Genomic DNA, 51,833 nt, shown 5'->3' on the forward strand with positions numbered 1-51,833 from the left:
GGTCACAGAATTGGGAATATAACGCTAATGACGACTACTACATTGATCATCAAGGAGTTCGTTTTAGTTTTTATCGCTATAGTAAATCCACTGATAAGTATGGCTTTAAGCGTGACTTTAAAATCTATCGTGCTGATAAACATCAACTATCAGTTAAATTAGATGAACTAGCGAAGACACCGAGTGGTCGGCAACGCTATATGAAGGTTAACCCAACCTGGAATTATTATAAAGCTAAAGTTAAAGATACCCTCTCAAGTGACGAAGGCAAGGCAATTTATCGTCGACGGAAGTTCGACGTTGAGCCAGTCTTTGGTCATATGAAGAGGGATTTTGGCATACGCCGAACTCATCTCCGTGGCCAACGGGCTGTGGAAAATGACATTGGGCTAGCCCTGATGGCATTAAATCTAACGAAATTTGGCCAATCAATTAGTCGATTGGAGACTAATTTCATAAATAATTTAAAATCCGGACTACGATTTTTGAACCGATCAAAAATCATAGTCCGGATTTTACTGTTTGAGAGCCAAAAATTAATAGTTAATTCCCGGCCTCTATTTATTTTAAAAACAAAAAAGAGGTATTAATAATGACACTTAAACGACCACAATGGGCAAATGCGACACCAGAAATGCAAGATTATTATGATCACTACTGGGGATTTCCAGTTCATGATGACCAGCAGTTATTTGCAATGTTATCTTTAGAATTATTTCAGGCCGGTTTAACTTGGCAAACAATCTGGCGGCGACGAGAAGCATTTAACCGGGCATTTGCGAACTTTAATATTGAAAAAGTGGCATCCTTTACCGATGAAGATATTAATCGATTATGCGAGGATGCAACTATTATTCGTAATCGTCGTAAAATATTAGCAGTAATTAATAATGCATAAGTGATTTTAAAATTACGGAAAGCGGGAAGGACGTTTGATGATTATATGTGGAACTTTGTTGATGATCAACCGCAAGACTTGGGGTTAACTGCCGATATTGAATTAGCTCCTAAAACGCCGGCCTCAGAAGAAATAGCCAAGCAAATGCGGAAGGATGGATTTAAATTTGTTGGTCCGACAATTATTTACTCTTTCATGACAGCGGTGGGAATGGTCAATGCCCGTTTAAAGTAAGAATGTAAGGATTAACATTGATTGTTGGTTGACAATTATGCTAAGATTATTCTCGTTATAAAGCAATTCCCGATAGGATTCACGTCTGAACGTGAAGATGCCTTGTAACCGCAACTACAAACTATTTGAAAGTTTCAATAGAATATGGGGGAATTAGAAAATGGCAGAACGACATTTATTTACATCCGAATCAGTATCAGAAGGACATCCAGATAAGATTGCTGACCAAATCAGTGACGCGATCTTAGATGAATTGCTTAAGAAGGATCCTGATTCACGGGTTGCAGTTGAAACCTCAGTTACTACTGGACTAGTATTAGTCTTTGGTGAAGTTTCTACTAAGGCCTACGTTAATATCCAACAGATTGTGCGGGACACAATTCGTAAGATCGGTTATACAGATGGCAAGTACGGTTTCGATGCTGATAACTGTGCTGTTATTACTGCGATCGATGAACAATCACCAGACATTGCGCAAGGGGTTGATGACTCCTTAGAAACGCGTGAAGGTGAAGCTGATCCGCTTGATAAGATTGGTGCTGGTGACCAAGGATTAATGTTTGGTTACGCTACTGACGAAACACCTGAATATATGCCATTAACATTGGTTTTAAGCCATAAATTAATGCGTAAGATTGCTCAACTACGTAAGGATGGCGTTATCTCTTACCTTCGTCCAGATGCAAAGGCCGAAGTAACTGTAGAATACGATGAGAATGACAAGCCATTACGTGTTGACACTGTTGTTTTAAGTACCCAGCATGATCCAGAGGTTTCACTTGACCAAATTAAAAAGGATATTAAAGAACAAGTGATTGAAGCAGTCATTCCAGCTGAGTACCTTGATGACCAAACTAAGTACTTCATTAATCCAACAGGTCGCTTTGTAATCGGTGGGCCTCAAGGGGATGCCGGTTTAACAGGACGGAAGATTATTGTTGATACTTATGGTGGGGCTGCCCATCATGGTGGTGGAGCCTTTTCTGGAAAGGATGCTACTAAGGTTGACCGTTCTGCTAGTTATGCTGCTCGTTACATTGCTAAAAACATTGTTGCAGCGGGTTATGCTAAGAAGGCAGAAATTCAAGTTGCTTATGCTATTGGTGTAGCAGAACCCGTATCGATCATGATTAATACTTATGGTACCGGTACCCGTTCAGAAGAAGAATTAATTGCCGCTGTTCGAAAAGTATTTGATTTACGTCCAGCTGGAATTATTGAAATGCTCGACTTGAAGCGGCCAATTTACAAGCAAACTGCTGCTTATGGTCACTTTGGTCGAACTGATGTGGACTTACCATGGGAACACCTTGATAAAGTTGATGAATTAAAAGAAATTTTAGGCTAATAATTTAGTTACACGCTTGCAATCATTAACGGTGGTTGTTAAAATAGGCGTTAAATATTTGATCGTAATAGAAATAGTAGTTTTTGACGAGGTCAGCAGAGATCCTGTGGTGGTGTGAACAGGAGACTGGTCATTTACGAACTCATCTAAATGTGATTATTACTGAATTTTAGTAGGTAATGACGTTTACCGCGTTAAGGTCCTAAGCGCCATGGATTCCATGGAAAACGGGTGGTACCGCGGAGTTATTTCGTCTCGTAGATTGATTTCTACGGGACTTTTTTATTACGATTATTAAAATCAGAATAAGGAGTAGAAAATATGGCTTACGATCATAAGACGATTGAAAAAAAGTGGCAAAAGTTTTGGAAGAAGAATGAAACTTTTAAAGCAGACCTTAATAAGGACCAAAAGAAGTATTATGCATTAGACATGTTCCCATATCCATCTGGTCAAGGACTCCACGTTGGTCACCCAGAAGGTTATACAGCTACGGATGTAATGTCACGGATGAAGCGGATGCAAGGATTTAATGTCTTACATCCAATGGGGTGGGATGCATTCGGTTTACCAGCTGAACAATATGCATTAAAGACTGGCCATAACCCTAAGGACTTTACGAACAAAAATATTGATCATTTCCGTGACCAAATCAAATCACTTGGGTTCTCATATGACTGGGACCGTGAAGTAAATACGACTGATCCTAAGTTCTACAAGTGGACTCAATGGATTTTTGAACAGCTCTACAAGAAGGGGCTTGCTTACGAAAGTGAAATTATGGTTAACTGGGCCCCTGATTTTATGGGTGGAACAGTTGTTGCCAACGAAGAGGTTGAAGATGGCAAGACAAAACGTGGTGGCTACCCCGTTTACCGTAAGCCAATGCGTCAATGGGTTTTAAAGATTACTGCTTATGCGGACCGCTTGATTGATGACCTTGACCTTGTTGACTGGCCAGAAAGCGTTAAGGAAATGCAACGTAACTGGATTGGTCGTTCAGAAGGTGCTTCAGTATTTTTCCCAGTTGTGGGGGATGAAGATACTAAGATTGAAGTATTTACGACGCGGGCAGATACGCTCTTTGGTGCTTCTTATGTTGTTCTTGCTCCCGAACAAGAATTAGTTGACCAATTGACGACCCCTGAACACAAGGCGGAAGTTGAAAAGTACAAGGAAGAAGCATCACGGCGCTCTGATCTTGAGCGGACTGACTTAAACAAGGACAAGACTGGTGTATTTACTGGTTCTTACGTTATTAATCCAGTTAACGGTGAAAAACTGCCAATTTGGATTAGTGATTACGTGCTTGCTTCATATGGAACTGGGGCAGTAATGGCTGTTCCTTCCGGAGATCAACGTGATTATGACTTTGCTACTAAGTTTGACTTGCCAATTAAGCCTGTTATTGAAGGAGCCGATGTGTCAGAAGGTGCTTTTGATGGCGATGGTAAACACATTAATTCTGGCTTCCTTGATGGTTTAAACATTGCTGATGCAAAGCAAAAGATGATCGATTGGCTTGAAGAACACGATGCTGGTCATAAGAAAGTTAACTACCGTCTTCGTGATTGGATCTTCAGTCGGCAACGTTACTGGGGTGAACCAATTCCAGTTATCCACTGGGATGATGGGACAACCTCATTAGTTCCAGAAGACGAACTCCCACTTGAATTGCCAAAGACTGATAACATCGAACCATCAGGAACTGGTGAAAGTCCATTAGCAAATGTTGAAGATTGGGTTAACGTTTATGACGAAAATGGTCGTCATGGTCTTCGTGAGACTAACACGATGCCACAATGGGCCGGTTCATCATGGTACTGGCTTCGGTACACTGATCCTCATAATGACAAGGAATTTGCCTCAAAAGAAGCCCTTGATTACTGGTCACCAGTTGATCTCTATGTTGGTGGAGCTGAACATGCTGTTCTTCACTTGCTCTATGCTCGCTTCTGGCATAAGGTTCTTTATGACCTCGGTCTCGTCCCAACTAAAGAACCATTCATGAAGCTTGTTAACCAGGGGATGATTCTTGGTTCAAACCATGAAAAGATGTCGAAGTCCAAAGGTAATGTTGTTAACCCTGATGACATTGTTGACCAATATGGGGCTGATACTTTACGTCTTTACGAAATGTTCATGGGACCACTTGAAGAATCGGTACCTTGGGATGAAAAGGGACTTCATGGTGCTAATAAGTGGGTTCAACGTGTATGGCGGTTGTTAATGGATGATAATAACCACCTCCGTGACCGGGTATCCACTTTCAATGATGGTAAGCTTACCAAGGTTTACAATCAAACTGTTAAGAAGGTTACCGAAGACTACGAACGGATGCACTTCAACACGGCTATTTCTCAATTGATGGTCTTTGTAAATGAAGCCTACAAGGTTGATGATTTACCAGTTGAATACATGAAAGGCTTTGTAAAGATGATTGCACCAATCATGCCTCACATGGCTGAAGAACTCTGGAGTCAATTTGGTGAGAGTGATACAATCACTTACCAACCATGGCCAACTTACGATCCAAAAGCTTTAGTTGAAGACGAAGTTGAAATGATCGTCCAGGTTAACGGTAAGGTACGGGCTAAGATTAAGATGGCCAAGGATACTGACCGCGATGAAGCACAACAACTTGCTTTAGCAAACGAACATGTTAAGAAGTTTACTGACGGCAAGGATATTAAGAAAGTCATTGTTGTCCCTAACAAGATCGTTAACATTGTTGCAAAATAGTAAATTAATAAAGGGCAGGGAATCTATGTTTTCCTGCTTCTTTTTATTTGAGGAGATATAAATTATGGAAATAGTGAGTTATCCAGCAATTTTTACCCCGAAAGATAATGAAATTCAAGTTGATTTTCCAGATTTGCCGGAAGCATTTACCCAGGGGAAAACAATGGATGAGGCGATGGATTTTGCTAAATTGGGCTTAGCAATTACCCTTAATGATAAACTCGGCCACTTTGAAGAAGCCCCTTCCGTAAGCTCATTAGAGGTATTAAAGCAACAACATCCAGATCAAATCATTAAAATGGTAACTGTCGATTTGGAACAATACTAGGTTAAAGAAATATTAAAAACGATAAATCGAATTGCACCAGCTTTTTATTCACGATAAAATGATTAGGATTGTGTAAACTCGATTAAAATAAAAAAGGTAGGATTGCAACAAATCATGGAAGAAAATAAAGTAAATGATTTGAGCAGCACCGCAGTTAAAAAAGATTCGCGAACAAAAATGATTACAGGATCAGCTTGGATGACAGCTGGTAGTATTACTTCGCGGATCTTAGGGGCGCTGTACATTATTCCGTGGGTTACATGGTTAGGAGCTTACAGCAACGAAGCGAATGCCTTATATGCTCAGGGGTACAATATTTATAATATGTTTTTAGTGATTGCAACGGCGGGAATTCCTTCTGCAATTTCTAAAATGGTCGCGCATTATAACGGAATAAATCAGTATGGCGTTAGTCGCCGACTGTATCATTCTGGAATGTACGTTGCAATGGCAATGGGTGTAATTTGTACGACGGTGATGATGTTTGGGGCTCGTTTAATGGATAATGGAGATCCAAATATGATTCCGGTTATTCGCTCATTAGCTTGGGCTATTTTGATTATTCCGGGGATGTCGATTACCCGAGGATTTTTACAAGGGTATAACTGGATGGCACCATCAGCAATTTCACAATTTGTTGAACAGCTTTTCCGGGTTATTTATATGCTGGCGGCCACTTATTTCATTATGAAGATTCAAAATGGCAATTGGGTTAGTGCCGTTTCCCAATCAACATTTGCGGCCTTTATCGGGGCAATTGGTGCAGTGATCGTCTTAGGAATTGCCTGGATGCGTCACCAACGCGAAATGAATGACTTAGTGGCACAAGGTGAAGTAAATACTGAAGTTTCAACCCAAACATTAATTTTTAAGATTATTTATCAGTCAATTCCGTTCATCATTATTGAATCAGGGGTAACGATTTTCCAATTAATTGATCAATATACTTTTAAGCGGATGATGCCATTAGTCGGTCACTTTACTAAGTATCAGATGGATGTTACTTATGCATTGTTTGCGTTTAATGCCAATAAGCTTTACATGATTGTTATTTCATTGGCTTCTGCATTAGCCGCAACAGTTATTCCTTTGCTTGCGACAGCCCGGGCTCAGAACGATCAAGAGGATATGCGAAAACAGATTCAAAATGTTCTCTTGTTATTCTATTTCGTGATGATTCCGGCAGCTCTTGGATTATCCGCGGTTGCTCAGCAAATCTACACCGTCTTTTACCGTTATGATGCGGCAGGGGTCGTAGTACTGCAATTTGCGGCTTACATTTCGATTATGTTAGGCTTGTATACTGTAGCCGCAGCAATGATGCAGGGGATTTCTGAGAATAAGAAGATGATGATGTTCTTAGCCATTGGAATCGTAATTAAATTTATCCTCCAGTTCCCTTGTATTTGGATTTTTGAAGGATTAGGACCACTGGTTTCAACTGGGATTTCAATGTTCGTGATTAACTATTTGATCTTGCATTCCTTTAATATGGAATTCCACCTACGTTTTGATAAGATGGCCCTGCCAACTAACCAGATTTTAGCTTACTCCTTAGTGATGTTTGCCGGGACAAAGATTGTAATGTTAATCATTGGCCATTTTGTTAGTCCATATGGGCGCTATACTGCTTTCTTCTCCTTGATTCCAGGAGTAATAGTCGGAGCAGGAATTTATCTCTATCTCTGCTTAAAGTCCCGATTAGCCGACCAGCTATTGGGACCACGAGTAGCAAGATTACGAACGATTTTACACATTAAATAACAATGCACACAAAAAGGTTCAGAGTGAGAATTTGCTCTGAACCTTTTTTATATCCTAAAATTTCTTAATTTAAAAAGCCAATATGGTGGTCTTCATTCATCCCCTCCATCTTTTTCATGAAGGCTGGGAGAGCACGGCTAATTTGGTGAGGGAGAACGATATACTGGCTTTCGGCGATCTTTTCCGCAATCGCACTGTGCGCATAAACGGCAGCGAGGACGGCTTTGTCTGCCTTCTCGTTAAATTCAGCAGTGAAACCTCCAACCATTCCAGCAAGAGTATCCCCCATTCCACCAACTGCTTGAGCGGGGGTGCCGATTGGCAATTGATATACTTGGTCATCAGTATAAATTTCTGTGTGGTGCTTCTTTAAGACAACGGTAGCACTAAGTTTTTCTTGGGCTTCCTTGTTCTTATCTTCAGTTTGATCGCCAATTTTAATTCCAGAGAGTCGTTGCCATTCCATTTCATGTGGAGTATAAATGATATTTCCTTGTGGCTGTTCAAGCTTTTCCATCGCCATCAGGGTAATTGCCGACCCATCAATGATCACATTTTGTTTCTCGGTTGTATGAGCAAAAACATTCTTCAAAATTCGTAAACTTGTTTCATCATTTCCGAGGCCTGGCCCAACGACCACACTGGTAGCAGCTTTAGTAAGGTCAGCAACTAGGGCATCATCAGTAAAATCAGCGAACATCGCTTCTGGTAACTGCGCATGGAGGGCACTAGCGTTGATTTCATCAGTTGCAGTTGTTACAAGCCCAGCTCCAGCACAGACGGCCGCGGTTGATGCCATGATAATTGCGCCACCAAAATTACGATTGCCGCCGATAAGAGTAACTTTCCCAAAAGTACCTTTAAAACTGTTTTCAGGACGGGGAGTAATAACATCCTTTAAGATTTGGTCAGTAAGTTTTTTCACAGTTAAGACTCCTTATTATTTTATTTAATAGACAATTTAATGGTATCATTAAAATTAGTCAAAGTAGAATATTTTGGAGGGATTAATCTTGACTGATTGGATGAAAGCCGCAGAGGCGCAAAAAGAAAATTATTTAAATGATCTCGTAGCATTAATGAAGATCCCCAGTGTCCGTGATGATTCAGCGGCAACAGATGAATACCCGCTTGGTCCTCGTCCTGCTCAAGCGCTAAAAGCATTTTTAGAGATGGCAGAACAAGACGGTTTTAAAGTAAAGAACATCGATAACCTTGTTGGATATGCTGAATGGGGTGAAGGTGATGAGACACTTGCCATTTTAGCCCATCTTGATGTAATGCCTGCTGGTAAGGGTTGGGATACAGATCCATTTGACCCAGTTATCAAGGATGGCAACTTATATGGTCGTGGTGCTTCTGATGATAAGGGACCTGGAATGGCTGCTTACTATGCCTTGAAGTATTTGAAAGATCAAGGCGTAAAGTTTAACAAGAAAGTTCGTTTTATCGTTGGAACTGATGAAGAAAGTAATTGGACTGGAATGCATCGTTACTTTGAAGTCGAACCAGCCCCCACACTTGGTTTTTCACCAGATGCGGAATTTCCAGTAATTAATGGTGAAAAGGGTCAAGTATCACTCTTACTTGATGTCCCTGCTGGCAATGGGGATGCCTCAACACAACTAGTTAGTTTTGAATCTGGTTTGCGTTTCAACATGGTACCGCGGGAAGCAGTTGCCCTTATGCGGACAGATAATCCTCAAGAAGTTACGAATGATTTTGGTCACTTTATTGAAGAAAATCCGGTTGAAGGTAATATTGAATCAACAGATAAAGGTCTTAAGATTACTGTCATTGGAAAAGCTGCCCATGGAATGGAACCAGAAAAGGGAATCAATGCAGCAACCTACCTTGCAAAGTTCTTAAATCGATATGACTTTGGTGGAGGCGCAAAGAGTTTCATTGAATTCTTAGCTGACTATCTTCATTTAGATACGCGAATGGATGGGTTTAATGGTGCTTACACTGATCCAGTAATGGGTGAATTGACTATGAATGCCGGAATCTTAAACTTCGATGCGGACAAGGGTGGTCACATTGATATGAACTTCCGCTTCCCTAAAGGCATGACACCAGATAAGTTAGAGGATACTGTAAAGGCGATTGCTGATAAATTACAAATTAAAGTTACGCAAGGCCCATCCCAAGCTCCACATTATGTTGATCCAGATGATCCAATCGTTAAGACATTGATGCAAGCTTATATTGATCAAACTGGAGATACAGACGCAAAACCAGAAGTTGTTGGTGGAGGAACTTATGGTCGTTTGATGAAGCGGGGTGTTGCATTTGGTGCTTTAATGCCACATACGCCAAATACAATGCATCAGGCTAATGAATATCAACCTGTGAATGATTTAATTACATCGATGGCAATTTACATGGAAGCAATTAATAATCTCGTTACTGATTAATTTTGTGCTAAAATAAAGGCAGAAGATGGAGGTGTCAAGAATGAGTTATCAAAATATTCTTGTTGGTGTCGATGGTTCCAAGCAAGCTGATATGGCTTTTGAAAAAGCGGTTGACACTGCTAAGACCAATGATGCCAAGTTGTATTTACTAAGTATTATTAATGGTGAACGTTATCCAAGTACTGGTCCTGGTGGGTACGGTTTTGTTAGTCATAGTATTTATGATTCAGCAATCGAAACGATGCAAAAGAAGCTAGCTGACTACAAGAAAAAAGCAGAAGCTGCTGGAATAAAAGATGTCAAAACTGATGTCAAGGTTGGTAACGCTAAGGTTGAACTTGCGGAACGTTATCCAAAAGAAAATGATATTGATTTAATCATTATTGGCGCAACCGGATTAAATGTTGTCGGTCGTCTGCTTGTGGGTTCAACGGCTGCCTATACTATTCGTGAAGCACCATGTGACGTTACCGTTGTTAAGACAAACTTGAAGAATCAAAAATTGGATATCAAAGAAACGACATATCCTGAAATGTAAAGCATAAGACTAGGGGAATTTTCTTCTAGTCTTTTCTAGTTTAAAAATGCAAATTCATAATTTTCACGTATATATACTATAGGACATTATGAAGGAGTGTTTTATTGTGTTAAACCGCCGTGCTATTACGAGTGCATTAATTGTTTTAACAAGTCTTAATGGGCAACCGATTAAAGCGGACGCTATCCAACAAGCACAATTTGATGCAAATGAAGATGTGAAACGTGCAAAGCCGATTGACGAAGAAGCCTTAGCTAATCATGATGAAGAATATATTGATGCTTATTTAACAGAATATGAAAATGCTGCTCAAGCAAAGGCAAATGAGCAAAATAATGCTTTGACAGGTACAGAGAAAGAGCCAGAGCATGAAACTATTCAATCTTCAACTGAAAACTCTGCTGAACAAAGGCAGCTGCTAGAAGAAAATAAAAAAGATGAGCAGGTTTATCAGCCTCAACAACCATCCCCAATCCAAGCACGATTTATTAATCGAATAGCCCCAGCTGCTCAACAAATTGGTCGGGAGCATGATTTATACCCATCAATTATTATTGCGCAAGCGGCCTTAGAGAGTGATTGGGGATGCAGTACGTTGGGCAAGGCGCCTAATAATAATCTTTTTGGGGTTAAGGGGTATTTTGCCCGCCAAACAGTTGCTCAACCCACGACTGAGTATGATAAGCAGGGCCATAAGTTTCAGGTTATTAGTAATTTTCGACAGTATGCAAGTGAATACGAAGCGTTAAGGGATTATGCGCAAACATTAGAAGACCCACTTTATCAAGGAGTTCACCGTCAAAATACCAAAAATTATCGTGAAGCTACACGGGCACTTCGCGGACGATATGCAACAGATCCTGAGTATGATCGGAAGCTAAACCAGCTGATTGATACTTACCAACTTACTAAATATGATGATCAAGTTAACACCAGCAATGAAAGGGCTAATCCTGTTCCAATAACTGACAGGAAAGAGGAGAGTGAGGCGATGCCAATTGTTACCAAACATCCCGTTCAAGCGAGAAAGAACGATGTTAATATCCCTCAATATGTTCCTTTGCTTGGTGGAGTAGGGACGGCAGGAATGATTGAAATGTTTCGTCGTTTATTGAAGAAAAGGAAAGAGCATGATTAAAAGGCAAACCTCTAATCATGCTCTTATCAATTATTTAGCGTAATGACTTCAACCGTTCATCAATCATTGTTAAGACCGCATCAACGTTCTTAGGATCTTCAAGGTCATAACGCTCTAAATCAATTTTCATTTTTGGACTAGCATCGTAATCCTTGTACCATTGCTTGTAGGCACTCCACATCTTGTAATAGTAATCCTTTAACTCTGGATTAGTATCAATTTGCTCGTAATCCCGCCCGCGCTTTTTAATCCGGTATAAGATTGTTTCAAAATCAGTTTCAGAATAAACCATTAAGTCTGGTGCGCGCTTAGGTAACTGTTGGAGGTCACTCATCATATTGTCGAGAAGCTTTAAGTATACTTCTAATTCAGTATCAGTAATATTACCCTCGGCGTTATTTTCTCGCGTAAACAAGGCATCTTCGTAAATAGAACGGTCAAGCACGTTGTTATCATCGGTAAGTGCTTGTTTAATCATTGAGAAACGCTTGTTTAAAAAATAAATTTGGAGTAAAAAGCCGTACTGTTTTGGATTTTTATAATACAGTGGTAAAACTGGATTTTCTCCGACTGGTTCAAAAAATGCTTTTGTATGTAAGTGTTCGGCAATCTTCCCAGTTAAAGTTGTTTTACCGACACCAATCATCCCTGCTGTAATAATCACCATAATGGCCCCTCTTTACTTTTTTGTCACAAAAAATATCTTACTACAAAATATTGTGGAATGACACACCTAATTTTACAATATTTGGTGGTTACCAGATTTAACTTATCGTGGTAAAAGTTATCACATCTACATTGTTAGCGATTATAATAAAAGTAGAGATGTGATTAAATTTTAAAAATCTAATCATGTGAAAAATTAATATTAAGGAAGTAAAGATGAGAAAAGAAAGTGAAAGTGAGAATCGCGTTCAATTAACAATGGCCAAGCAGCAAGGAACATTGATTGAGGTTCATAACTTGCCAAATGATGATTATTTTAATGTCGGATTTGTCGTTGCCCTCGATCCAGTATTTTGTTTGATGATCAGTATTGACTGGGATGGTAAAATCAACGGCTTAATTGCTATTCGGATTAAGAGCATTCTTTATACAGAACGCCATAGTGACTACTTAATGACGGTTTCTGAAAAAACTAAAGTTGCCCATGATCACAACTATTTTGATATTTGGCAAGTGCAAAATTTTATTGATAACCATCCAGAAATTACCCAGGGGGACCTATTATCAAATCTTCTCAATGATTCCTATGAGAACCGCCTTCCAGTTGTGATTGGCACTGAAAAGTATAAGGGGAGTGATGATTTTACAGGAATAATTACTGATCTCACACCCATTAAAGTAACAATTCATTACTATAATGACCATGACCTGTCATCATTGTGGGAATATGATATTTTGCGAGCAAAGATTGACTATCTCCGTGTTCGTGGTACTCAGATGGCAACCGGGAAACAGATTTTTAATGATATTTTTAACGAAATGTGATTGCAATATGAGTTGAGATAGTTTAAATTAATTAAATATTATTAACTAGATAAAACTGTTTACTAAAGAGGTTGAACAGCCATGAAAAAGAAAATAACAATTCGTGATTTAGCAAAAGAAGCTGGTGTTTCTGTAACCACTGTTTCGCAAATTTTAAATAATAAAGGCGATCGATTCAGCACAGCAACTCAGGAACGAGTTTTAGCATTACGGGACAAATATAAATACGTTCCTGACTTTAATGCTCGGAATTTAATTTTAAAGAGTGCCAAGACAATTGGGGTATTAGTTCCTAATATTGCTAACCCATTTTTTGGTACTTTTGTCGAGGGAGTGCAGAGTATTGCCCGTGAAGCAGAATTTATTCCACTTGTCTTTAGTGCCAACCGTGACCCAAAATTGGAAAAATATTACCTTTCCCAGATGATTGAACGATCAATTAGTGGATTAGTGATTGCTAGTGCCACGATGACTACAGAGACAATTAAAGAAGTTATCTCCTTTAATGAGATTCCTTATATCTTGTTTGATCAGAATCATACGCAGGAGGGTGATCGAGTTCAAACGAATGATTACCTTGGTGGTCAAATCGCGGCTAAACACCTCATCGAACTTGGTCACAAACATATTGCCGTTCTTACCTCTGATAACCCTACTGAAAATTTAAATCACCGAATGAATGGGTTCAAAAATATTATTAAAGAAAATAACCTAAGTTTAGATCCTATTCACGATGTTATTCGAGCACCCTTGACGAAGGATGGCGGATATAAAGCAGCAAAAGATGTTTTAGCAACTGGTGCTTCTGCTGTTTTTGCGGCGAACGATGAGATGGCAATTGGATTATTGCGAGGATTGCATGAATTAGACGTTAAAGTTCCCGAAGATATTTCTGTAATTGGTTATGATAATATCTACTGGGACGACTATGTTTATCCACGATTAACTACGGTGCAACAGCCAATTTTTGACCTTGGTGCTGGAGCTACTAAAATGCTCATTGAACAGATTAGTCATAGTAGTGCGGAAGCCCGCGTTCAAAACTTTCCAGTAAAATTAATTAAACGAGATAGTACAAGTTCCTATCGTCCAAAATAATATGGTATGATGATATTATCAATTAGATGCCAATTGTTTAAGGAGGAAATAAACAAATGACAAATCATGTAACAATTGTAGGTAGTTTAAATGTTGATACAACAATGAAAGTTAAGCGGATGCCATTACCTGGGGAAACAATTGCCGCTTTAAGCAAGACTAATGCTGCTGGGGGAAAGGGAGCAAACCAAGCCGTGGCTGCTGCTCGTTCAGGCGCTGAAACAGCTTTTGTTGGTCAAGTTGGTGATGACGCTGGTGGTAAGATGATGATCAATGACCTCAAGAACAACAACGTCGACACAACAGGGATCCACGTTGACGATCAAGCAGGTACTGGATCTGCAGCCATCTTGCTTGATGAAAGTGGTCAAAACAGTATCTTAGTGTACGGAGGAGCTAACCAACAATTAAGCATTAAGGAAGTAGAAGATGCTCGTGATCAAATTGCCGCTGCTGATTTTGTAATTGCTCAATTTGAAACTCCACAAGAAGCTACTCTACGGGCATTCCAAATTGCAAAGGAAAATGGTGTAAAGACAATCTTAAATCCTGCTCCTGCTCATGAAATTAACCCTGACTTATTGAAGTTAACAGACTTAATCATTCCAAATGAAACAGAAAGTGCTGCTTTAACAGGGATTATTATTACAGACGAAACTTCAATGCTTATGTCAGCCGCAAAGTTTGCTCAAATGGGTGTCCGTAACTTAATTATTACTGTTGGGGCAAAGGGTGCCTTCTACTGTACTCAAGATGGCTACAACTTTATTCCTGCTTTTAAGGTTAATGCTGTTGATACCACTGCCGCTGGTGATACATTTATCGGTGCTCTTTCATCCCAATTAAAGCCTGATATGAGTAACATTGAGAAGGCGATTGTTTACGCTCAACGTGCAAGTTCATTAGCTGTTCAAAAACTTGGTGCATTACCATCAATTCCTACTTATGACGAAGTAGTTGCTGCATCAAAGAATAACTAGATTTATTTAAATACAAATTAAAAATGGGGAGGGAGCGAGACAGAAGTCACTTGTGACTTCGTTTTCGAGCCCCCGCAAGCAACAATAGGCCTTCAACGTTCGGGTTTGCCGGACGTTGAAGGCCATTGTTGTACTGCGTATTCGCTTTTTATGAAAGTAACTTAACTTATGTCACAGTCCTTTTCTATCTTTTTCAGTAACCTTGCGCTTAACGTATCAATTTAGTAAACTGTTGAACAAATAATAATGGAGGTTTTCTTTGTGAAAGCAGAATTTATTCTTAAGGTGGTTATTCCGCCATTTATCATCTTTGCGATCCTCGTATGGCTAACTGCCGAACATTATATCTCTGGCTGGGTAATGTACCTTCTCTGGGTAATTGGCTTCGTGGTTGCAAACATCATTGTGACAAAAATTTCTACCCGGTGGAGTATTCAACGAATGCGTGAGAAACGGGCAAAGGAAGAGAAAAATAATGATAAAAGTAATTAAACAATCGTGGATATTTAGGGTGATTTTAATTGCGCTGATGTTAATTGCAATTGAGATTCCCCCGATTGCAGTTAATTTTGCTCTACGTTATTCAAAGACCAACCAGCTTATCGTGGACGGGTTCATGGTCTTATTCATCTGTTTAATGCTAGCGATTATTTGGTGGGCACACCGGACATATGAAACTTATAACCAATTAGGACAGCCAGCGGGAATAAAGGTTGGCTGGATTATCGGTGGTTACCTAGCGATTATTTTGGGAATGGATGTTCTTAGCTATCTTAATCAACTTATCTATCATCAAACTGAAACAGCGAACAATGCGGCACTAGGAAGCATGCTTGGTCATAATGAAGTAATTACGATCGTATTTTGTTTTTCGGCAGTTATTCTAAGTCCAATTGCTGAAGAATTTATTTTTCGTGGTACATTGACAAATATGTTCTTTAAGCGTGGCAACATTTGGCCGAAAGTTATCCTCTCGGGGGTAATCTTTTCTACCGGTCATATGAGTACCAACCCCATTAGCTTTTTGATCTATGCTTATATGGGGATGGTCTTAGCATATGTTTATTTGCGAACGGATGACATTCGAAATTCGATTGCAATTCATATGATTAATAATGCGATTGCGATGTATGTTCTCTTGGTTCAAGTTATCTAAAGTTACTTCTTGAAATCGCTTACAATTGATGGTACATTATAAGTGTGGAAAGATTAGAATAGTAAGATCTCCTATATCAATCTAGCACCGAAGAAATTAATAGTAGGCTAGAAGCAACATAAGTGTGACATGAAATCTTAGACTGAATATTTATGTAATAAGGTCACCAGGGTGCACTAGGTTGATGATATAAATGCGACTTTGCGGAAGTTAGAATCAAAATGAATTAATAATTAGTTCCCTAGCAAAGTAGCAGATTCTTTCCGCAATAAACAAAAGAGGCTGGAAATGTTCCGGCCTCTTTGTTATTTTTAAATGGTAAAGAATTTAGGGAGGATAATAGATGTTTTTATCAACTGAGGGATTTCCTCAAGCCCACCGCATTTTAGGGATTGTCAATGCCACCAGTCATTTAGCGATGCCTACCGAAGCAATTGATTCATTTGAGTCCATGGACCAATTATTTAGTGATGTTCAAGAAAAATTAAAGCGACGGGCCAGTGAAAAAGGTGCTGATGGTGTTGTTGGGGTTCGTTTTACTACGGATGTTGCCAATATGCAGGTTGCACCCAAATTCTTGGTCCTAACCGCATATGGAACAATGATTCAATTTGTTAAATAAGAGCAAATTGAGGATTGTAAATAAAAATACTTGTAATTTTTGATGAGTTCGGTATACTTAATAATGTTACAAAATAGTTAGTGCCTCAGTGGCGGAACTGGCAGACGCGCAACGTTCAGGTCGTTGTATGGTTATCCATGTACAGGTTCGAATCCTGCCTGAGGCATCATCATAGCTCGGTAAACATTGATTTGCCGGGCTTTTTTCTTTATATTGAAATAAAACTGCAAAGGAAGACCAAGATGAAAGCTTTATCAATTCATCCCAAATATGGAATGGAAATCTTAAATGGCACAAAAACAGAGGAATACCGGACATGGACAACTAAATATCGTGGTGACCTCCTAATTTGCAATAGTGCGAAGAAGACACGTGGGGCGGTAGTTGGTCATGCCTTATGTGTTGCTAAGATCACTGGAATTGAGGAACGATATGACGGTGAACAAAAATATTATGCATGGGTGATTGCACCCTTTGAGGAAGGTGGTTCTTATTGGATTGAACCATTAAAAGTTAAAGGACAGTTAAAATTGTTTAATGTCGATGACCGCTTGATTAAACCTGCGCCGTTTACTAATCCTTTCTCAAAAGCTGGGGAACAATGGTACCAAGAAAATATTGCGCCCTTAATCTATTAAGATATTTTCACCAACTAACTTATGCGTTATGATAGAAAATAAAAAATGAAGGGGCAATAGCTTATCGGAAAGATTAGAATTAACAACATGGCATTTAATACTTACAATGGTGTGTTTGCGGAAGAGAAAAAGCTTGGTCAAAAAATTGAAATTGACTGTGAAATGGACTACCCAATTGAAACGATGGTTAAAACCGATGAATTAGAAGAAACTGTCAGTTACGCTGATGTTTATGAAACAATTGCGGAGTTTGTTGCCCACCATAATTACAATTTGATTGAGAGCCTTGCCAATAATTTATTACATGAGCTTTTCAAGACATACCCAATGCTTAATGGTATTCGCCTTCGTATTCGTAAGTATAGTGTGCCGATTGCCGGAATTTTTGATAATGTCGAAATTGAAGTAGCAGGGAGCAAGTAATTATGACTGAAGCTTACCTAAGCATTGGCAGTAATATGGGCGACCGGTTAGCAAATCTTCAAAAAGCTATTCAGATGCTGAATGTGCCGCCTAAAATTGATATTACGGCGATCTCCTCAGTGTATGAAACAGAACCGGTGGGAGGTGTCAAACAAGATTCTTTTTACAATATTGCGGTTAAGGTTGCAACTGGGTTAACAGCTCAGCAACTCCTCGACCACCTTCACAATATCGAACAAGAGTTACATCGACGCCGGCTCATTCATTGGGGACCACGGACAATTGACCTTGATATTATTGATTTTGGTCATCAACATATTAAAACCCCAACATTAACGATCCCTCATCCAGAAATGGCTAACCGGCAGTTTGTTTTATTACCAATGCGCGAAATTACTAATCAAAATGATCCTTATTATCAACAATTGGATCATTTGTTAAATAAGACTCCAGACCATAATTGGCTTAAAAAGATATATGGACGAGAGGTATTTTCATGGACCAACAAAAAATAGCAAAGGCTGTTAAAGATTTATTAATTGCAATCGGTGAAGATCCGGAACGAGAAGGATTGGCAGAGACACCCCAACGCGTTGCCAAAATGTACCAAGAAGTTTTTTCTTCTCTTAACCATCAACCAGAAGAAGTGGCGAACTATAAGGTCTTTCATGTTGATGATGTGCCAGAAATGGTATTAGTACAGCACATTCCTTTTTATTCAATGTGTGAACACCATTTGCTGCCATTTTTTGGATACGCGAATGTGGCTTATGTTCCTAAAGATAAGAAAGTTATTGGCCTCAGTAAAATTCCCCGGTTGTTAGATTTTGTAACGAAAAAACCGGGGATGCAAGAACGCGTTACAACAGATTTAGCAGCCGAGTTGCAACGAATTCTTGATCCAGCCGGGATTGCAGTAACCATTGCGGCCCGCCACCTTTGTATGGAAATGCGGGGTGTTAATAAGGCTGGTCAATTTACTTATACTGATAAATTTACAGGTCAATTTAAGACTGACCGTGATTTGAAACAAGAATTTCTAAATCAAACGAGGAATTATCGTGCAGACCTATGAACAAATTAACGCGCGCTTTAATCGCCAAATGCTGGGAGGACAACAGGATCGGGTAAAATTTTTACGACGAATTCTTACTCGTTTAGAAAATCCTGACCAGCGATTTAAAATTATCCATATTGCGGGGACAAACGGAAAAGGCTCGACCGGAACAATGTTAGAACAGGGTTTGCAAAATGCTGGATACCGGGTCGGCTATTTTAGCAGTCCTGCTTTGGTAGATGATCGGGAGCAAATTAAGGTTAATGACCATTTGATTAGTAAAAAAGATTTTGCAATGACTTACCAAAAGATCACCGAATGCTTGCCAATTGATCTTTCGCCTGATGATATTACCATTTTTGAGTGGTGGACCTTAATAATGCTGCAATATTTTGCGGATCAAAAAGTGGATTGGGCAGTCATTGAATGCGGGTTAGGCGGTCGAGATGATGCAACCAATATTATCAATGCGCCTTTTATTAGTGTGATAACGCATGTTGCCCTTGACCATACGCGGATCTTAGGCCCAACGATTACTCAAATTGCCCAAGCTAAAGCAGGGATTATCAAGAATGGGACTAAGCAAGTGTTTTTAGCGCCGCACCAAGAAAAAGACACTCTCACAATTATCAAGGAAAAGGCTCATCAGCAAAGAGTGGGATTAACGCAAGCAGATGCCCAGTCAATTATTGATGGGAAGGCAATCCTGAAAGTTAATCATAAAATTTATAAAGCTCCTTTTAATTTATTAGGGACATTTCAAAGTGAAAATTTGGGCACCGTTGTCAGTGTATTTAATTTTCTTTTTCAACGAAGACTTGTTACTTCTTGGCAGCCTTTACTATCAACGCTTGCGACAGTGAAGATTGCTGGTCGAATGCAGAAAATCGCTGATCATCCTTCTATTATTTTGGACGGGGCTCATAATCCAGATGCAGCCAAACAACTTACCGAAACTATCTCTAAGTTTCCCCATAATAAAGTAATTATGGTTCTTGGTTTTCTTGCTGATAAAAATATTAGTCAGATGGTTAAAATTTATCAGCAAATGGCAGATGAGATAATAATTACTACTCCTGACCATCCGACCCGCGCCCTTGAAGCAAGTGCGTTAAAATCAGCTCTGCCTCAAGCGATTCTTGCTGATAATCCCCGAAAAGGGTTAGTGGTGGCAAAAAAGATTGCAGAGCCGAACGATTTAATTGTTGTAACGGGTTCTTTTTATACGATTAAAGATATCGAGGCCAATTTAGATGAAAAATAATTTTATTATTGCAACCCATAATATTCATAAAATTAAAGAAATCGAAACCATTCTAAATTTTTACCGCCAACATGGTGAGGGGTATCGAAAAAATTTGCCGCAACAAGCTTTTCCTCCTGAATCAACAGTGAGCTATGAAGAAAATGCAAAGGCGAAGGCCCTTTTTATCAGTCAACAGCTACCAGCAGCAAAAATAATTGCCGATGATTCTGGCTTAGAACTCCCGGCTTTTCCTAGAAAGTACGGGGTGCAGACAGCGCGGGAATTGGCGCAAGAAGTTCCCAATGGTGATTTAAATGATTACTTGATCCATTTAGTCGATGGTAAGTCACGACAATTTATAATGAAAACAACCATTGCCCTAGCGATAAATAATCAAGTGGTTAAAATTGGTCATGGTCAATTAAAGGGGACGATTGCTCATGCCGAACGCGGAGTCAATGCGACGGGGTTTGATCGGATTTTTATTCCAGCTGGCGAATCACAAACACTTGCCGAAATGGACCAGCCGACCCGCATTTCTTATTTACATCGTGCACGGGCTGTTAAAAATTTATTAGATCAATTAGGAGAATGAAATGAAAGTTACTGAAAAGTTAGTTACTAAAGACCATTCGAAGTTAGTGTCCGCGATCTTAGCCGACCAAGTTAATCGCCATCAGCAGCTTTTATTGACGTGGGAGTGTCCAGATGTGGAGACGGCTGGAATGGTAGAGCGATTTATCCGTCATTTTGATACCCCCGTCGCTTGTGTTGAAAAGCGCGTAGAATTTTCTTTTCCGTTCCTTTCTCTAAAAGAACTAATAGCGCGGGTGAAAGAGCGGTGGGAGAACGACCAAGAATTAATCGCTTCTCTTGAGCAGGTTTACCGTCATCATCAAATTATTTGGCATGCAGGTCGGTTTACTTTTGATCTGACAGAGCAACCAGTGATTTATGGGATTTTAAATGTAACTCCTGACTCGTTTTATGATGGAGGCAAATTTCAATCCCACTCCGCTATCGTCAATCAAATTGCTAAGATGGTAGCAGCCGGTGCAAATGTAATTGAAGTCGGTGGGCAAACTACGAAACCGGGTGGCTTTAAAGAGGTTGATCCGGAAGAAGAAATTGCGCGAATTATGCCGGCTATTCAGCTTCTTCGTGAAAACTATCCCCAGATTGCGATCGCAGTTGATACGTATAAACTCCCGGTAATGGCAGCGGCAATTGAGGCCGGGGTAGATATTATCAATGATGTGCAGGCATTTAATTCAAAACAAAAACTAATTTTGATGGCTAAGGCAAATGTTGGAATGGTAACGATGCATAGCAGCCGAACCCATGACTATGATAATCTCACCGTAGCGATGCAGAAATTCTTTGAACACAATCTTGGGACAATAGCGGCTGCTGGTATTGATCTTGAACGAGTGATTTTAGACCAAGGAATTGGGTATGCAAAGGTTGCTGACGGTTACCAAGATTATGCGATGATGCGCAACATTGACCAGCTTAATTACCTCCATCGCCCAATTATGGTTGCGATCTCCCGAAAAGGTTTTGGTCAAAAATTATTTAATCTAGCAAAAGAAGACCGTCTCGGCGTAACATTGATTGCTGAGACAGCAATGTATTTGCGAGGCGGTCGTGTTTTACGAGTTCATGATGTTGAGGAAACTAGTCAGTTAGTGAAAATGATCGATACTGTTGAAAATAGTTACTGGTTTAGATCCACCAACAGCCAATCCCAAAGGCAATAATAAGGGCAATAAAAAGTAAGGCTGTTAGATAGGGATTGCCAAATGTTTCCCGTTTAAGGCGGAAAGCAGTTTCCATTAAGATATAGATTAGAATTAAAAAGATGATCCATACTAGGTTGCTCAGAAGCTGAGTTTTAAAATGAAGAAAGGTGTGGACAATCGAAGCGGTCAATAAAAGAAAAAAGAATAAACGGCTTAGTTCAAGCCAGTTAGTCACTTTCCGTTCAATTTTTGCATGCAGACCAGTGGTAGTGGTGAGAATCAAAATAATGATTAAGACCGCCACTATTATTTTTAACATATGGGTAAACTCCTTTCGGCTTTGATTTTAGCATTAATGAGAGAAACTGACTATATGCTTTTGACTTGAAAATATAATAAAAAAAGTGTATGGTACGTATATTGCTTGCGTAAAAATAAATAATATTTGAGGTGAAATCAAGTGGCAGATTTTGAAATTGGCGATATTGTAAAAGGAAAGAAATTCGGTCCCCTCGAACATGAATTTTCTGGTGTTGTTGAAAAGGTTTATACTAATTCAATTATGGTATCTATCCAAGATTTTGATCCGTCTGATAAAAGCGGGGTTAACGAATTAAATGGCCGCGCTGTTATTCGCCAAAAAGAAGCTAAGATGGTAAAAGCTGTTCCTCGTGAAGAAAAAAAGGATGACGAAGAAACAGCAGAAGATGCTAAATCTTCAAAAAAATCTTAAAAAAAGATGACAAATAATTAGAAGAGGTATATACTAACTAAGTGTTGAACTTAGTTAGTTAATGCGGGTATAGTTTAGTGGTAAAACTCAACCTTCCCAAGGTTGCGTCGCGAGTTCGATTCTCGTTACCCGCTCTTATGAAAAAGCTGAGGCTGAGAGAAAATTTTCTCCCAGCCTCAGCTTTTTTAGATCTCAATCTTCGCTAAAACTTGATGCATTGCTTCAGCAGACTGTTGCATCTTTTTAACTTCATCTGATGTTAATGGATATTCAACGACCTGGCCGATTCCTTGACTATTAATGATGGCAGGCGTTCCTAAGTACAGGCCCTTAATTCCGTACTGTCCATCAAGCGGAGCCGAAATCGGTAGGACAAGATTACGGTTTTCGATGATTGCCCGTGTAATATACGAGAGGCATTTAGCAATTCCGTAGAAAGTAGCCCCTTTATTGGCAATTATTTGACTGCCAGCTTCGTGAACTGCTTTTTCAATTTCACTTTTATCAGTATTTGAAAGGGCAGTAATTGTATTGAGGGCCTTTCCACCGATTGTGATTTCATTAAAGGCCGCAAAAGAAGTATCACCATGTTCGCCAAGCATTAAGGCATCGATGACATTGACGGATAGGTGTAATTTCTTGCTTAAGAGGACCCGTAGCCGCATTGAATCAAGAGAAGTTCCGGTCCCAATAACACGTTCTTTAGGAAACCCGCTGATTCGCTGCGCAATTGTTGTAAGGATATCAACAGGATTGCTCGAGATAACGAAAACACCAGTGAATCCGCTTTTGACAATTGGTTCAATAATTGACTTAAGAATCGTAGTGTTTTTATTAACAAGGTCTAAACGAGTTTCACCAGGTTTACGGGGAATCCCAGCCGTAATAACAACTACGTCAGCATCAGCAGCATCTTCATAGGTTCCCGCATAAATCTTTACTGGGTTTGTCAGGGGTGTAATATCAGCAAGATCAGCCGCATCCCCAACTGCTTTTGACCTTGTACGATCCACCAGTACCAATTCATCGACCTCATTTGTTGACTGCAATAATGAAAATGCAAATGATGAGCCGACAGCCCCGTCACCTATTAATACAACTTTGTGCCTATACGTATCAAGCATCAAAAATTCCTCCTAATGCAGCTCCTTTTGCGCATCCCAATGATTGATTGGGCCAAATTTATGACCAACCGTTAATGGATTTGCGATTGCTGCGTAAACGGCATCTTTAGCCTTTGTTACTGCTATTTTAACATTATTTCCCTTCGCAAGCTCGGCAGCAATGATCGCGGAAAAGCTATCCCCGGTTCCATTCAATCGATCAGTCTTAACAAAAGGTTTTCTGAGCCAGAAGCTATCACCGTCTTCAAGAAGAACAAAGTCATCAACAGTTGTTTGGCTATCATCATTATGTGCGCCCTTAATCACCACATTTTTTGCCCCTAAGTCTTGAAGATAATGAGCTGCTTTAACCCGTTCTTCATCTGTGGTCATTTCAATTCCTGTTAATTTTTGTGCTTCATAGAAATTAGGGGTAATAACAGTTGCAAGGGGAATAATTCGTTCACGAAATAGTTCATAGGCGGATTGTTCAAGCAACATTGCACCGTGCTTAGTAATAATCACAGGGTCAACAACTAACGGGCCAAAATGTTCAGGCGAATAGTTATCAGCAACGACATTAATTACATCGTCATTAGCAAGCATTCCAGTTTTGGCTGCTTTGATGTCAAAATCTTCACTTAATACCTTAAACTGTTCGGCAATAAATTCTTGCGGCATTACTTGGGAAGAGGTGATCCCGTAAGAATTTCCGGAAACAGCGGCAGTTAAAATACCGTGACCATATACGCCATCCGCAAAAAAGGCATGAAGGTCAGCGGGCATTCCAGCACTCCCGTCCGAATCATGACCTGCAATTGTGACAGCTTGAATTGTAGGGTTTGTCATAAATAACTCATCAACCTTTCATTATTATTTAATGATAATAATTGTAACATATAATAAGTAAGAGAAAAGCAATAACTCACCCTTGTAGATTAGTCCTTGTTTTTAAATCTAAATTTGTTATAATAATTGAGTATGAAAATAGGATTTGAGGAGTAGTAGCATTTTGAAATCTACAGCGACCCTTTGTTGATGAGAGTTAGGGGCTTTTCGATTTGTGAAGGCGTGCCTCAGATGTTTCAATTAAATCAATGAATGAGTGGAATTCTAATTCAATTAGAGTGGTACCGCGGGTAAATCTCGTCTCTAGTAAGCATTATGCTTATTAGGGGCGTTTTTTTATAAGTATAAGGAGGAATATATATGAGCGATAAGCAACAAGTTGCAGCTGCATTGGCACAAGCATTGCCAGAGATGGATGTTAAAGAAATTGAAGCTAAGATTGAACGGCCAAAAGATTCTAGTAATGGGGATTACGCTTTCCCAACATTCTTCTTAGCTAAGACCTTACATAAGGCACCGCAAATGATTGCAAGTGAATTAGTTGAAAAGGTTGACCAAAATGGTTTTGAAAAGGTAGTTGTTGCAGGACCATATATCAACTTCTTCCTTGATAAAGCTCAAGTTGGTGCTAAGATTTTGCAAACTATCTTAGCAGATCCTGAACATTATGGTGAGATTGATCTTGGTCACCAATCAAATGTTACGATTGATTATTCATCACCAAACATTGCTAAGCCGATGGGAATGGGTCACCTTCGTTCAACCATGATTGGTGAAGCTGTTGCCCGGATTCTTGAAAAAGTTAACTACAACTTGATTCGGATTGACTACCTTGGTGATTGGGGTACGCAATTTGGTAAGTTAATGGCTGCTTATGAGATGTGGGGAGACGAAGCGGAAGTTAAGAAGGATCCAATTAATACTTTGCTTAAGTACTATGTGCGGATCAATAATGAAGCTGACGAACATCCAGAATACACTGAAGCAGGTCGTAACTGGTTTGCTAAACTTGAACATGGTGACGAAGAAGCATGGCGGCTTTGGCACTGGTTCCGTGAAGTTTCTCTTGAACGGTTCCAACGTGTTTACAAGATGCTAGATGTTAACTTCGACTCATTCAATGGAGAAGCTTTCTCTGCTCAAAAGATGGAAGAACCTATCCAATTGTTACGGGATAAGGACTTATTGAAGCCTAGTCGTGGTGCAGAAATTGTTGACCTTGATGAATATAACTTACCACCATTGCTAATCATCAAGAGTAATGGAACGACAACGTACATCACTCGTGACTTGGCAACTGCACTTTTCCGGAAGCGGATGTATGGTCATGCTAAGTCCCTTTACGTTGTTGGGGCCGAACAAGAAACTTACTTTAAGCAATTACGTGCGGCCTTAAAGGAAATGGGCTTCAACTGGTGGGATCAAATTGAACACATCTCCTTTGGTTTAATGAACTTAAATGGTAAGAAAATGTCTACGCGGAAGGGTAATGTTGTTTCCCTTGAAGACGTATTGAATGATTCTATTGATTTAGCACGGAAGCAAATTGCCGAAAAGAACCCTGACCTTGAAAACGCTGATGAAGTTGCTAAAGAAGTCGGTGTTGGTGCCGTTATCTTCCACGATTTAAAGAACTACCGTCGGAATGCTGTTAACTTCAAGCTTGAAGATGTTGTTAAGTTTGAAGGTGAAACTGGTCCTTATGTTCAATATGCTCGTGCTCGTGCTGAGAGTATCTTACGTAAGGGTGGCATCCGGGACTTTAGTGATGTTGACTTGACAAAGGCCGGTGCTGAAGCTTGGGAATTAATCAGCTTCCTTGGCCAATACAGCGAAGCAATCAAGCGGGCTGCATTAAACTACGATCCATCAGTAATCGCTAAATATGCCCTTGAATTGGCTAAGAAGTTTAACCAATACTACGCTCACACGCGGATTCTTGATAAGGACGAAGCTCAACCAGCACGGTTAGCTCTTACTCAAGCAGTTAGTGATGTGCTCAAGTCAGCCCTTGACTTACTTGATATCAAGGCACCAGATGAGATGTAATCGTTATAACTATTAAATATTAGTGTGAAGAGACTTGAGAGAATAAGTTTTTCTCCAGTCTCTTCATTTTTAATTTCTGGTAAAGCTGGCGGAGAAAATATCTTCCATTTGCCAAAATGTGATAAAATAATTGTCAGCTTTTTGAAATGAAAATGGAGATTTGTTAATGAATCGTGAACCACAATCTAATTCAGATTTGAAAGAGCGAATCATGAAGTGGTTAAAAAAGACTTGGGCATCGTTCCGAGTTTGGTTTAAGCACTATTGGCAGCTCTTTGTTGCGATGCTGAAAAAATTCTGGCATCGTTATCAATTAACGCGATGGATCATTGTTATTTTTCTAGGAATTTTCTTAATTACCAGTATCCATTTGACGTTTGTTGCTAAAACTGCAGATGTTAAAAATCTTAAGAACCGGTTGCAACGGCCAACAATGATTTATGACCGTAGCAATCAATCGGCCGGGAGCCTCTATGCTCAAAAGGGAACTTATGTGGAATTAAAAGATATTTCATCAAATGTTCCTAACGCGGTCCTTTCGACTGAAGACCGGAATTTCTATCATGAACACGGCTTTTCAGTCAAAGGGTTAGGCCGGGCTGGCTTCTTACTAGTGAAAAATAAACTTCTTCACCGTGACTATATCTCCGGTGGGGGTAGTACTTTAACGCAACAACTGGTTAAGAATGCCTTTTTAACTCAACAACAGACCTTCTCCCGAAAGGCCCGGGAAATTTTTATTGCGGTTGAGGTAGAAAATCAATACAGCAAAAATGAGATTTTAACAATGTACCTCAATAATGCCTACTTTGGTCATGGAGTATGGGGAGTTCAAGATGCGGCCAAGCGTTACTTCAATGAGAATGCGAGTCAGCTGAGGGTACCGCAAGCTGCTACATTAGCGGGAATGCTGACGTCACCTGGGATGTACGATCCGGTAGAACATCCGACAGCGACGAAGCAACGACGGAATATGGTTCTTCAGCTGATGGTGGAAAATCATAAATTAAGTCAAAGTGCGGCAGATCAATATAAGCAGACACCGTTGAATATTACCAACGGCTACGTGCCAAATGATAGTTATAAGTACCCGTACTTCTTTGATGCGGTCATTGCCGAAGCAGAAAGCCGTTATCATATTTCGGAAAAAGATATCATGAATAATGGTTATCGGATTTATACGACGCTGGACCAAGATCAACAACGATCAATGCAGCAAACTTATGACGATGACGATAACTTTCCACAGAACTCAGCCGATGGCACAATGGTTCAATCAGCCTCGATTGCGATGAATCCGAAAAATGGGGGAATTACCGCGGTCGTTGGTGGACGTGGAAAACATGTCTTCCGTGGATTTAACCGTTCTACGCAGATGCGGCGGCAGCCCGGGTCAACGATTAAGCCGATTGTTGTATATACGCCAGCCCTAGAGCATGGATATTTCTATGATTCAACGCTTCAAGATAAGAAACAATCGTATGGAACTAATAATTACACGCCAAAGAACTATGATGATACCTATAGCGGGACGGTGCCGATGTATAAGGCTCTTTATGAGAGTCTTAACGCTCCAGCAGTCTGGTTATTAAATAAGATCGGAGTCAATCGTGGTTATGACATGGCAAAGAAGTTTGGCTTGCCAGTCGAAAAGGGTGATAAGAACCTTGCCTTGGCCCTCGGTGGTATGACCCGCGGAGTATCACCGCAACAAATGGCTCGTGCCTATGCAGTTTTTGCCAATGATGGGTTGATGCCATCACCGCACTACATTACCAAGATTGAAGATGCCTCTGGAAAGGTGATCGCCAAAAATGATGGTAGCAAGAATAAGCGGATCATTTCTGGTAAGACAGCCAAAGAAATGACTAGTATGCTAATTGGCGTATTTGATCACGGAACTGGTGAAACGGCCAAACCAAGTGGCTATACGCTTGCCGGTAAAACGGGGACCACAAACTCAGGGGTAAAAGGCGATGATTCCAATGATCGTGATAAGTGGATCGTAGGTTATACGCCCGATGTAGTGGTTGCAACATGGGAAGGCTATGATGATACAAACCAAAGCCACACCCTAAACGATATTTCTGAACGGAGCATTAACTACCTTTACAAGAATGAAATGAGTGCGATTTTGCCAAATACTGCTGGAACCAAATTCACGGTTGAAGATGCTCAAACACGGGCAAAAGAAAAGACAAAGGGTTCCTCTAAAGGATGGGGATCATTCCTCAAAGATGGGGACGACTTTGTAAATAACTTCAACCAATCAGTAAATAATTTTGGCAATAAGGCGAGTCAATGGTGGAGCAATGTTCGATCGCTTTTCTAGGATAATATGATACAATTAATTTAAGAACGAGATAAAGGAGACTTTTACATGGTTGTAAATATTTATGATACTGCAAATGAACTTAGTCGCCAATTGCGCGAAACTCAAGAATATCAAGGATTACAAAAGGCTTTTGAAGCATTAAAGGCTGACAGTGACACTTTTGACACCTTCAAGAAGTTCCAACAAGCTCAAGCAGATGCTCAGCACAAGCAAATGACTGGTCAACAACCAACTGATGATGAAATTAAAAACATCCAAAACCTTGCCAAGGAAGTAAGTGGCAAGAAAGTTGTTCAAGACTTGATGAACCAAGAACGGCAAGTTGATAGCATGCTTCAACAATTGAATAAGACAATTACAAGTCCAATTCAAGATCTTTACAGTGAAGTAATGCCAAAGATGCCAGGACAAGAATAATTAATTTATTATGATCCAAGTAAGGGGCTGGGAGAAAGCAAAATTTTTCTCAGCTCCTTTATTGTTAAGAGGAAAAATTATGAGATTTATTCATACAGCCGATTTACACCTTGATAGTCCTTTTTTAGGGTTGACTTCGATGCCCAAGTCATTATGGGAACGCGTCCATTCGTCGACATTTGCTGCTTTTCAAAAGATTGTTGACGATGCGATTGCCTTAAAAGTTGATTTTGTTTTAATTAGCGGGGATATTTACGACCGTGATCAGCAAAGCATTGCCGCTACTGATTTTTTCATCAAGCAATGTGAACGACTTAATCAAGCTCACATCCCCGTTTATCTACTTTATGGTAACCATGATTATCAAATTGTCCAAGACACGGGAGAGCTGCCAGCAAATGTTCATGTTTTTGGCAATCGCGTAACGACTACCACCCTTACCTTGGCAAATCATGACAGTGTTGCTATCTCAGGCTTTAGTTATGATCAACGCTGGATTCAAGAAGATCAAGTACAAAAATATCCACCAAAAAGAAACGAAACCTGGCACATCGGGATGCTTCATGGAGCAGTCCAGCAAAGTCAAGATAACCACTATGCTCCATTTACGACCGATGAATTAATCGCTAAAAATTATGATTATTGGGCACTTGGTCATATTCACAAGCACCAACTCTTGAATGAGGAGCCGCCGATTGTTTATAGCGGCAATCCTCAGGGACGGCATAAAAATGAAGCCGGACAGCACGGCTATTATTTAGTGGAAAGTCAGGGCAATAAACTTGTGCCGCAATTTAAACCAGTTGCGGAAATTGAATGGACAAGTCTAACTGTTAATGCTTTACCAACTAGTAATCTTACTGAAGTAGAGCGATCACTGTCGCAAGCAATTGATAACAAACTAAAAAATGCACCATTCCAACTGGTAGAGCTTACGATTGCTAACATTGAACAACTTTCACCAACGATTCGGCACCTGCTTGCAAATGGGGATGTCCTTGAACATCTGCAGGACCAAAATGCAGATAATGGTAAATGGTGGATCTATGACCTCTTACTTCACCAGCAAAATTTGTTGCCATCAATGACTGATCTAGATGAACAGTATTGGCAACAAGCCGCCCAAGAAGTATTTACCCCTGCTAATATTGCAGAATTAACAAAAAGTTTAGCACGGGATGCTGATTTAGCCGCTAAGTTGATAAACCTTGATCTTCAGCAACTGAAGCAAGCAACGACTCAATTATTGCGGCGGGAGGATTAACATATGAAAATAAAAAAAGTTCATATCGATGGCTTTGGCAAATGGCATGATCAAGATTTTGACTTTACAGCTAACCCCCAAATAATTTATGGCCCTAATGAAGCCGGAAAGACAACTCTGATGGCCTTTCTTGTTAGTATTTTATTTGGCTTTGCGGATGGGCGAGGAAAGAACCGGTTTGCCCAGTATATTCCGAAAACTACTTCTAGTTATGGTGGAAGTTTATTAGTTGAGATCAACGACCATGATTACGTTATTAAACGGCAACGCGGGCGGAATGGCGGTAAGGTTAGTGTGACTGATTCACAAGGACGTCAAAGTGGTGAGCAAGAACTAAAGCAACTGCTTGGCCCAATGGATCGGTCACTCTATCAAGCTCTTTTTAGTTTTGGTCAACGAGACTTAACAGCTGTGGACGAGCTTAATCGGGATGAATGGCAACAACATCTACAGCAACTAGGGGCAGTTGGCAGTGCACAGTGGGACCAGTTAATCGATCAGTACCAAAAACAAGCTGACCATCTCTATAAACCGCGCGGACGGAAATGGCCGCTCAATCAAGACCTTCATCAATACGCGAATTTGACAGATAAAATTAACCAAGCGCGTGGTAAATTTCACCGTTATCAGGATCTACAGGCAGATTTGAAGACAAACAAAGAAAAATTGCGGCAAGCACAGGCAGAATTGCAAAAACAACAGCCGCTTTTGCAAAAATTAGAACATTTACAGCAGTTGTGGCCGGTTTACCATGAATGGCAACATAGCCACCAAACTCGACCGATTGCTGACTATTTAACTGATCAGCAAGTTACGACGGCTCAAGAACTACAAGTGAGGGAAAAAGAACTTCGCCGCCAACAACAGGTTTATCAACAGCGCTTGGCAAGGATCGATCATCAGTCTCCACAAGCAACTAAGCATTCGCCACAAAGCATGTCGGAACTTCAACGCCTTAAGGAGCAAGCAGTTGAATTACAAGCGGAGGAGGCTTTACAGCACCGTCAACAAACGCAAGCTAATCAGTGGCAGCAGGAATTAACTGCAATTAAAACACGCTACCACCAGCCTTTGCCGGCACCCTTAACTCCTCAAGAAAAAGCAGAACTTGCCGGGCTCCTTAATGTCCAACCGCTTTCTTGGGCAAATACGAACCAGTCAAATGGCGATCCTTCTCGCGCCGCAATGATCGGAATCGTTGGCGGCTTTGTCCTTTTTATCATTGGATTGTTAGCGAATGCCACTTTTATTACCGCTATCGGAGCAATTGCGGCCTTTGCGACAGTTATGTATCTTTATTATCAACGCCAAGGAAGTCATTCTGCTCCAGTAACGACAGATTCCCAAGCAATCACGGCGTTCGGCCAAAAACATGGCTTACAGGATTTTCCACCTGATCAATGGCTATTAATCCAGGGAGATTTACAACGAAATGCCGAATTAGCTGCTCAGCTCCAAACTGCCAAACAAGATCAGCAAAGATATGACCACCAACTTGCTATCTTTAACCAACAATTGCCACCCGCTTTGCAAAATCTAACTTTGGCGGCTGTTAGGACTAAATTGGATGATTTGCTGGAACAAGGGCAACGAGCACGCCAGAATATCCAAGCGAATACTCGAGAAAAAGCAACGATTGCTAATAATTTAGCCCAGCTCAATCAAGACTATAGTAAAATTCATCAGCAAAAAATGGCGATTTATCAGCAAGCAGGGGTGCACGATGATAACCAGTTTACCCAGTACTTAGCAAATCGTTCTGCAGCACAATCACAAGCCTTGGCATCAGATGCCTATGGACAACAATTGACCGCAGAAGACCGCCAAGCCCTTGCTGCATACGCAAATAGAGATGAGCTAATGACGGCTTTATCGAAGACTCGGCACCAGCTTGATCAGCTCAACCTAACAATCTCTCATACCCACGAAGAGATTCAAAAAGATAAAGTCGAAATTGATAGTTTAGTTAAAGATGGAACTCTCAGCAATCTGGAACAAGAGCGGGCTAACCTAGCCGCTAAGATTTGGCATGAAGTACAGGAATGGTTAAGGTACCAATTGGCAATTCAGTGGATTAATAAGGCCCTGGTAGGCGCTTCAGCTGATCGTTACCCTGCAATCATTCGTCAGGCAGAACGATATTTTGCCTTGTTGACCGCTCATCGCTATTCCCGGATCCGTTTAACGGCCGATGGAGTCAAGGTGGTACGAAGGGATCAAGAAGTCTTTTTAGTGGAAGAATTGTCGCAGGGAACGGCTGAACAATTGTATATTGCGCTCCGGCTTGGCTTTGTCACCGTGATGAGTGATCAAGCTAACTTCCCGGTAATTATTGATGATGGGTTTGTTAATTTTGATAACGTTCGGCGGCAACGAATGCTGGCCTTGCTAGAAAAAATTGCTGAGAAGAATCAGGTTATCTATTTTACTGCTGATGATCGGATTAAGGACCTTGACGTTAAAATTCTTGACCTGCAAGCATTAAAACGTGAATAAATTATGAAGATGATATAAACATTTATTTAGGAGACTGGCACGAAAAAATAAGTGTGGTATATTGGATGAGTGAAGTTATCGAAAAAATATTTTGTTTAAGGATGTGTTTCTTACATGAAATCCAAAAAGTTAATTGCTATCATTGCGGGAGCCGCATTGATGATGCCGCTTGCTGCCTGTGGAAATAAAGCAGTCGCTACTACTAGCGGTGGTAAAATCACTGAGAGCGAATACTACAGCAGCATGAAGCAAACCAGTGCTGGTAAGCAAGTGCTTCAACAAATGATCTTAGACAAGGTCTTGGAGAAACAATACGGTAAAGAAGTCAGTGATAAGCAAGTTAACGCGCAATACAATACCTACAAGAGTGAGTACGGTTCAGACTTTAATGCTTATCTTCAAAGTCAAAACTTAACTGAAAAGTCATTGAAGCAACAAATTCGGTCAAACTTACTCTTGACTGCGGCTGCTCGTCATTACTCTCACATTACTAACAAGCAAATCAATAAGCAATGGACCAAGTACCAACCTAAAGTTCAAACTGCGACGATCCTTGTTGGTAGTAAGTCCGATGCTGAAGATATCATTAACCAATTAAATGACTCCAGCAACAAGTACAAGACTTTCAAGAAGCTTGCTAAGTCCAAGTCAACTGATAGTCAAACCAAGAACAACGGTGGTAAGCTTCCAGCCTTTGATAATACTGACAACCAACTTGACTCAGCTTACAAGAAGGCTGCCTTTAAGTTGAAGACTGGTGAATACACTACGACCCCAGTTAAGACTGATGATGGTTACCAGGTAATTTACATGATCGAACACCCAGCTAAGGGTAAGAAGAGTCAACACATCAATGACTTGAAGAATCAAATCGTTCAAGAAAACATGAACAACCAAAACTTCATGCGGAAGGTTGTTTCAAACGTCTTGAAGAAGGGTAACGTTTCAATCAAGGAAAACGATGTTAAGAATATTCTTGATGATTACCTTAACTCAAGCGCCACTACAAGCAGCTCCAGCAATAACAGCAGTAGTGCTAGCTCAAATAAGTAAAATAGGGTATAAAAAATAAGGCTACGGAAAATTTCTCGTAGCCTTATTTTTTACTTCTTCTTTTCATCTGAATCAATCTTGAGCACATCCAGAATAATCTGAATACGGTTCAGCCGGGGTTCAGTCTTGAATTTCCACTTCTTAACATCACGTTCAACATCGTTAATAAACTTTTGCACACCTGGGATGGCAGCTTGTAGTTCATCTATGCTGTTCTTCAATTGTGAAACTTCGCTGCTGAGCCGTTTGAATTCCTCTTGAATTTCTTTTAGCCGTTGCATAACTAGTCTTCTTTCATTTGATCGATGATTGATTGTTGGATTTCTTTGTACTTTTCATCGTTGTAGTTACCAGAATTGTCCTTAAAAATCATCTTAAAATCATCATCGCTAGTGTATCGTGGAATCAAGTGGAAGTGAGAGTGGAAGACAGATTGATAAGCGACTTCACCGTTGTTGTTAACCACGTTCATCCCCTTGATAGCCGGGTTAGAAGCCTTGACTGCCCGTGCAATCTTGGGGATACGGGAAAATACTTGGGCAGCGAGATCAGCATCGTAGGCAAATAAATCGGGAACGTGCTTCTTAGGAATGACGAGGGTGTGACCAGGAGTTCCTTGTGAAATATCAAGGAAGGCCTTTACAACGTCATCTTCATAGACTGTGTAGCTAGGAATTTCACCGTTAATGATTTTGCAGAAAATACAATTATCGTCCATATTAATCGCTCCTTTTGAAGATTAAACTTATCCTAAGTATACCGAAAAAATCGCGTTCGTGCATGATTTAGTAGAAGAAATAACCTATGATATAATAAAAAGATATGACTAAGCAATAATTAAGAAGGGATGAATAATGGCTTTAGAGATAAATAAACTTGTTGGTGGATATTCCCAGATTCCTGTGTTGAAGGATGTCAGCTTTGATGTCCAACCAGGTGAATTAGTTGGTTTGATTGGACTAAATGGTGCCGGAAAGTCAACAACGCTAAACCATGTTATTGGCTTGTTGCGACCATTTTCAGGATCGATTAAAATTAATGGTCTTACTATCCAGACTAACCCGGAAGAATATAAAAAGGAGATCGCCTATGTTCCCGAAACGCCAATTCTTTATGATGAATTGACCCTCCGTGAGCATATTGATTTAACGATTATGGCGTACGAGTTGGACCACGATGAAGCATGGCAACGGGCGACAAAATTATTAAAACTTTTTCGGCTGGATAATAAGCTTGACTGGTTCCCCGCTAACTTTTCTAAGGGGATGAAGCAAAAGGTAATGATCTGCTGTGCCTTTATGACTAAGGCTAAGCTGCTGATTATCGATGAACCATTCTATGGGCTGGACCCTTTGGCAGTTCATGACTTGCTAGACTTGATTGAGCAAAAGAAGAAGGAGGGCGTCGCGGTTTTGATGTCGACCCACGTCCTTGATACGGCGCAACGGTATTGTGACCGCTTTGTCCTATTGGCAGATGGAAAAGTCCGGGCACATGGAACCCTCGATGAATTACGAGCCGCTGGTGATCATGCCGGCGAATCCTTAGATGAGATTTACTTGCATCTTGCAAAGGGTGATCGTGATGAATAAGTTATTTAGCAAGCGTCGCAGTCAACACTTCATGCTCCTACTGCGTTACTGGCGGTTAGTCTTCAATGACCACTTTGTAATCGCCTTATTTTTCCTGTTCGGAGCCTTGGCGTATGGCTACTCCCAATGGCTACCAACCTTGGGACCGCATGAATGGTGGACCCGGTTGATCTTGATCGGATGGTTTACGGTCATCGCCCAAATTGGTCGCCTTGCTACCCTGATCAAAAAGCCGGATCCAGTCTTTCTCTTGCCGCAAGTTGAAGGAATCCATCGTTACCTTAACCAGGCGACCTGGTATAGTTTGATCTTAGCGGAAATAATGACGGTGGTTGGTGCCTTTATCGCCTTGCCGTTCGCATTGACAACGGAAAAACTCAGCAGTGCCGAGATTGTGACCATCTTTTTAGTCGCCATTGTCAATAAGGCTGATTGGATGCATGTAGCTCGTAAATCATTGAGTTTGCGCTGGGGTGATCAACAGTGGCGAACCCGGCTAGAATACTGGGTGAACCCGCTGCTCGCTTCAATCGCAATGTGGTTGGTTAATCCCTACGTCGGTCTTGTCGTAGCGGTGCTTTTGTACTTAGCAGTAATTGTTTACTATCGTGATCTCGCTGTTAATTGGCGGATTGCCGTTAAAGCAGAACAGGATCGGATGTACAGTGTCTACCGTTTCTTTAACCTCTTTACTGATGTGCCAAGTGTTCAAGGGAATACCAAACGGCGGAAATGGGCAGATGGCCTGATTCGCTGGCTCAGCAAGGATGGTCAACCCTGGTCTTACTTATACGCCCGGGCATTTGTCCGGAGTACCGAAGTGAGCGGGATTGTCAGTCGGTTGACCCTGCTAGGAATGGTGATTGTCTTCTTACTGCCAGCGGGTTGGCTGAGTACCGTGGTGGTCGTGCTCTTTATCTACTTGATTGCAACCCAGTTGATGCCACTCTATGACCAGTATGAATCGAATGTCTTTACCCACATCTATCCGATCCCTGCTAGCCAGCAACAGGCGGACTTTAAGCAGCTGTTGGCCAAGGTGACGGCGCTTGAGGCACTATTGATCGCTCTTGCTAGTATCAGTTGGCAGTTGAACGTCGGCCAGATGGTAATTAATCTTATTATTGCGGCAGTGGAAGTGGTCTTATTAAGTCGCTTCTACTTCAATGTCAGAGTCAAAAAACTAATGAAATGAGGATTTTAATTTATGCGTGTGAAACATAAAAAGTGGGCTGATCCATTAATTGCTGCCCATCCAGAACTAATGATTGATGATGCTACTCAATTTAAGGGTAAGTGGCAATCACGGTTTGCCAAAGAACAACCCCTCCACTTAGAAGTTGGAATGGGGAAAGGTCAATTTATTATTGGCATGGCGAAGGCTCATCCAGAAATTAACTTTATCGGATTAGAGATTCAGCGGACTGTTGCGGCAATTGCCCTCAAAAAAGCACTTGAGGAAGACTTGCCAAACTTGCAATTGATTTGTGGGGATGGGGAAGACTTGCAAGAATACTTTGAAGATGGGGAAGTCGCTAAGATGTACCTTAACTTCTCTGATCCATGGCCGAAGAAACGACATGCTAAGCGGCGCCTGACCTACAAGACCTTCTTAGCAACCTATCAGCAGATCCTCCAAGATCAAGGGGCAATTGAACTGAAGACTGATAACATGGGTCTCTTTGAATTCTCCTTGGAAAGCATGAATAACTATGGGATGATCTTTGATGGCGTCTGGTTAGACCTGCACCATAGCGAAGAAAATGAACATAATGTTGAGACGGAATACGAACAAAAATTTGCGGCGAAAGGCCAACCAATCTATAAGCTAATTGCTAATTTTAAGTAAAATACTAGTCAGTAAGTAGACGAATGCTTGCTGACTAGTATTTTTTTTACTAGGGTGAGAAATCGATTTCTTTATCGCAACATCAAGTGAAAAAGTGTATTTAAAAGCAATCCCGCCATTAATGAAATAATAATTTTGTGTTTATGGTTCGATAAATATGTGCTAGAATATTTTCGAAATATAAATAACAAGTTATGACGTATAGATATATGGGGGGATATTGAATGTCGAAGAAAAATGCACAAGAATATGTACGCAAAATGGAGCCGCAACGGCAACGATTTGGATTAAGAAAACTCAGTATTGGTGTTGCGTCTGTGTTACTAGGAACTACTTTTATGGTTGGGGGAAGTACAGTAGCGCACGCTGATAGCACATCTACTACGCAAGAAGCAACAGCAGCAAATACCGATATTACGCAACCGGCTTCTACTTCTGTTGTACAAGTTGATAAACAAACTAATGAGGAACAAAACGCAGCCGAAAATACTAGTAGTAATTCACAAAAGGAACAACAATTAGTAAATAAAACAAGTGATGAGAACACAGATCAACTGAACAATGAAAAGAATCAAGAATTGGTAAAGGATAACGATTATGAACCGATTACTAATTTAAATAAAAACAATGTCAACATACAAAATACTTCAGTTGAAGAAAGTAAGGTTTCCCAATCTGCTATCGAACAGAATGCAAGAATTGATTTAACGTTTGTTGATGATGACGATAACGGAAAGATAGTAGATTATTCAGAATATTTGCCAAGCGAAAATAATGGTCATCATTATGCATACGGTAAAGTTGGCGATAAGGTTAGTCCGAAAGCATACGATAACGGTACGATGAGTATTAAAAGGATGTTGGATCTTTTAGATGTTGGGTATTATGAACTAAATGGTGATTATACTGCTCCTAATACTTTTACGAGTGAAAATATGACTGTTCAAATTCATTTAAAGCATAAAACAGAGCAGCAAAAATATGCTCCAATTACTCTTATTCGAAATATTCATTATCGTCACACAATGGCAACTGATGGTAAAACGATGCAAGATGATCAAGGGAATGAAGTTCCTGATCGTATAGTTCAATATCGGATTACACCAACTGTTGATTATGATTTAGTAATGAGTAGACCAGCCGGTGGAACATTTAAAGTCGAGAATTTAACTACTGGTGAAACTTATACATTTAATAGTCAAAATAATCGGCTAGTAGTTGATAATTTTGATCCAATCATGTCACCGGATGTGTCACAACAATGGAAGCCTCAAGCAGTCGAAACAACGGAATCATTTGATAAATTGCTTGATCTTGATCATTGGAATTCATTAGCCAATGGAAGGGTTTTTGATAATCAATCAGTAGTTTATAAGGTAGACTATACAAAAATAAAAATTGGCGATTATGTTCCAAATAATCAAGTGTATTTTAATACAGCAGATGCCGAAGTATCAGCTGACGGGACGCACGAGACAGTATATCGTTACTTCTACTACGGGATGACCGATGAAAATGATGAAGGGGTTAACACCGATCATGTAACTAAGCAGCACTATGGTGGCTGCCAAGCTCTTGAGTTTACGCGTACGAAGACTGTCGATACTGATGGGCAAGTGACATATGGTAAATGGACTCCCGTCACAACAGATACTTTCCCTGAATATATTTATAAGGATAAGTATCAGGTTAAAGGATACGATGGAAAGTATTCTCATGCACCGGCTGTAAAGTATGATCCCAATGATCCAATGCATAATGGCGAAATACATGGTTTTGATCCATATGGTCCTTTATACAAAGTATCAATTATTGATGATGTAACTGGTAAGATATTAAATACTTATGAAAAGAATTCAGTACCAGAAGCCGGAGATGATTATCAATACATGCGTGATCGAGCTGAGAAGACTCGTCAAAGTATTTATGCTCAAGTTGATGAATACAAAAGTAAAGGATACACAGTTGCAAGCGATGACTTTGGTAGCATTAGTATTAATAATGCTGCTAATGCCAAGCATAGTGAAGGGACGGAAGATGACGCTAAGTATGTATATACAATTCACTTAACTACAAATAAGGCTATTGCACATACTGATACTAAGACAGCAACGCGGACAATTCACTATGTAGCAAATGATGAAAATGGTAATCAATTACAAGATGATACAACTCAAAATGTCACTTTGACTAGTAGCATTTACTATACTGACGCTGTTACGGGTCAAAGAGTTAATGCTAGACAAAATGTAAATGGCGAATGGTTTGTTGATGCATTGAATAATAATAGTACGCTTCCTGCAATTACTTGGACTGTAAATGCTGACAAGAGTACTGGCTTGACAACAGATGATAAGAACTTTGCTGCCGTTACAACTCCAGAAACTATAACTTTATCTACTGATGAAGCTGCAAAGCGTGGTACTGACGAAGGTGACTGGTACTTAGTCTCAACTGATAAGAACGGCGAAGTATCGTACGGCGATCCAACTAGCGACACTTGGAAGACTGATACGCCAAATAAGCTTCCTGATGGTTACTTGGTCTACAAACAAAAGGCCCAATATAACATTCACTACATCGACGTTAACGGCGTTGAAGGAAAAACTACTTATGCTCCAACTGACGGTCATGAACTTACCGATCATTTAGTTCCTAACGTTGGTGAAGGTAAAGGTATCTTTGTTGGTGACACTCCGGATGCTACGCAGAAGTTATGGAGCCCAGCAGATTACGAAAAGGCTGGCTATGTTTTAGTTGGTTTATCTGACAATGCCCAAGACGGAAAGCTTGGTAAACAAACTTTAACTCATGGCGTTCAGGATCAATACGTTTACTTAAAACACCAAGTAGTAGAAGTAACTCCACATACTCCTGATGGTGATATTCCAAGCGATCCTAATGATCCATCTAAGCCTAGTGTTGATAAGAATGACTTAAGTAAGAACTATATTCGTCACATTTATTACAAGGCTAATACTGCTGATGGGCCAACTTTAAAGGATCAAACTACGCAAAAAGTAACTTTTGAAGCTTCAGTTTATGTTGATAAGGTAACCCATGAAACGAGTGGTGTAGAAACAGTTACTGACGCTAACGGCAACCAAGTTCAAGTAGCTAATGGTCAACCAGGTAAGATTACTTGGAACAAGACCATCGTTGACGGGGATGCCACGAAGTTAACTGACTCTAGTGCTAGATTCAATTCTGTTGATCAACCAACTATTGACTTAGAAAAGGGCAACAAGTATGCAACTTCTGACGATATGACTGGAACTTGGTACTTGGTTGATGGTGAAGCTAACGAATTAGACTTAACTCCAGATTCATCAAACCCAGTAAATAAGACCCTTGTTTACAAGCAAAAAGCCCAATACAGCATTCACTACATCGACGTTAATGGCGTTGAAGGTAAGACTACCTACGAACCAACTGATGGTAAGGAATTAAAAGATCATCAAGTAACTGGTGTCGGTAGTGAAGATAAGACCTATGTCGGTGACACTCCAGATGCTACCCAGAAGTTATGGAGTCCAGCAGACTACGAAAAGGCTGGTTATGTTTTAGTTGGTTTATCTGATAATGCCAAAGGTGATTTGCTTGGTAAGCAAACCTTAACCAAGGGTGTTCAAGATCAATATGTTTACTTAAAACACGCAGTTAAGACCATTACGCCAAACACTCCAGTTGATGACGTGCCAAAAGATCCAGAGGGCAATCCAATTGTAGACCCAAGTGATTTACATAAAAAATTCCACCGGACTATCTTCTACAAGGCTAATACAACTGACGGTCAAACTTTAATGGGTCAAACCGATCAAAAGACTGAATTCAACGGTACGATCGCTTATGATGTTGTAACTGGTAAAACAACTACTCCAGAAACTGTTAAGGATGCTAATGGCAAGGATGTTCAAGTAGCTACTCTTAAGGATGGCGTTATTACTTGGGATAAGCAAAATGATAAGTTTAGTGCTATTAACCAACCAACTATTGAATTGAAGAAAGGCGACAAATACGCAACTTCTGACGATATGATTGGAACTTGGTACTTAGTTGATGGTGAAGCTGGTGAAGTTGACTTAACTCCAGATTCTAAGAATCCAGATGACAAGACTCTTGTTTACAAGCAAAAAGCCCAATACACCATTCACTACATTGATGTTAATGGTGTTGAAGATACAACTGCTTATGTTCCAACTGATGGTCATGAACTTACTGATCATTTAGTACAAAACGTTGGTGAAGGCAAAGATATTTATGTTGGTGATACTCCAGATGCTACACAGCAGTTATGGAGCCCAGCAGACTACGAAAAGGCTGGCTATGTTTTAGTTGGTTTATCTGATAATGCCAAGGGTGATTTGCTTGGTAAGCAAACTTTAACCAAAGGTGTTCAAGATCAATACGTATACTTGAAGCACGCAGTTAAGGATATTACACCAAACACTCCAGTTGATGACGTGCCAAAAGATCCAGATGGAAAACGTGCTATTGATCCTAGTGATTTACATAAGGAATTTACTCGAAACATTACCTTTGTTGCAAATAATGATGCCAAAAGTCCTTTGAAAGATGCAGTTCCTCAAAAGGTTGAGTTTGATGGTCATATTTATGTAGATATGGTAACTGGTCAAACCACCACTCCAGAAACTGTTAAGGATGCAAATGGTAATACGACGCAAGTTGCAACTACTAAAGCTGGTAATATTGAATGGAACCATGACACTCAAACTATGGATGAAGTAGTTCAGAAGTACATTACTTTGAACAAAGGCGACAAATACGCAACTTCTGATGATATGGTTGGTACTTGGCACTGGATTAGTGGTGTAGCTAACGAAATCACTTTGAAACCAACTTCAGATAATCCTGCAGATCTTGAATTAGTTTACGAAAAGAACAAGAGTGAAAGTATTCCTAATGACGGTCATGACTTACCAAAGGTTGATGTTAAAGAGGAAACTAAGACCTTCACTAGAACTGTTATCTACCGCGGTACTAAGGATGGCGGTGTTCATTTTGAAAGTGTTAACGGCTCTCCAGACGACAAGAACACTTACAAGCAAACTACCACCTTTACTAGAAACATTTTCTCCACGACGGACAAAGATGGTAAGGTAACAATTCTTAAAACCACCCCATGGACAGCCAAGGATGATACTTTAGGCGAAGTTGTTTCTCAGACACCTAGGGCAGTTGGTTATGAAGTAGTTGACATTGAGAAGGTCGATGCTCATAAGATTAATCCTGATAAAGATCCAGAAAACTTGGGTGAAACTATCGTCACTTACAGCATGAAGCCAAAGCATGAAACAGGTCCTGCACTAGATTACGATCTTGATACTGTTAAGATTGATACTGAAACCAAGACCTTCACTAGAACGGTGGTCTACCGTGGAACTAAGGATGGCGGTGTTCATTTTGAAAGTGTTAATGGTTCTCCAGACGGCAAGAACACTTACAAGCAAACCGTAACCTTTACTAGAAATATTTTCTCCACGACGGACAAAGATGGTAAGGTAACGATCCTTGAAACCACTCCATGGACAGCCAAGGATGATACTTTAGGTGAAGTTGTTTCTAAGACACCTCGTGCAGTTGGCTATGAAGTAGTTGATATCGATAAGGTCGATGCTTATAAGATTAACCCAGATAAGGATAATCCTGATTTGGGAATTGTCACTGTGACATATGAAGCTACTCCAACACAACCAACTGTTCAACCAACTGAGCAGCCTACAAGTCAACCGACCGCTCAACCAACAGAACAACCGACAAGTCAGCCAACTGTTCAACCAACAGAGCAGCCGACAAGTCAGCCGACCGCTCAACCAACTGAGCAGCCAACGAGTCAACCGACTGCTCAACCAACAGAGCAACCGACAAGTCAGCCAACTGTTCAACCAACAGAACAGCCTACAAGTCAACCAACTGTTCAACCAACAGAACAGCCGACGAGTCAACCGACCGTTCAACCAACGGAACAGCCTACAAGTCAACCGACTGCTCAACCAACAGAGCAGCCGACGAGTCAACCGACTGCTCAACCAACGGAACAGCCCACAAGTCAGCCAACTGTTCAACCAACAGAACAGCCGACGAGTCAACCAACAGAGCAGCCTACAAGTCAACCAACAGAGCAACCGACAAGTCAGCCAACTGTTCAACCAACAGAACAGCCTACAAGTCAACCAACAGAACAGCCGACGAGTCAACCGACCGTTCAACCAACAGAGCAGCCAACGAGTCAACCGACTACTCAACCAACAGAACAACCAGCAATTGAATCAAACACGCAATTACCTGGTGAACAAAAGAATGAAGAACCACAACCAATGACTACCCAGGTCACTGCCAAGAAAGGCGAAACTTCTATTGTTGAATCTACTAATTCTTCATCAACGCAACCAACTACTAAGCAAGGTACTCACCAATTGCCACAAACTGGTAATCAAAAGTCATCAAGCTTAATTGGTCTCGGTTTTGCTGGTCTTCTCTCAGCACTTGGTTTAACAAAAGTAAATAAGAAACGGAAAGATTAATTTCCTACTAAAAAGGAGTAACCCTCAGCTATTTTGGCTGTGAGGATTACTCCTTTTCTTTATTACTAATTAACTTTTGCCACTTTTCGGCGACATGATCAAAGTTGTATTTTTTGGCCGCTTTTTGTGCATGGTGGGCGTACTTTTTTGCGAGGGCGGGATCTGCTAATAGTTTTCGCAGTTGTTGATACAGGGTCTCTTGATCATTCGGCGGAATCAGTTTACCACTCTGCTGGTCATCAATTGTATCTGCTGGTCCATAATTGATGTCATAGCTAACAACTGGGCAACCATGACCCTGTGCTTCTAGGACTGCCATTGCAAAGCCTTCGTAATAGCTCGTTAGAATTTCTGCTTGAGCATGTTCATAGGCAGCACTAAGGTCATCATAATAACCAACGAAATTAATATAGCTCTCGGCTTTATTTTCCTTTACCAATGACTTCAGAGCATTAGCGGTTTGGTTTTTATTCCAACTATCGCTATAACCATAAATATCGAGGGTAACTTGCGGAAAGTCTTGGTGAAGACGAACAATCGCATTGATAATATGATCAAGTTGTTTGATTTTGGAAAGCCGGGCAACCGCAATAAAGCTTCCTGCCTGGCGTTGGCTAACAGGAACTTCTTTTGTCAGTTCTTCATCTAAGTAAGTCACGGGAATGCCGTAGCTCTGGTTGGTTTGAAACCGGTTAGCTGCGTCTTGAGCTTCCCGTTGCGTGGCAGAGATCAGTCCACTTAGCTGTCCTTTTGCGAGCATTGTTGCGATTGGCTGGTAGATTGCCGAAATTGGTCCGTTGCTTTGACCGTCGTCAGTAAAGGCCGAGTGGAAGACTTGGTACCGTCTTGCTGGCTTTTTCATTAGCGTAAACGCCTTTAATGCGATATTAGAACGATCGCTGATAAGGATTGATTGGGGATCATCTTCAACAAGCTCATCTAAAAAGTGCGCCCGAAATTCGATTTCATTATCAAATTGCCATTCATGCCCTTGATCAACTAGCTGGATGAGGGTAAGAATGGGGACATTACCTTCGCCGCCACGATAATGATAGATTATCTTTACTTGTCCATCATGATCGTAATACTGGCGGGCAATTAACCGTCCCTTATCTTCGAAATAGTCAGTATAGGTCCGACATCCTTGATCGTAAAAGTCCCGTCGATTGGTAAAGCCGTACTGGTCAAGGTAGTCGATATAGTATAACCGTCTGTTGCGGAAGTTCACGCGGACCCGCACTTTGCCGTTGCGTAGGGCACAATTGTCCTTAACTTGGCAGCCAGGGACAGTCAATACCTGCTTAATAATGGCTTGATCAACTGTGGGATCATCACGATAAGGAAGCTGTTGATAATACTGGTAGATGTTAAGGACCCGACCTTTAACTTTAAGCTTTTCTTCAACAGTTTGATGGTCGAAGTTATACAGCATCGTGACAATGGTTGCAGGTACATTCAGGTAATCGAAAATTCGCAGCCGTTTGACTTGGGCAAGTTCGATGGCCGAGGTTTGTAAATCTTGGCGACTAGTGATGAAATAATTCATGATAAATTCCTTTTTAAACGATTTGGTGGTTTTATCCCTTAGTCTGGATCTTTTAATGATTTACCACTCTTAATTTGTTTAAATTGATTGAATGCTTGTTCAATTGTTTGATATTCGTCAGTCGAAAGTTCAATTTTCATGGCTTGTGCATTAGAAAGTACTTGCCGGGCATTTTTAGCTCCTGGAATCACTGCAGTAATCAGTGGATTTTGCAGGTACCATGCGAGAATTATTTGGGCAATTGTAGCATGATGGTTATCAGCAATTGGACGGACGAGATCAACAGCATGTAAGATTGCGCTATAACGCGGCTCTTTAAAATCCGCAATTTGACTACGGATATCATCAACGGGGAATCTTGCATTAGAGGTATACTTCCCGGTTAATAGCCCAGAAGCTAACGGGAAGTAAGGGACAAAGCTGATGTTGTTGTCATGAAGGTAATCTAGCATTCCCTCTGCTAAATGATCTTGATGAAGAAGGCTGAATTCGTCTTCTACAATGTCAACATAACCATCCGCATTTGCCTCTTTGATTTGAGCAAGACTGAAATTGGAAATTCCGATTGCCCGAATCTTTCCTTCTTCCCGTAATTTCTGCAGAGCACCGACTGCCTCCGCTTTCGGGGTATCATGATCAGGGAAGTGCAGATAGTAAATATCAATATAGTCAGTTTGCAACCGTCTTAAACTGTCATTGACTTGCTTAGTAATAAAATCTGGATCGTTATTAATAACTTCTTTACCCGTTGAAAAATCATGAGCGCCCTTTGTTGCAATGATAATTTTATGCCGATCGTAATCTTGAATGGCTTGCCCGATCAGTTCCTCTGAATGACCCAAACCATAGACATACGCGGTGTCTAATAAATTAATTCCATTATCTAAAGCAGTCTTAACAAGATCAATGCCGGCTTGATCATCTAAATCCGGGAAGAGATTATAACCGCCAACAGCGTTTGTTCCAAGACCGAGGGGATTTACTTTAACTTCTGAATGACCGATTGTTACTGGATACATCATGATAAACCTCCTTGTTGGTGAAAGCGTATGCATCAATTACCTTAATTATACTAAAAGTATCCTTGGGATGTGCCTGAATATCTAATTAGAATAGTAAATTAAAGAAACTGAATTGAACGTTAAATTTAATTAAGTCGAGCCTGCTAAGGAGGAGAATATTTGCAACTAGTACCTAAAAATATCAAGCTTTAATTTTTTACTGATGAGTTCAAGGAGTGCTAGCCCGGCAACACTATTACCAGCATGGTCGAGTGCCGGACTGAAAATTCCGATCCCATAATGATTGGGGGCAGCAGAAACTAAACCACCACCGACACCGCTCTTAGTGGGGACACCGATTTTAACGGAATAAGTCCCTGATTCATTGTAGAGACCAGTCGTCATCATGACCGATTTTGTATATGTGGCGGCCTCACTTGAAATGATTCGTTCATTATTCCAAGGAGCGATCCCGTCATTGGCAAGGACGGCACCGAGATTGGCTAAGCTTTGACAAGTGACCATCATTGAACACTGCTTAAAATAGGTATCAAGGCTAAGAGTTACGTCATTGGTGAGGACTCCTTTGGCCTTGAGATAGTAAGCTAATGACCGATTCATATCCCCAGTTCGCAACTCTGATTGGTAAATCTCTTCATTGAGGGTGATATCGGGATCATTGCAGATTTTACGACTAAATTCAAGGATTTGGTCAAAGGGAGAAAGCCCATCTTGTTCTTCGATTAATGAACTGATGAGGATGGCACCACTATTAATAAAAGCATTGAGAGGGTGCGTCTCTTTAGTAATTTCCATGTTAAGGATTGTATCGAACGGGAAGCCGGTTTGGCGTGTTCCCACTTGCTCTTCAACTGCTGACAAGCCTAAACGTTCAATGGCGTAGAGGAGGGTGATTACTTTCGAGACACTTTCGATGGCAAACCGAACTTGCGATGCGCCTGCTTCTACTTTTTTATCATTTGTGACGTCGAAAAGGTAAACGCCAAGTTGATAAGGATCAACTTTTGCTAAAGCGGGAATATATGTCGCTACCTGTCCTTCGTCAATTTTGCTCCAACATTCTTGAATTGCGTCATTAAGATTCATGATAGTTCTCCTTTAATTAAAAAAGCTGGGAAAATTTGTCCCCAGCCTTTACTTTAGTTATTCTCAATCCGTTTTAATTCTAACAGACTACCAGTATATGCATCAGCAATAAACTCGTAATCTACTTCTTCGCCATCTTCTAGACGAGAAACGCCGCCTTCATAAGCATGGGTTTTAACCGCAAATCGTTGGAAAGGTACTGCTTTATCATTGATCCAGCTACCGGTTAAAGAACCTTCACTTGCAAAATCGTTCTTGACTAATTTTAAGATCCGCTCGGCAGATATTTGGCGGTTACCAAAAAGTTTACCAGCGATAAAACCGGCGATTCCAGATGCACCTAATGTGACTGGAATCAGCCAGGGATTGAGGGAGTTATTGTTTGCATTCATATGATTGCTTCCTTCACTATTTAAATTTAATCCGTTCTTAACTTCTCATTTATTCTATCATTTTTAATTATTAAAATCCAAATATCTAGTCCTTGCAAGCAGATTACTTACAATAGATAAGAAGCATGGTATAATATTGCTAAAATGATATAAGGATGAGGATTATGGAAAGATTACCACAATTAAAAGAAGATCAATTAATTGAAACTATTGGCAATGGCAAGGTCGTCCTTTTCTTTACAGCTGGTTGGTGCCCAGATTGCCGTTTTATTAAGCCGGCAATGCCTGAGATCGAACAAGACTTCAGTGATTATACTTTCTATGAAGTTGATCGCGATGAAAACATCGACCTCGCTGCTGAATTAAATGTATTTGGAATTCCAAGCTTCATTGTATATGATAATGGTAAAGAAATTGGTCGATTTGTCAATAAAGATCGTAAAACTAAGCAACAAGTTGAAGATTTTTTAAACAATTTGAAGTAAAATAAGAAGGCTGTGAAAATAAAGGGACTGAATTATTCAGCCTTCTTTAGTTTTAAATTAGATTTTCATAGTCTTCTTTTTATGTAATAATATAAAATGGTAGATTATATTAGAGAGAGGAATATTTGATGTTAATTTCAAGTTACAATCCCAATGAATTAGGCGACATTTTAGTCGTTATTACCGCTCCAGATGCGGATGACCAAATTACTAAGATTGCTGATGATGTAGCTCAGATCACCGCTGAAAAAGATGGTGCATTACTTGGCTATAACTTTATGAACGCCAGCAAGATCTTACCAGAATTAACAAGTGAAAACGGGCAAGTATTTTTAGATGCAGCCCAAGTTGAAAAATTAAATGCAAAGTTACAAGAAGCGGGCTTTGATAAGCTCTTAACGGCTGACGAAGATCCTAAATTTGTGGTCGGTTATGTTGAAAAGATCACTGACCATCCTAAGTCTGACCACTTAAAAGTAACGCAAACACGGATTGCTGATGATAAGACTGTCCAAATTGTATGTGGATCTCCTAATGTTGCAGAAGGTATTAAAGTCGTAGTTGCTCGGCCTGGTGCGATGATGCCAGACGGTAAGATCATTTGGCCTGGTCAATTGATGGGTGTTGATAGTGACGGAATGCTCTGTGGTTTCCGTGAACTACGGATTAAGAACGCTCCAGACGAAAAGGGCTTGTTCATTATCCCTGATGACTGGCAAGAAGTCGGTGAACCGGTTGATTTTGCCAAGGCCGATACGTTCTACCCAGAAAACTAACAAAAAACAGCTGATTACTATTGCCAAAATTTTATAATGCTTTATTATTTAGTGAGGGATGGATCATAGTTACTGATCTACCCCTCGCATTTATTTTAAATTGAATTGTTGAAAGGAATTGGATTGATGGAACAAAATACATATTACTTTGTTGGTATTAAAGGGACCGGGATGGCCTCTTTAGCACGTATCCTTCATGACAAAGGACACCAAGTACTAGGTTCAGATATTGAAAAGGAAACATTTACACAAGCGCCATTATTAGCGGCGGGAATTAAAATTTTGCCATTTGATCCAGCCAATTTGAAACCAGGGATGATTGTTATCCAAGGAAACGCTTTTGATGATGATCACCCAGAGATTAAACGAGCACATGAATTAGGCCTTAAAATTTTAAGTTACCCTGAGGCTGTTGAAAATGAGGTTAAGAATCATACTAGTATTGGGATTGCCGGAGCACATGGTAAGACCAGTACGACTGCATTGTTATCACACGTATTAGCAGCAGTTGAACCAACTAGCTACTTGATCGGTGATGGGGTAGGTAAAGGAAATGCGGATGCACGCTTCTTTGTTTTTGAAGCCGATGAATACCGTGATCACTTCCTTGCCTACCATCCAGACTATGCAATTATGACAAACGTTGACTTTGATCACCCTGATTACTTCAGCGATTTGGCAGATGTCCGTGATTCATTTGAAACGTACGGTAAGCAAGTTCAACGGGCAATTTTTGCTTGGGGAGACGATCCTAGTCTTCGTGACTTAAACGTTGATGTTCCGGTTTACTACTATGGAACTAATCCAGATGATGATTTCCGGGCAGAAAATATTCAACGGACACCAGAAGGCTCAACATATGATGCTTACTTCCGCGACCAAAAGCTCGGCACATTTACCATCCACTTATACGGTGAACACAGTGTTCTTAATAGCTTAGCAGTCCTAGCAGTTGCATACATGGAACACATGAACATGGATGAGATTCAACAGGAATTAGCCAACTTTAGTGGGGTAAAGCGCCGTTTCAGCGAGACTGACATTGCGGATACAACCATTATTGATGACTATGCTCACCATCCAAGCGAAATTAAAGCAACAATTGATGCGGCACGGCAAAAGTATCCAGATCGGGAAGTTATCGCTGTTTTTCAACCACACACATACTCACGGTTGGCTGCTTACATCGATGGCTTTGCAGAATCGCTTAGCCGGGCAGATAAGACTTTTGTTACCCCAATCTTTGGTTCAATTCGTGAAAATGCTGGAAATGTTTCTAGTGCTGATTTGGAGCAACGGATTGACGGTAGTGAAGGCATCGACATGGATACCATGGACAAACTTTTGCAATACCATAATGCAGTAGTTGTTTTCATGGGTGCCGGTGACGTTGAAAAGTACGAAGAAAAGTACAAAGAATTGTTAAAATAATTAAAGATTTACTTGAACGAAATGGTGGCCTCTGCTACCATTTTTATAATTAGTCAAATAAAGTCAAATTAAATAGAAAGAGGGAGTTTTGATGAATAACTTTTCTCAAGAACCAGGGCGTCGGGTTGTCACTGACGCAGCTGGCTTGAATAGTTTCTTGACCCGAATGTATGGAAATATGACGCTGGCAGTTCTTGTTTCTGCATTTAGTGCTTACTTGACCATGGGGGTATTCCGGAGTGCGGTTTTCGGTTTCTTTAGTGCTCACCCTGGAATGGTTTGGGTTATCTTATTGCTACCGATTGCTTTGTCAATGGGGGTAAGCTTTAGTGCTACCCGGAACCCAGTTGGGGCATTTGTTATGCTGATGCTGACGGCAATAATCTATGGTGTCGAGTTTGCAATTATTGCTGGTGTTTATTCGGGAGCAAGCATTGCCTCAGCTTTCGTATCATCCGCGGCTGTTTTTGTCACGATGGCTTTGTATGGGACCATTACTAAGCGCGACTTAAGCAAGTTTGGTGCTCACGCGATGGCTGCCTTGATTGCTTTAATGATTGCTTACCTTATCAACATGTTCTTACAAAGTCCGGCGATTGCTTACATCTTCTCCTTTATCGCTGTTATTATCTTTACTGTTTTGACAGCATGGGATGCACAAAAGATGAAGCAGATCTACGTTAATTATGGCGGCGAGGTATCAACAAATGGTTTAGCTGTTCTAGGTGCTCTTCAATTGTACTTAGACTTTGTAAACCTCTTTATCTCACTTCTCCAAATCTTTGGAATGAGTGACCGAAATTAATTGAAAAGGCTAAGAAAAAGCAAAAACTTTTGGATATCTGTCAACTGGTATGGTTGACTAAAAATACTTCCTACGAAAATGTAGGGGGTATTTTTTTTACGAAAAAATACAATCGATTCTTAAAAAGAAAAATTTTTGATTGGCA

General features: G+C 40.4%; 47 protein-coding genes, 2 tRNA genes, 1 pseudogene, 1 riboswitch and 1 other annotated feature. Of the genes and pseudogenes, 39 read left to right on the plus strand and 11 right to left on the minus strand.

The window, feature by feature from the left end; translation table 11 throughout:
• The 6 genes and pseudogenes from LMC10_RS02595 to LMC10_RS02620 form a co-directional block, all read left to right on the plus strand.
• Window positions 1-590 (plus strand): transposase (locus LMC10_RS02595; protein WP_229268842.1); only part of this gene is annotated, 590 nt, incomplete at its 5' end.
• Between the two features lie 2 nt (window positions 591-592).
• Window positions 593-1,132, plus strand: a pseudogene (locus LMC10_RS02600) (DNA-3-methyladenine glycosylase I).
• 50 nt (window positions 1,133-1,182) lie between these two features.
• A riboswitch (SMK box riboswitch) is annotated at window positions 1,183-1,295 on the plus strand.
• Window positions 1,293-2,480, plus strand: coding sequence for a methionine adenosyltransferase (metK, locus tag LMC10_RS02605; RefSeq protein ID WP_003664212.1), 1,188 nt, complete (start codon window positions 1,293-1,295; stop codon window positions 2,478-2,480). Its footprint overlaps the riboswitch before it by 3 nt.
• 52 nt (window positions 2,481-2,532) lie before the next feature.
• Window positions 2,533-2,741, plus strand: a binding site (T-box leader).
• Between the two features lie 60 nt (window positions 2,742-2,801).
• Window positions 2,802-5,222: a leucine--tRNA ligase gene (gene leuS, locus LMC10_RS02610; RefSeq protein WP_229268843.1), complete on the plus strand. Its 2,421-nt coding sequence runs from the start codon at window positions 2,802-2,804 to the stop codon at window positions 5,220-5,222.
• Window positions 5,223-5,286: 64 nt separating this feature from the next.
• On the plus strand, window positions 5,287-5,550 hold the full coding sequence (locus tag LMC10_RS02615) for a type II toxin-antitoxin system HicB family antitoxin (RefSeq protein ID WP_003664210.1): 264 nt from the start codon (window positions 5,287-5,289) through the stop codon (window positions 5,548-5,550).
• Between the two features lie 114 nt (window positions 5,551-5,664).
• Complete coding sequence (locus LMC10_RS02620) at window positions 5,665-7,314, plus strand: putative polysaccharide biosynthesis protein (RefSeq protein ID WP_087215525.1); 1,650 nt, start codon at window positions 5,665-5,667, stop codon at window positions 7,312-7,314.
• A 64-nt stretch (window positions 7,315-7,378) separates the two neighbouring features.
• Here the strand turns inward: LMC10_RS02620 and LMC10_RS02625 are convergent, their stop codons facing one another.
• Window positions 7,379-8,239, minus strand: coding sequence for an NAD(P)H-hydrate dehydratase (locus LMC10_RS02625; protein WP_003670798.1), 861 nt, complete (start codon window positions 8,237-8,239; stop codon window positions 7,379-7,381).
• Window positions 8,240-8,327: 88 nt separating this feature from the next.
• On the opposite strand from LMC10_RS02625, the gene pepV reads away from it, so the two are divergent.
• The 3 genes from pepV (at window position 8,328) to LMC10_RS02640 (ending at window position 11,407) form a co-directional block, all read left to right on the plus strand.
• Window positions 8,328-9,731, plus strand: a complete 1,404-nt coding sequence (gene pepV / locus LMC10_RS02630; RefSeq protein WP_229268844.1) for a dipeptidase PepV — start codon at window positions 8,328-8,330, stop codon at window positions 9,729-9,731.
• A 25-nt stretch (window positions 9,732-9,756) separates the two neighbouring features.
• Complete coding sequence (locus tag LMC10_RS02635; RefSeq protein WP_003670800.1) at window positions 9,757-10,269, plus strand: universal stress protein; 513 nt, start codon at window positions 9,757-9,759, stop codon at window positions 10,267-10,269.
• 88 nt (window positions 10,270-10,357) lie between these two features.
• Complete coding sequence (locus LMC10_RS02640; protein ID WP_229268845.1) at window positions 10,358-11,407, plus strand: glycoside hydrolase family 73 protein; 1,050 nt, start codon at window positions 10,358-10,360, stop codon at window positions 11,405-11,407.
• Window positions 11,408-11,441: 34 nt separating this feature from the next.
• On the opposite strand, the gene LMC10_RS02645 is transcribed toward LMC10_RS02640, so the two are convergent.
• The gene (locus tag LMC10_RS02645; RefSeq protein ID WP_229268846.1) at window positions 11,442-12,074 is read right to left on the minus strand and encodes a deoxynucleoside kinase; all 633 of its coding nucleotides are present in this window, start codon (window positions 12,072-12,074) and stop codon (window positions 11,442-11,444) included.
• A 215-nt stretch (window positions 12,075-12,289) separates the two neighbouring features.
• On the opposite strand from LMC10_RS02645, the gene LMC10_RS02650 reads away from it, so the two are divergent.
• The 14 genes from LMC10_RS02650 to folP all read left to right on the plus strand — a co-directional run bounded on the left by LMC10_RS02650 (window position 12,290) and on the right by folP (window position 21,878).
• Entirely contained in the window at window positions 12,290-12,898 is a 609-nt protein-coding gene (locus tag LMC10_RS02650) for a hypothetical protein (RefSeq protein WP_229268847.1), read from the plus strand.
• Window positions 12,899-12,979: 81 nt separating this feature from the next.
• Window positions 12,980-13,996, plus strand: coding sequence for a ribose utilization transcriptional repressor RbsR (rbsR, locus tag LMC10_RS02655; RefSeq protein WP_182589128.1), 1,017 nt, complete (start codon window positions 12,980-12,982; stop codon window positions 13,994-13,996).
• Between the two features lie 56 nt (window positions 13,997-14,052).
• On the plus strand, window positions 14,053-14,976 hold the full coding sequence (gene rbsK / locus LMC10_RS02660) for a ribokinase (protein ID WP_229268848.1): 924 nt from the start codon (window positions 14,053-14,055) through the stop codon (window positions 14,974-14,976).
• 246 nt (window positions 14,977-15,222) lie between these two features.
• Window positions 15,223-15,468, plus strand: a complete 246-nt coding sequence (locus tag LMC10_RS02665) for a hypothetical protein (protein ID WP_003670806.1) — start codon at window positions 15,223-15,225, stop codon at window positions 15,466-15,468.
• The gene (locus tag LMC10_RS02670) at window positions 15,452-16,132 is read left to right on the plus strand and encodes a CPBP family intramembrane glutamic endopeptidase (protein ID WP_229268849.1); all 681 of its coding nucleotides are present in this window, start codon (window positions 15,452-15,454) and stop codon (window positions 16,130-16,132) included. The genes LMC10_RS02665 and LMC10_RS02670 overlap by 17 nt, the downstream gene beginning before the upstream one ends.
• A gap of 343 nt (window positions 16,133-16,475) precedes the next feature.
• On the plus strand, window positions 16,476-16,754 hold the full coding sequence (locus tag LMC10_RS02675) for a heavy metal-binding domain-containing protein (RefSeq protein ID WP_003664194.1): 279 nt from the start codon (window positions 16,476-16,478) through the stop codon (window positions 16,752-16,754).
• 82 nt (window positions 16,755-16,836) lie between these two features.
• A tRNA-Leu gene (locus LMC10_RS02680) sits at window positions 16,837-16,920 on the plus strand.
• Between the two features lie 76 nt (window positions 16,921-16,996).
• Complete coding sequence (locus LMC10_RS02685; RefSeq protein WP_229268850.1) at window positions 16,997-17,392, plus strand: ASCH domain-containing protein; 396 nt, start codon at window positions 16,997-16,999, stop codon at window positions 17,390-17,392.
• Window positions 17,393-17,455: 63 nt separating this feature from the next.
• Window positions 17,456-17,815 carry a dihydroneopterin aldolase gene (gene folB / locus LMC10_RS02690; RefSeq protein ID WP_078009455.1) on the plus strand — a complete coding sequence of 120 codons (360 nt, stop codon included), beginning with the start codon at window positions 17,456-17,458 and terminating at the stop codon, window positions 17,813-17,815.
• Between the two features lie 2 nt (window positions 17,816-17,817).
• Window positions 17,818-18,330, plus strand: coding sequence for a 2-amino-4-hydroxy-6-hydroxymethyldihydropteridine diphosphokinase (folK, locus tag LMC10_RS02695; RefSeq protein WP_229268851.1), 513 nt, complete (start codon window positions 17,818-17,820; stop codon window positions 18,328-18,330).
• A complete protein-coding gene (gene folE, locus LMC10_RS02700) occupies window positions 18,312-18,890 on the plus strand; it encodes a GTP cyclohydrolase I FolE (protein WP_229268852.1) in 579 nt (192 codons plus the stop codon). The genes folK and folE overlap by 19 nt, the downstream gene beginning before the upstream one ends.
• Window positions 18,877-20,136, plus strand: a complete 1,260-nt coding sequence (locus tag LMC10_RS02705; RefSeq protein ID WP_229268853.1) for a bifunctional folylpolyglutamate synthase/dihydrofolate synthase — start codon at window positions 18,877-18,879, stop codon at window positions 20,134-20,136. The genes folE and LMC10_RS02705 overlap by 14 nt, the downstream gene beginning before the upstream one ends.
• Entirely contained in the window at window positions 20,126-20,713 is a 588-nt protein-coding gene (locus tag LMC10_RS02710) for a dihydroneopterin triphosphate diphosphatase FolQ3 (RefSeq protein ID WP_229268854.1), read from the plus strand. The genes LMC10_RS02705 and LMC10_RS02710 overlap by 11 nt, the downstream gene beginning before the upstream one ends.
• A 1-nt stretch (window position 20,714) precedes the next feature.
• The gene (folP, locus tag LMC10_RS02715; RefSeq protein ID WP_229268855.1) at window positions 20,715-21,878 is read left to right on the plus strand and encodes a dihydropteroate synthase; all 1,164 of its coding nucleotides are present in this window, start codon (window positions 20,715-20,717) and stop codon (window positions 21,876-21,878) included.
• Here the strand turns inward: folP and LMC10_RS02720 are convergent.
• A complete protein-coding gene (locus tag LMC10_RS02720; protein ID WP_003664176.1) occupies window positions 21,844-22,179 on the minus strand; it encodes a hypothetical protein in 336 nt (111 codons plus the stop codon). The two genes, folP and LMC10_RS02720, sit on opposite strands and share 35 nt — an antisense overlap.
• Window positions 22,180-22,320: 141 nt before the next feature.
• Between LMC10_RS02720 and LMC10_RS02725 the strand changes: the two genes are divergently transcribed.
• Together LMC10_RS02725 and LMC10_RS02730 are read left to right on the plus strand one after the other, a co-directional pair.
• Complete coding sequence (locus tag LMC10_RS02725) at window positions 22,321-22,593, plus strand: hypothetical protein (RefSeq protein ID WP_003664174.1); 273 nt, start codon at window positions 22,321-22,323, stop codon at window positions 22,591-22,593.
• Between the two features lie 63 nt (window positions 22,594-22,656).
• Window positions 22,657-22,727: transfer RNA gene (locus LMC10_RS02730), tRNA-Gly, on the plus strand.
• A gap of 51 nt (window positions 22,728-22,778) precedes the next feature.
• Here LMC10_RS02730 and LMC10_RS02735 read toward each other — a convergent pair.
• Complete coding sequence (locus LMC10_RS02735) at window positions 22,779-23,717, minus strand: L-lactate dehydrogenase (RefSeq protein WP_019252916.1); 939 nt, start codon at window positions 23,715-23,717, stop codon at window positions 22,779-22,781.
• A 12-nt stretch (window positions 23,718-23,729) separates the two neighbouring features.
• The gene (gene thiD, locus LMC10_RS02740; protein WP_020843171.1) at window positions 23,730-24,545 is read right to left on the minus strand and encodes a bifunctional hydroxymethylpyrimidine kinase/phosphomethylpyrimidine kinase; all 816 of its coding nucleotides are present in this window, start codon (window positions 24,543-24,545) and stop codon (window positions 23,730-23,732) included.
• Window positions 24,546-24,905: 360 nt separating this feature from the next.
• Between thiD and argS the strand changes: the two genes are divergently transcribed.
• The 6 genes from argS to LMC10_RS02770 all read left to right on the plus strand — a co-directional run bounded on the left by argS (window position 24,906) and on the right by LMC10_RS02770 (window position 34,159).
• On the plus strand, window positions 24,906-26,594 hold the full coding sequence (argS, locus tag LMC10_RS02745; protein WP_003668521.1) for an arginine--tRNA ligase: 1,689 nt from the start codon (window positions 24,906-24,908) through the stop codon (window positions 26,592-26,594).
• A gap of 166 nt (window positions 26,595-26,760) precedes the next feature.
• Window positions 26,761-28,926 carry a PBP1A family penicillin-binding protein gene (locus LMC10_RS02750; RefSeq protein ID WP_229268856.1) on the plus strand — a complete coding sequence of 722 codons (2,166 nt, stop codon included), beginning with the start codon at window positions 26,761-26,763 and terminating at the stop codon, window positions 28,924-28,926.
• 48 nt (window positions 28,927-28,974) lie between these two features.
• Window positions 28,975-29,346, plus strand: coding sequence for a YlbF family regulator (locus LMC10_RS02755; protein WP_003670831.1), 372 nt, complete (start codon window positions 28,975-28,977; stop codon window positions 29,344-29,346).
• Between the two features lie 79 nt (window positions 29,347-29,425).
• Entirely contained in the window at window positions 29,426-30,610 is a 1,185-nt protein-coding gene (locus tag LMC10_RS02760; RefSeq protein ID WP_229268857.1) for a metallophosphoesterase family protein, read from the plus strand.
• 3 nt (window positions 30,611-30,613) lie between these two features.
• A complete protein-coding gene (locus tag LMC10_RS02765; protein ID WP_229268858.1) occupies window positions 30,614-33,106 on the plus strand; it encodes an ATP-binding protein in 2,493 nt (830 codons plus the stop codon).
• A 114-nt stretch (window positions 33,107-33,220) separates the two neighbouring features.
• A complete protein-coding gene (locus tag LMC10_RS02770; RefSeq protein WP_229268859.1) occupies window positions 33,221-34,159 on the plus strand; it encodes a peptidylprolyl isomerase in 939 nt (312 codons plus the stop codon).
• A 50-nt stretch (window positions 34,160-34,209) separates the two neighbouring features.
• On the opposite strand, the gene LMC10_RS02775 is transcribed toward LMC10_RS02770, so the two are convergent.
• Both LMC10_RS02775 and LMC10_RS02780 read right to left on the minus strand, forming a co-directional pair.
• Complete coding sequence (locus tag LMC10_RS02775; protein WP_003664155.1) at window positions 34,210-34,440, minus strand: hypothetical protein; 231 nt, start codon at window positions 34,438-34,440, stop codon at window positions 34,210-34,212.
• Window positions 34,441-34,442: 2 nt separating this feature from the next.
• On the minus strand, window positions 34,443-34,877 hold the full coding sequence (locus tag LMC10_RS02780) for an HIT family protein (RefSeq protein WP_003668511.1): 435 nt from the start codon (window positions 34,875-34,877) through the stop codon (window positions 34,443-34,445).
• A gap of 136 nt (window positions 34,878-35,013) precedes the next feature.
• Here LMC10_RS02780 and LMC10_RS02785 point away from each other — a divergent pair, with 136 nt between their 5' ends.
• The 4 genes from LMC10_RS02785 to LMC10_RS02800 all read left to right on the plus strand — a co-directional run bounded on the left by LMC10_RS02785 (window position 35,014) and on the right by LMC10_RS02800 (window position 44,145).
• Window positions 35,014-35,751: an ABC transporter ATP-binding protein gene (locus LMC10_RS02785; RefSeq protein WP_229268860.1), complete on the plus strand. Its 738-nt coding sequence runs from the start codon at window positions 35,014-35,016 to the stop codon at window positions 35,749-35,751.
• Window positions 35,744-36,946, plus strand: coding sequence for an ABC transporter permease (locus LMC10_RS02790; protein WP_229268861.1), 1,203 nt, complete (start codon window positions 35,744-35,746; stop codon window positions 36,944-36,946). The genes LMC10_RS02785 and LMC10_RS02790 overlap by 8 nt, the downstream gene beginning before the upstream one ends.
• 12 nt (window positions 36,947-36,958) lie before the next feature.
• Window positions 36,959-37,600, plus strand: a complete 642-nt coding sequence (gene trmB / locus LMC10_RS02795; RefSeq protein ID WP_003675776.1) for a tRNA (guanosine(46)-N7)-methyltransferase TrmB — start codon at window positions 36,959-36,961, stop codon at window positions 37,598-37,600.
• Window positions 37,601-37,824: 224 nt separating this feature from the next.
• A complete protein-coding gene (locus tag LMC10_RS02800) occupies window positions 37,825-44,145 on the plus strand; it encodes a mucin-binding protein (protein WP_229268862.1) in 6,321 nt (2,106 codons plus the stop codon).
• 46 nt (window positions 44,146-44,191) lie between these two features.
• On the opposite strand, the gene LMC10_RS02805 is transcribed toward LMC10_RS02800, so the two are convergent.
• The 4 genes from LMC10_RS02805 to LMC10_RS02820 all read right to left on the minus strand — a co-directional run bounded on the left by LMC10_RS02805 (window position 44,192) and on the right by LMC10_RS02820 (window position 48,191).
• Window positions 44,192-45,691, minus strand: coding sequence for a glycosyltransferase (locus LMC10_RS02805; RefSeq protein WP_229268863.1), 1,500 nt, complete (start codon window positions 45,689-45,691; stop codon window positions 44,192-44,194).
• A 38-nt stretch (window positions 45,692-45,729) separates the two neighbouring features.
• Entirely contained in the window at window positions 45,730-46,710 is a 981-nt protein-coding gene (locus LMC10_RS02810) for an aldo/keto reductase (protein ID WP_229268867.1), read from the minus strand.
• Window positions 46,711-46,878: 168 nt separating this feature from the next.
• The gene (gene glsA / locus LMC10_RS02815) at window positions 46,879-47,799 is read right to left on the minus strand and encodes a glutaminase A (protein ID WP_229268864.1); all 921 of its coding nucleotides are present in this window, start codon (window positions 47,797-47,799) and stop codon (window positions 46,879-46,881) included.
• Between the two features lie 53 nt (window positions 47,800-47,852).
• A complete protein-coding gene (locus LMC10_RS02820; protein ID WP_065533125.1) occupies window positions 47,853-48,191 on the minus strand; it encodes a PepSY domain-containing protein in 339 nt (112 codons plus the stop codon).
• Between the two features lie 164 nt (window positions 48,192-48,355).
• On the opposite strand from LMC10_RS02820, the gene LMC10_RS02825 reads away from it, so the two are divergent.
• The 4 genes from LMC10_RS02825 (at window position 48,356) to LMC10_RS02840 (ending at window position 51,688) form a co-directional block, all read left to right on the plus strand.
• Window positions 48,356-48,676 (plus strand): thioredoxin family protein, encoded by a 321-nt coding sequence (locus LMC10_RS02825; RefSeq protein ID WP_113897495.1) that lies wholly within the window; start codon window positions 48,356-48,358, stop codon window positions 48,674-48,676.
• Window positions 48,677-48,804: 128 nt separating this feature from the next.
• Entirely contained in the window at window positions 48,805-49,452 is a 648-nt protein-coding gene (gene ytpR / locus LMC10_RS02830; RefSeq protein ID WP_003668498.1) for a YtpR family tRNA-binding protein, read from the plus strand.
• Between the two features lie 126 nt (window positions 49,453-49,578).
• Window positions 49,579-50,883 (plus strand): UDP-N-acetylmuramate--L-alanine ligase, encoded by a 1,305-nt coding sequence (murC, locus tag LMC10_RS02835; protein ID WP_229268865.1) that lies wholly within the window; start codon window positions 49,579-49,581, stop codon window positions 50,881-50,883.
• A gap of 91 nt (window positions 50,884-50,974) precedes the next feature.
• A complete protein-coding gene (locus LMC10_RS02840) occupies window positions 50,975-51,688 on the plus strand; it encodes a Bax inhibitor-1/YccA family protein (protein ID WP_229268866.1) in 714 nt (237 codons plus the stop codon).
• Window positions 51,689-51,833: the final 145 nt, after the last annotated feature.

This window comes from Limosilactobacillus reuteri subsp. simiae (assembly GCF_020784875.1).
In the GTDB taxonomy this organism is placed as follows: Bacteria; Bacillota; Bacilli; order Lactobacillales; family Lactobacillaceae; genus Limosilactobacillus; species Limosilactobacillus reuteri_H.

Excerpts from the sequence above, each read along its gene's own strand:
- LMC10_RS02825 (WP_113897495.1), top strand. The coding sequence starts at position 48,356 with ATGGAAAGATTACCACAATTAAAAGAAGATCAATTAATTGAAACTATT.
- LMC10_RS02765 (WP_229268858.1), top strand. The coding sequence starts at position 30,614 with ATGAAAATAAAAAAAGTTCATATCGATGGCTTTGGCAAATGGCATGAT.
- LMC10_RS02840 (WP_229268866.1), top strand. The coding sequence starts at position 50,975 with ATGAATAACTTTTCTCAAGAACCAGGGCGTCGGGTTGTCACTGACGCA.
- LMC10_RS02810 (WP_229268867.1), bottom strand. The coding sequence starts at position 46,710 with ATGTATCCAGTAACAATCGGTCATTCAGAAGTTAAAGTAAATCCCCTC.
- LMC10_RS02640 (WP_229268845.1), top strand. The coding sequence starts at position 10,358 with ATGAAGGAGTGTTTTATTGTGTTAAACCGCCGTGCTATTACGAGTGCA.
- LMC10_RS02800 (WP_229268862.1), top strand. The coding sequence starts at position 37,825 with ATGTCGAAGAAAAATGCACAAGAATATGTACGCAAAATGGAGCCGCAA.
- LMC10_RS02820 (WP_065533125.1), bottom strand. The coding sequence starts at position 48,191 with ATGAATGCAAACAATAACTCCCTCAATCCCTGGCTGATTCCAGTCACA.
- ytpR (WP_003668498.1), top strand. The coding sequence starts at position 48,805 with ATGTTAATTTCAAGTTACAATCCCAATGAATTAGGCGACATTTTAGTC.
- LMC10_RS02685 (WP_229268850.1), top strand. The coding sequence starts at position 16,997 with ATGAAAGCTTTATCAATTCATCCCAAATATGGAATGGAAATCTTAAAT.
- LMC10_RS02785 (WP_229268860.1), top strand. The coding sequence starts at position 35,014 with ATGGCTTTAGAGATAAATAAACTTGTTGGTGGATATTCCCAGATTCCT.
- LMC10_RS02735 (WP_019252916.1), bottom strand. The coding sequence starts at position 23,717 with ATGCTTGATACGTATAGGCACAAAGTTGTATTAATAGGTGACGGGGCT.
- leuS (WP_229268843.1), top strand. The coding sequence starts at position 2,802 with ATGGCTTACGATCATAAGACGATTGAAAAAAAGTGGCAAAAGTTTTGG.
- LMC10_RS02775 (WP_003664155.1), bottom strand. The coding sequence starts at position 34,440 with ATGCAACGGCTAAAAGAAATTCAAGAGGAATTCAAACGGCTCAGCAGC.
- folE (WP_229268852.1), top strand. The coding sequence starts at position 18,312 with ATGGACCAACAAAAAATAGCAAAGGCTGTTAAAGATTTATTAATTGCA.
- murC (WP_229268865.1), top strand. The coding sequence starts at position 49,579 with ATGGAACAAAATACATATTACTTTGTTGGTATTAAAGGGACCGGGATG.
- LMC10_RS02635 (WP_003670800.1), top strand. The coding sequence starts at position 9,757 with ATGGAGGTGTCAAGAATGAGTTATCAAAATATTCTTGTTGGTGTCGAT.
- LMC10_RS02770 (WP_229268859.1), top strand. The coding sequence starts at position 33,221 with ATGAAATCCAAAAAGTTAATTGCTATCATTGCGGGAGCCGCATTGATG.
- LMC10_RS02790 (WP_229268861.1), top strand. The coding sequence starts at position 35,744 with ATGAATAAGTTATTTAGCAAGCGTCGCAGTCAACACTTCATGCTCCTA.
- rbsK (WP_229268848.1), top strand. The coding sequence starts at position 14,053 with ATGACAAATCATGTAACAATTGTAGGTAGTTTAAATGTTGATACAACA.
- folK (WP_229268851.1), top strand. The coding sequence starts at position 17,818 with ATGACTGAAGCTTACCTAAGCATTGGCAGTAATATGGGCGACCGGTTA.
- LMC10_RS02615 (WP_003664210.1), top strand. The coding sequence starts at position 5,287 with ATGGAAATAGTGAGTTATCCAGCAATTTTTACCCCGAAAGATAATGAA.
- LMC10_RS02720 (WP_003664176.1), bottom strand. The coding sequence starts at position 22,179 with ATGTTAAAAATAATAGTGGCGGTCTTAATCATTATTTTGATTCTCACC.
- argS (WP_003668521.1), top strand. The coding sequence starts at position 24,906 with ATGAGCGATAAGCAACAAGTTGCAGCTGCATTGGCACAAGCATTGCCA.
- LMC10_RS02670 (WP_229268849.1), top strand. The coding sequence starts at position 15,452 with ATGATAAAAGTAATTAAACAATCGTGGATATTTAGGGTGATTTTAATT.
- folP (WP_229268855.1), top strand. The coding sequence starts at position 20,715 with ATGAAAGTTACTGAAAAGTTAGTTACTAAAGACCATTCGAAGTTAGTG.
- LMC10_RS02675 (WP_003664194.1), top strand. The coding sequence starts at position 16,476 with ATGTTTTTATCAACTGAGGGATTTCCTCAAGCCCACCGCATTTTAGGG.
- trmB (WP_003675776.1), top strand. The coding sequence starts at position 36,959 with ATGCGTGTGAAACATAAAAAGTGGGCTGATCCATTAATTGCTGCCCAT.
- LMC10_RS02645 (WP_229268846.1), bottom strand. The coding sequence starts at position 12,074 with ATGGTGATTATTACAGCAGGGATGATTGGTGTCGGTAAAACAACTTTA.
- LMC10_RS02780 (WP_003668511.1), bottom strand. The coding sequence starts at position 34,877 with ATGGACGATAATTGTATTTTCTGCAAAATCATTAACGGTGAAATTCCT.
- LMC10_RS02650 (WP_229268847.1), top strand. The coding sequence starts at position 12,290 with ATGAGAAAAGAAAGTGAAAGTGAGAATCGCGTTCAATTAACAATGGCC.
- LMC10_RS02750 (WP_229268856.1), top strand. The coding sequence starts at position 26,761 with ATGAATCGTGAACCACAATCTAATTCAGATTTGAAAGAGCGAATCATG.
- LMC10_RS02710 (WP_229268854.1), top strand. The coding sequence starts at position 20,126 with ATGAAAAATAATTTTATTATTGCAACCCATAATATTCATAAAATTAAA.
- LMC10_RS02760 (WP_229268857.1), top strand. The coding sequence starts at position 29,426 with ATGAGATTTATTCATACAGCCGATTTACACCTTGATAGTCCTTTTTTA.
- glsA (WP_229268864.1), bottom strand. The coding sequence starts at position 47,799 with ATGAATCTTAATGACGCAATTCAAGAATGTTGGAGCAAAATTGACGAA.
- rbsR (WP_182589128.1), top strand. The coding sequence starts at position 12,980 with ATGAAAAAGAAAATAACAATTCGTGATTTAGCAAAAGAAGCTGGTGTT.
- thiD (WP_020843171.1), bottom strand. The coding sequence starts at position 24,545 with ATGACAAACCCTACAATTCAAGCTGTCACAATTGCAGGTCATGATTCG.
- LMC10_RS02805 (WP_229268863.1), bottom strand. The coding sequence starts at position 45,691 with ATGAATTATTTCATCACTAGTCGCCAAGATTTACAAACCTCGGCCATC.
- LMC10_RS02665 (WP_003670806.1), top strand. The coding sequence starts at position 15,223 with ATGGAGGTTTTCTTTGTGAAAGCAGAATTTATTCTTAAGGTGGTTATT.
- metK (WP_003664212.1), top strand. The coding sequence starts at position 1,293 with ATGGCAGAACGACATTTATTTACATCCGAATCAGTATCAGAAGGACAT.
- LMC10_RS02755 (WP_003670831.1), top strand. The coding sequence starts at position 28,975 with ATGGTTGTAAATATTTATGATACTGCAAATGAACTTAGTCGCCAATTG.
- LMC10_RS02620 (WP_087215525.1), top strand. The coding sequence starts at position 5,665 with ATGGAAGAAAATAAAGTAAATGATTTGAGCAGCACCGCAGTTAAAAAA.